Raw genomic sequence first — 54,055 nt, forward strand, 5'->3', positions numbered from 1 at the left:
CTCGGCCTGGTCTCGATACTGGACACGATAAACCGACTTAACCGTATAACCTGAACCGCCGTATACGGAACCGTACGTACGGTGGTGTGAGAGGACGGCGGATGTGAATCCGCCTCCTACTCGATGGCGCCACTCTTTGGCGCCAACTGTAATTTCGGTCACGCAGTTACAGGGCGATACGGGACACTGCTGTATTTCGGAAAAATGTAGCCCTATTCTTACAGTCATTACAACAACTGGAAACGCCCGCCAAACTAAATGTAGTTTATTTCTTACAGACAATTATCGTTTTTTGGCAAATTGCCATATCCCTCTTACATATTTCGACATATCCAGGCTACGCAGCCAGAAGACTTAGACGACTTACTTTCTTCATTACAAGCCTGACAATTGCCTGAGTTCAAGCGTACTCCAGAGTAGCAATACAATTAGTTGGAAAATTAAGTTATTTCCCTGGTTGCAACTGGGTGCGCGACGAGCTGAGTTCCCTGCACGTTCTTTATATAAAAGAAGCGACGGTTCAATCCACGTCTGCCTGCAGGTTTCCTATATGACGTTGTTAACAGATGGGTCTTTGCTGATGAAAGTTGAAATGAAAACTGCGTTGCTGTCTATCGGCTTGCTGGTGGGTTCGATGTCCGCGGCTCAAGCAGCGGATGGAACGGTCACGTTCCTGGGTTCGGTTCACTCGGGGGCCTGCTCCATCAAGCCTGAGTCCGTGGATCAGACGGTTCACCTGGGAGCCATTGCAAAGCATCAATTGCAAACGGGTGGGAAATCCGAGCCCCGTTCTGTATTGATCGAACTTGAAGGCTGCGATCTCACCGGTCTTACCGACAATACGGTGACCACTACCTTCACGGCTGCGCCATCTGCTGTCGTTCCAGGTGCGATCGGCACCATCGGTGGCGCGGGCGGCATAGGCATCATGATGACACACGGCAGCCAACTCATTGAGCTGGGTGTGGCGACGACCCCGCAGGCGATTGTCGCCGGTGACAACACACTCCAGTTCGGTGCCTACGTACAAGGCGCGGCTACGGCCCCCATCATTCCGGGTGATTTCAGCGCGGTCACCAACTTCACCTTGGCTTATCAGTAAGTCTCTCCCCCGCCATTCAGGTGGCGGGGGAAGCTGACGGGAGATAACGGTGAAAACATTCATGCACCTCGCTATTACGTCTTCATTGGCAATGTTCATCAGCCCTGGCGCGTTCTCGCAGACGCCTGCGCAAGGCGATGGCGTGGTCACTCTAGGTGGTGAAGTCGTTGACTCAGCATGCGGGTTGGAGTTGGCCAGCGCCGATCAGTCCATCGATATGCCCGCCGAGCCAATCGGCCGGATTTTGCGCAATACGATCGGAGATCCACACCCGTTCCAGTTGCGGCTGGTCAATTGCTCGCTGAGTCGGCCGGACCCGCTGCGCCCAGGCGTCAGCCTGCCTGATTGGGAACATCTGCGGGTGACGTTTGACGGGGCTCGTGACCGAGAGGGCCGCTCTTTTGCCGCCTCAGGTTTTTCACAAGGGGTCGCTTTTCATATTTGGGATGCGGCGGGCCAGGAAAGTATTCCCGGTGAACCCATGGCGCTGGTACCGCTGACTGAAGGTGACATGACCGTTCATTACACGCTTCGCCTGGTCGGCAACGGGTTGCAACTTGTGCCAGGGGCTCACAGTGCCGCGGTGCGGTTCACGTTGGACTACTTTTGAACATTGATGGGTTGCTTTCATGCTGAATGCGTCGAAGATCAAAAATACCCTCCGCCCAGGCCTGTTTGGCGGGTTGATATCCGTGGCGGGAACTGCATTAGGTGCCGGGGGGATTGAGTTTAATACTGATGTTCTGGATCTCAATGACCGCACCAATATTGACTTGTCTCAGTTTGCCCGCAGCGGTTTTATTCTGCCCGGCACCTATTCAATGGTTGTGCACATAAACAACCAGTCTCTGTCTGAGCAATCGGTAGCGTTCTACCCTCCCGACGACGACCCCAAAGGGAGCGAAGCCTGTTTATCTGCCGATCTTGTGGACCAGTTAGGCCTGAAGGAATCCGGCGCCGCCGAACTGACGTGGTGGAAAGGCGGAGCGTGCCTGGATATTCAGAGCCTGCCAGGTATGGAGGTCAGCGCAGACCTGGCCACCGCCACGCTGACCATCAACCTTCCCCAAGCCTACCTTGAGTACAGCGCTATCAATTGGGACCCACCCTCTCGCTGGGATGAAGGGGTACCTGGCCTGTTGATTGACTACAACATGACAGCGCAATCGAGTCACCAGAAGAAAGACAGTGCCCGCAATGACATCAGTGGTAACGGAACACTGGGGGCCAATGCCGGGGCTTGGCGCTTGCGCGCCGATTGGCAGGCCCGTGTCGACCAGAACCGCGAAGTGTCAGCCAGGCGCTCGAGACTGGAGTGGAGTCGCTACTATGCCTATCGCGCACTCCCTGCACTGAAAGCCCGTCTGGTGGTGGGAGAGAACTACCTGTATTCGGACCTGTTCGACAGCTTTCGCTTTACCGGTGCAGCACTCAACTCGGATGAAAGCCAACTGCCACCCAACTTGCGTGGGTATGCGCCAGAAGTGGTCGGCGTCGCCAAAACCAACGCCAGAGTCATCATCAGCCAGCAAGGACGTGTGCTGTATGAAACGCTGGTCGCCGCAGGCCCTTTTCGGATTCAGGACCTTAACGACGCCGTGTCCGGCAGGCTGGATGTACGGGTGGAAGAGCAGGATGGTTCGGCCCACACCTTCCAGATCGATACAGCAGGCGTGCCCTACCTGACGCGCCCGGGCCACGTTCGCTACAAAATGGCCACTGGGCGGCCCTCCAATCTTCAATACGGCGGCGATGGCGACTTGTTCGGTACGGGCGAGTTCTCGTGGGGTGTCAGCAATGGCTGGTCGCTGTTTGGCGGCGGCATAACGGATAACAACTACCGCGCCTTGTCTGTTGGGATAGGCCGTGACCTGTTGGCATTTGGCGCACTCTCGCTGGATGTTACCCAGGCCCGCGCAAATGTGTGGAATGAGACACTGTCGGGCAAGTCCTACCGTCTTCAATACTCCAAGAACTTTGAACAGTACGACAGCCAGATCACCTTTGCCGGCTACCGGTTCTCTGAGGAGAACTACTTGAGCATGAGTGAATACCTGGACGCGCGCCATTATGGAAAGAACGGCGAGCTTGCGGGGCGCTATCAGTACGATGGATACACGCAAGACTGGAAACCTATCGGCGGCAGCAAGGCACTTTATACCGCGACCATCAACAAGCAGTTCCGTGATTTAGGCGCCACCGTGTACGCAAGTTACAACAAACAAACCTATTGGGAGCGGCCGCCCACTCAGCGCTGGAACTTATCAGTGTCACGTTATTTTAATGTCGGCACCGTCAAAAACATAAACATGTCCCTGAATATTCACCGCACCCTGGAATACAACTATAAAGATAACGGTATGGCGCTGACGGTCAGCCTGCCCTTGGGGCGTACTGGCACATTGTCGATGGACGCTAACAGGGCCGCAGGCGATAACCGCTTTGCTACGCGCTACAGCGATCGGCTGGATGAACGTAACAGCTACCAACTCAGTGCCAGCAACAACGCTGCCAGCGGTTACCTGAGCCATATCGGTGACCAGTCAGACATCGATATCGCTGCCAGCACCCAAGAAGGCAGTTACACCACGCTCAGTGTGTCTGCGCGCGGCGGCGGCACGCTCACGCCTTACGGTGGCGCACTGCATCGGACCAACAGCACGGGCGGCACCCGCTTGATGGTCGATACCGGCGGGGTGCCCGACGTACCTGTGCGGGGTTACGGCACACCGACCCGAAGCAACGCCTTTGGCAAAGCGGTCATTTCCGATATCGGCAGCTATCAACGCATGGCAGCCAGTGTGGATCTGGAGAATTTGCCGCGCACTGTCGAAGCCACTCAATCAGTCACGCAACTGACGCTCACCGAAGGCGCCATCGGCTATCGCTCCCTGTCGGTGATTTCCGGCGAAAAGGCCATGGCTGTCCTGCGCCTGCCAGACGGCAGTTCGCCACCCTTCGGCGCGACAGTGAAAAACCTGAAACAGCAGGATACAGGCATCGTGAATGACGGCGGCAATGTCTATCTGAGCGGCATACAGCCTGGCGCAGAGATGACTGTCAGCTGGGGCGGTTCCGAGCGTTGCATCCTCACGCTTCCCGTCGTCCTGCCCGCTGACAGCTTGACCGATGCCCTGCAATTGGGCTGCCGGATGGTAGCCATTGATCAACCCCTGCCCGAGCCAGATGCACTGACCGGCCAGCGTAACGATACGGAGAATACCCCTTCATGATGCTCAACACGCGCTTCACACAAACCTGCGTGATGCTGGCTCTCGGCTTGAGCCAGAGCGCCTACGCCGCCATCGGGCTGGACCGCACCCGAGTGATTTTTGATGGTGGCAAGGATGCCACCAGCGTGAACATCACCAACAACAACACCCAGTTACCGTATTTGGCGCAAGGTTGGATCGAGGATGAAGCCGGCGAGAAAATCACCACGCCTTTGATCGTGCTACCGCCGGTTCAACGCGTGGAGCCCGGCAAACAAAGCCAGGTGAAAGTTCAGGCGTTACCGGCGGCCAAGTCTTTGCCGCAGGATCGAGAGACCGTCTACTACTTCAACTTGAGGGAAATTCCGCCGCGCAGCGATAAGTCCAACACCCTGCAAATTGCGCTGCAAACCCGGATTAAATTGTTCTACCGACCGCAAGCCATTGCGCCAAGCCAGCAAGACCTGTCCACACCCTGGCAGGAAAAACTGACCCTGACGCGCGACGGCGAGCACTACCGCGTGAGTAACCCCACGCCTTACTACGTGACCCTGGTGGATGCACGCAGCACCAAGGACGGCAAGACCGCGTCGGGCTTTGAGCCTTTGATGGTACCGCCCAAAGGCACGCTGACCCTGGGGCCAACCGCCAAGGCGCTCGGCTCTGCCCCCTATTTGGCCTACGTGAACGATTACGGTGGGCGTCCGTTGATAGCCTTCACCTGCAGCGGCGACACCTGCAAGGTGAACTCGCAAGCATCGACATCAGGTGAGTAGCGCATGCCGTGGGAGAAAGCCATGAAGTCGCACACCGTGAAGGTCCTGAGCGGACTGCTATTGGCCTCTGTGGAAGGCGCACACGCCGAGGATGTCGAGGGCATGAATGGGATGCTGAACATTTCCGGGAGCCTGCACGAAATCCCCTGCGTGCTGGAAATGACCTCGCTCCATCAAACCATCGACCTGGGCGCCGTATCGACCAGTCAACTGCAACGCCCCGGCGATCAAGCCAGGCCCGTGGCATTCCAGTTGCGTTTTACCGATTGCCAACGCACCGCGGGCAGCATCCGCAGCGAACGTACGGGAAACCTGACGTGGAGCGCCTTTCAACCGGTGCTGTCGGTCGCGTTCTATGCGCCCGCCGATGCCGATGACCCACGGCTGGTCAAGGTGCAAGGCATCACTGGCATGGGTCTGCGCTTGACCGATGCCCTGGGGCGGGATGTTCAGTTGGGATCGAGGGGCGAACCTTTGTTTTTGCCACTGGGCGGTAATACCCAGACGTGGACTGTTCAGCCCACACGCACCTCTGCACCGTTGACAAGCGGGGCATTTCGGGCCGTGGTGGATTTCAGGCTCAACTATGAGTAAGGGCGTGATAATGGTTAAGCCTACCGGCCTGCGGGCCATTTTTATCAGTGGCGGCCTGCTGTGGGTTGCCAACCAGGGCGTACAGGCCGAGACCAGCCTGGCGATCCGCGCGGTCATCATTGCGCCTCCACCCTGCGTCATTAACGGCGGCAGTACGCTTGATGTGCCGTTCGGAAACGACCTTCTGACATCCAGGGTCGACGGGATTAATTATCGTCGAGGGGTGCCTTATACCGTTACCTGCAACTCCCCGTTCAGCAACGCGTTGACACTCGAACTGAAAGGCACGGCGGCTGCGTTTGACCATCGCGTGCTGATGACTCGCAAAACGGATCTTGGGGTAAAGCTGTTCGTAAATGGTGCCGACTGGCCACTCAATACAGCGGTGAACTTTACCTATCCGAACTTTCCGGTGGTGCAGGCGGTGCCCGTCAAACGTGCTGGCAGCAAGCTCACGGGAGGCGCCTTTGATGCGGCCGCCACCTTGGTGGTCGATTATCAATGAAGAGGAAAGATCAATGACATGTTGGCCGCAGCGAGCATTGCTCGCGTTGTGCTCCATAGGCCTGTGCACGGGTGCATCGGCCAACCTGACGTTCAGCGGAACATTGAACGAACCACCACCCTGCACGATTGATGCAGGCAACACGATAGAGGTCGACTTTGGCGATGTCGGGATCAGGCGAATCGACGGCGTGCAGTACCGCAGGGGTGTTGGTTACACCATCAACTGCGGCACCGACACACTCCCCTGGGAGCTGAAACTGAGCGTCAACGCTACAGCAACAGCCTTTGATGGCTCGGCGGTGCAGACCAACGTACCTGACCTGGGTATTCGGGTTTTTCAGAATAACATGCCGTTCCTACTCAACACGCCAATGGACATAACCCTGTCGTCCCCACCGACCTTGGAAGTCGTCCCCGTCAAGCAGCCCGGTGCCGTGCTGACCCCCGCGAGTTTTACCGCGGTGGCCACGTTATTGGCCGAATACGAGTAGGAGCTGAGCTTATGCAACATGCGATGAACCCTAAAGCACGGCCATATGCCTGCGTGGCGTTGCTGCTGAGCTTCAGCCTGGTGCCCGCGGGGCATGCGGCGGATAACCTGAGTTTCAAAGGCAACCTGGTTGAAGAGGCTTGCACCATCCGCCCGGGTGACGAGGCAATCACCCTGGAACTCTGGGACGTGACCAGCAAGCACCTCTACATCAATACGCGCACACAGGGTAAGGGTTTCAAGGTTCACCTGGAGGACTGTGACACCACGGTTGGCAACACGGTCACCATCACGCTTGGCGGTAGGGAGAACGCGGCGCTACCTGGATTGTTCGCGCTTGATGTTGCCAGCGGGGCCTCAGGCATTGGGCTTGGTATAGAGACGCCGAACAACAAACCGTTACCCCTGAATACAGCCAGCGACGAACAGGTGTTGAGCGATGGCAGCAATGTGATCGAGCTCAAGGCCTATGTGCAGGGTGAGCCGGAAGCGATCAGGGATCAAACCATCGGGCACGGCAGGTTCACGGTGACCTCGACTTTTACGCTGGACTATCCATAACCGCCTCAGATAAACCTCAACTCTATTTCCTGGGCGGCTTTAGCGCGCGGACCGAAAGTTCGTCGGGCGGTGCCTGGATAGAGGAGCAGCGAGAGATCAAAATGAAACGACTCTATGGCGCCATGGCGCTTTTCGTCCTGATGGCTGCTGCGATGAATGTGAAGGCAGCTCAATGCCGTGTGAATAACGGCCCCTGGCAGCAAGTAGACAATGGCGGGACGCTAAACCTCCAGGTTCCCGTAACGGTCCAACTCGGTTCTGACGCAACCCGCATCATCCTGGATGGCGTGAGGCTGGAGTGCAGATTCACGCCCTACCCCAGCACCCCGACTTGGTGGGAAGACTATTGGGCGACGTCCATACAAGCCGGCTCCGCCTGGACGCCCGGCCCAAAATTCGTCAGCCAAGGCACAGGTTTGCGTATAAACGGGGTTTTCCGAAACACCCCGGTTCCGGATGGCATTCGGATTTCGACCATGCGCAACAACGCTGTGGGTGTACCCGTGGATGTAACGCCCTATATTTTGATACGCAATAACCCAACAAACCCTATCGACGTTCGGATAGGGGACGTCCTTGGTGTGTTGCGTCTAAACCAGACGAATAATTACAACGCACAGCGGACGGGGCTCATGGTCACGTACACGGCCGCCAACAACTTCTCAGTCTCACCCTCTACGTGCACGATCAACAATAACAATCCAATCGAGATAAATTTCGGCAACGTGAATCAAAGGGAAATAGGCACTAACCCACTGACGACGCCCATCAACAGCAACCGCAGGCTCAATTACTCATGCCCGACCGGCGGCATCACCACGCCGATCACCATTACCTACAAAGGTATCCCGTCGTCGTTCGACACACGGCTTTTGACGATGACCAATCCTGACGTCGGCACGGCCCTGATCCGGGCGGGGTCAGCGGTTCCGGTCAACGGTTCATTCCTGACCCAGCTCACCAACAGCGTGGGGGGCGATGACGTGATCTTTTCTCTCGTCTCGCGCGCTGGAACCCTACCCGCGGCAGGGCCCATAACGGGAAGCGGTGTGCTCGTAATGGGGGTGCCATAACCCACGCCCAAGGCTGAAACCGAAGACCTCTTGCGTCACTTTATGGACTACGCAGTCACAGATATTATTTCTGCGACTGCGCATAAGGTGGCATTTAGCTATAAACTTGCGCCAACGCCTCACGACTGTGTCTGCGCTCCCTCCAACACCCTCGACGATGAACCCATATGAACAAGTTTCTGGCACTGATAGCGGTACTGGCGCTCGCCGGGTGCACCACCACCTCTGACGTCTACCTCAAAAACGGTGAGCAAGGCCTGACCATCGACTGCTCGGGCGAGGCCAATTCCTGGGCCAGTTGCTACGAAAAAGCTGACGCCTCCTGTGCGGGCACCGGCTACCGTATCATCGGCACCGAAGGCACACCCTCTCTCAAGGAAAGTGACAAAACCCTGGGCCAGGACGTTGGCAACTACAAAAGCCGCAGCGTGGTGGTGGTCTGCAAGTAGGCATTACGCCTACATCTGAATGTCAGCAAACTTGATACCCAGGCCGCGAATGGTCTCTACCAGATCATCCAGGCGCGCAAAGGATTCGACTTCATCCTGATCGTCCACCAGGAAAAAACTGCGGCCGCCGCTTTTCTTGAAAAATACGATCCACTCCCCCAGGGCAGCAGGGTTCTGGATGATGTGAGTGGCCGATATCTGGCCTTCGGCCTGGCGAGCACTGACGTGTTCACGCTTCATGAAAGACTTCCCCAAAAAGACAAATGCCGCACAAACCGAGGGTTTGCGCGGCATTTTTGCATTGATCGGCAGACAGTTTAACGGATGCCCTGCCCTATCAGCACGCCCCTACGATCTGACCGTAGAAATTGACACCGTCATTGGTGGGAAACTTGACCCAGGTTTTCTCCCCACGGCCCTCGCCCGTCAACGCGCGGTAAAAAATCGGCATCACACTTGGGGGCCAGGCTTTTTCATCGGATGGAAAGTTATGGGGTGAAACGGGCCAGATCAGCCGGAAATGCAATCCTCGCCGGCCTTCTTCACGTCACCCGGACGGATCGGCACATTGGACATGCTCTCGTAGAGCTTGATGCTGCTACCACTGGAACGTTCATCAATCTCGAAGATTGCCGAAGGGTCGGCCGAAAACTTCTGCGGCACAATTACTTGCATACCACCTTCCTTACGCGGCTCGATCTGCGGCGGCCGGCGGGTCGCCGACAGTTTCTTCACCACACACGCGGCATATTCCTGCGGTTTCTTCCCGGAAATGACCGCCAGGGTCGGAGGGGTCTGCTTGATATCTGCAACCGAAGCACACCCACCAATCGCCAGGGCCAGAACCAACACACTCCACTTCATACTAAAACCTCCGATAAAGACCCTACGACAGCGGGGATGGTAAATTTCTCCCGCCCAAGTAGGATTTATCCCTGATAACTCGGTAAATAACTGTTTTAAATTGTCGACGTCGTTGAAGACGACCCGATAATAAACGCGCTGGGGCTGATAAACTCCATCTTAACCTACGTATCGTTCTGATTTTTCAGAAAAAGCCCTTCTGGAGACACCCTCATGAAATTCATCCACCAGCGCGAGCACCTCAACGAGGGAGACATTGTCGTCATCGAATGCTCGCAGACTTGTAATATTCGTCTGATGAGCGACGCGAATTTTCGCAGCTTTAAGAACGGTGGTCGCCACACCTATCACGGCGGCGCCTTCGACACGTTCCCTGCCAAAATCACCGCACCGAGCACCGGGTTCTGGAACATCACCCTGGACGTGGTCACGCGCCGCGCAATCAGCGTGACCCGCAAACCCGCGCTGTCCCACAAGATTCGCATTGTGCGCCGTACCAGCACCAAACTGAGCTGAACACTCGACAGGAAATAGCCGTGACCGCTACCACCAAGTACGTAATCAAATACAAGCTCAACGGCGAACGCCGCTTTGAGTTCGCTCAACTGCACACCAACAGCGTGGAAGAAGCCAAGCAAGCCCTGGCGAAAATTCACGATGTCAGTGATGAAATCATCGACATCAACGTGAGCAAGGCACTGTAAGCCGATGCCTGGCCCCACGACCGATCTGTTCGCCGATGACGCCTTGCAGCAACCCGCAGGGCGCGAGCAAATTGGCGAACAGTCCTACGTGCTAAGAGGCTACGCCCTGCCTTGGGTTGAGCGTCTTCTGCCGGAACTGCGGCGGGTCCTGGCTCAATCACCGTTTCGACACATGGTGACACCTGGTGGTTTTACAATGTCGGCTGCATTGAGCAGTTGCGGCGATCTGGGCTGGACCACTGATGCCTCGGGCTATCGCTACTCGCCATTGGACCCGCGCAACCTGCAGCCATGGCCGCAGATGCCGGACGCCTTGCGCCAATTCGCCGTGTTGGCAGCGGCAGAAGCCGGTTTTCTCAACTTTGCGCCCGACGCCTGCCTGATCAACCGTTATGTACCCGGCGCGAAAATGGCCCTGCACCAAGACAAGGATGAGCGCCGCTACAGCGAACCGGTGGTGTCGGTCTCTCTTGGGTTGCCGGCGATTTTTCTGTTTGGCGGGCACGAGCGCAGTGACAAGCCCCAGAAAGTCTCGCTGTTCCATGGCGATGTGGTGGTGTGGGGCGGCGTGGACCGCTTGCGCTTTCATGGGGTGATGCCGATCAAGGAAAGCGTGCACTCGGTCATGGGCGCGCAACGCATCAACCTCACCTTTCGCACTGCCGGCTGATTTGACCGCAAGCTTCAGAGTGCCAGGTGCTCGCGGCGCGACTAATCTGGCCTGGCCCCGTCAAGAGTGCCAACCATGACCACCGAACACGACCCCCGCTGGGCAGCCATTCTGGCCCGTGACCCCAAAGCCGATGCGCTGTTCGTCTATGGAGTGAAGACCACCGGCGTGTACTGTCGCCCTAGCAGCGCTTCACGCTTGCCACGCCCGGAAAATATCGAGTTCTTCGACACAGCGGCACAGGCCGAAGCCGCGGGCTATCGCGCCAGCAAACGCGCTGCCGGCGACCAGACCCAACTGGCAGCACACCATGCACAACTGGTGGCCGACGCCTGCCGGCATATCGAACAGGCCGACACCCCGCCCAGCCTGAACACGCTGGCCACGCAAGCCAAGCTGAGCCCCTTCCATTTTCACCGCGTGTTCAAAGCCGTCACCGGCCTGACCCCCAAGGGCTACGCCAGCGCCCATCGTTCACGCAAAGTGCGCGATGGCCTCAAGGGCCCGCGCTCGGTGACCGATGCGCTGTATGACGCAGGCTTCAACTCCAACAGCCGCTTTTATGAGTCGGCCGACCAGCTGCTTGGCATGAAGCCCAGCGACTACAAAGCCGGCGGCACTAACACTGCGATCCTGTTTGCCATCGGGCAATGCTCGCTGGGTGCAATCCTGGTGGCGCAAAGTGCCCGTGGTGTGTGTGCGATTTTGCTCGGAGATGACCCGGATCGATTGGCGCGTGATCTGCAGGATCAATTTCCCAACGCCGAGCTGGTGGGCGCCGACCCGCACTTCGAACAGTTGGTCGCCCAGGTCGTGGGGTTTATCGAAGCGCCCGCTCTTGGCCTGGACTTGCCGCTGGATCTGCGTGGTACCGCGTTTCAGGAGCGGGTGTGGCAAGCCTTGCGCGATATTCCACCGGGGAGCACGGCCAGCTACGCGCAGATTGCAGCGCGGATCGGTGCGCCTAAGTCGTTCCGCGCGGTGGCCCAGGCCTGTGGCGCTAACAGCCTCGCGGTGGCAATCCCTTGCCACCGCGTAGTGCGCAGCAATGGCGACCTCTCGGGCTATCGCTGGGGCGTGGAGCGCAAGCAGCAGCTGCTGGAGCGTGAGAGCAATGTCTAACCCTGCTTGCGCTTGCGGAACTCGGCGACTTTATGACGGTTGCCACACAGCGCCATGCTGCACCACCGACGCTTATGCGCCTTGGTGCGGTCGTAGAACCACAGCACGCATTCAGGGTGTTCGCAGGTGCGGATCAGGTTGAAATCTGCCTCCACGAGCAAGGTAGCGGCAGCTTCGGCGATCGGCGAAAGAAACTGCTCCGGCGTTTGCAGTTTGCGCTGACGCACCAGGTGCAATTCACCCGGTGCCGGCCAGGACAATTGTGGATGGCTGACGGCCTTGCGCAAAAAGCCATTGAGGGCAGCCGGATCAGCCTGCTCGCACGCCTTGCGTGCCTCCAGCAAGGCCCGGATCACTTCCCGCAGCGTCTTCGCCGTTGCCAGTAACGCCCCATCCTCGAACGCAGGCGTCGCACCCTCCTCGACCCAGCCCAAGCGTACCCACCAGCGCGCAACATCGGCGTCAGCCTGCCAGAACTCGAAGGGCTTCGGCTTCACCGAGGTGCCGGCCGAGCGCGATTACCACTACAGCTTCGATAACCTGGCAATCACGGTTGGGCATTTTGTCGATGCGCTGGCCCTGAGCCGTTACGCGCTGTATGTCTTCGATTACGGCGCACCGGTGGGTCTGCGCCTGGCGGTGGCGCACCCGGAACGGGTCAGCGCGCTGGTTTCGCAAAACGGGAATGCGTACTTGGAGGGCCTGGGCGACGCCTGGGCACCGATCCGCGCCTACTGGGCCGAACCGAGCCAGGCCAACCGCGAAGTCATCCGCAACGCGGTGATCAGCCTGGAAGGCACGCGCTACCAGTACCTGCACGGTGTGAACCAACCCGAGCGCGTGGCGCCGGAAGCCTACATGCTGGATGTCCTGCTCATGCAGCGCCCCGGCAATGACGAGATCCAGCTGGACCTGTTCCTCGACTACCGTAACAACCTGACGCTGTACCCGGCGTTCCAGGCCTTTTTCAAGGCGACGCAAGTGCCAACGCTGGTGATCTGGGGCCAGAACGACCCGTTCTTCATCCCGCCAGGCGCACACGCCTACAAGGCCGACAACCCCCACGCCGTGGTGGAACTGCTCGACACTGGCCACTTCGCCCTGGAAACCCATGCGGCACATATCGCCGAGCGAATTCACGCCGTCGTGGGCCACGCCATCGACTGATGGCACATCACGAAACTGCACGTTCGTCCAGTGAATAAAACAGACTGGCCGGGTGCCAAGGGCCCTGTTAAAACAGCGTAAAGCCTCACTAACGCTGGAGACGCATCCCATGAGCACCTGGCCAGACACCCGCCTTCTCGACCTGCTGGGCATCGAAGTGCCGATCATCCAGGCCCCAATGGCGGTAGGCACCACCACTGCCATGGTGATCGCCGCCAATAATGCGGGCGCGCTAGGTTCATTGCCGGCCGCCGCACTGAGTATCGAGCAACTGCGCGAAGCGCTGACCGCTATCCGCCAGGCCAGCCCGCGCCCTGTCAACGTCAATTTCTTCTGCCATCAACCCCCGGAACCTGACGTCGCACGCGATCGACGCTGGAAAGAATTATTGGAACCCTACTACCGCGAATTGGGGGCCGACTTTGATGCGCCAACACCGGTGTCCAACCGTGCCCCCTTCAATGACGCCGCCTGCCAGGTGGTCGAAGCATTCCGCCCCGAGGTCGTCAGTTTTCACTTTGGCCTGCCGGAAAAGTCCCTGCTGGATCGGGTAAAAGCCACCGGCGCCAAGGTGTTGTCCTCGGCCACCACGGTGGAGGAAGCTATCTGGCTGGAACAACATGGCTGCGATGCAATCATTGCCATGGGCATTGAAGCAGGCGGGCATCGCGGCTTGTTTCTCAGCGAAGACCTCAACACCCAGATCGGCCTGTTCGCGCTGTTGCCACAAGTCGTCGACGCCGTCCGCGTGCCGGTGATTGCTGCCGGGGGGATCGGCGATGCACGTGGGATGGTTGCAGCATTTGCCCTGGGCGCCTCGGCGGTGCAGATCGGTACGGCGTACCTGTTTACCCCAGAAGCCAACGTCACGGCTTCGCACCACCATGCGCTGCGTCATGCCCAGGCCAGCGAAACGGCACTGACCAACCTGTTTACCGGCCGCCCGGCACGCGGCATCGTCAACCGCGTGATGCGTGAGCTGGGTGCGATCAACCCGGCCGCTCCGGCGTTCCCGACCTCGGGCGGTGCGCTGATGCCGCTCAAGGCCAAGGATGAAACGGGCTTCAGCAACCTGTGGTCCGGTCAGGCACTGCGCCTGGGCAAAGACACGACCACGTATGAGCTGACACGCGAACTGGCGGAGCAGGCCCTGGCCAAGCTCAAGTAGAGCCCTCATCCGTGGCAACTTTGCACTGTACCGGCACTGGCCAACCGCTATATATTCCGATACATAGCGGTTAAGCTTTCTACCGACAACAGGCCGCACACCCTCAAAGGAGCTGCTTCATGAAGATTCACGCCTCACGCCTGGCCGTTCTGGTCGCAGCCCTCGCCTTTGGTTCGGCGCATGCCGATGAAGTCCAAGTGGCCGTGGCCGCCAACTTCACCGCACCGATCCAGGCGATTGCCGCCGACTTCGAAAAAGACACCGGCCACAAACTGGTCGCTGCCTACGGCGCCACCGGCCAGTTCTACACCCAGATCAAGAATGGCGCGCCGTTCGAAGTGTTCCTGAGCGCCGACGACACCACCCCGCAAAAACTCGAAACCGAAGGCGATACCGTCAAGGGGTCACGCTTTACCTACGCCGTCGGCACCCTGGCCCTGTGGTCGGCGAAGGACGGTTATGTCGATGCCAAAGGTGAAGTGCTGAAGAAAAACCAGTTCAAACATCTGTCGATTGCCAACCCGAAAGCGGCACCTTACGGCCTCGCTGCCACCCAAGTGTTGGCCAAGCAAGGGCTGACCGAGCAGGTCAGAGACAAGCTCGTTGAAGGCCAGAACATCACTCAGGCCTATCAGTTCGTGTCCACCGGCAACGCCGAGTTGGGCTTTGTGGCCTTGTCGCAGATCTATAAAGACGGCAAAGTCACCAGCGGTTCGGCGTGGATCGTTCCAGCCTCCCTGCACGACCCGATCAAACAGGACGCGGTCATCCTCAACAAGGGCAAAGACAGCGCCGCTGCCAAGGCGCTGGTTGAATACCTCAAAGGGCCTAAAGCCGCTGCCGTCATCAAGTCCTATGGTTACGAGCTGGCCAAATAAATGCCGCTTTCGAGTGCCGATTTTTCCGCTATCTGGCTGACCGTCCAGCTGGCGTCACTGACCACCGTGATCCTGCTGATCATCGGCACTCCCATTGCCTTGTGGTTATCGCGAACCCGCTCCTGGTGGCGCGGCCCCATCGGCGCCATCGTCGCCTTGCCGTTGGTGTTGCCACCCACGGTGATTGGTTTTTACCTGCTGTTGGCCATGGGCCCCAATGGTTACTTTGGCCAGTTCACGCAATGGCTGGGCCTGGGCACCCTTACCTTCAGCTTCGCTGGGCTGGTCATCGGTTCGGTGATCTATTCCATGCCGTTTGTAGTGCAGCCCTTGCAGAACGCCTTCTCGGCCATTGGCACGCGCCCGCTGGAAGTGGCCGCGACCTTGCGCGCCAATCCTTGGGATACGTTTTTCACGGTGATTCTGCCCTTGGCACGACCAGGATTTATCACCGCTTCCATTCTGGGTTTTGCGCACACCGTCGGCGAATTCGGCGTGGTGTTGATGATCGGCGGGAATATCCCGGACAAAACCCGGGTGGTTTCCGTACAAATCTACGACCATGTCGAAGCCATGGAATATGCCCAGGCTCATTGGCTGGCCGGCTCCATGGTGGTGTTCGCTTTCCTGGTGTTGCTGGCGCTCTACTCCAGCCGTAAAACAAAGATGGGCTGGAGCTGATGTCAATGATTGATGTGCGCCTGCAACTCAAGTATTCGGGCTTTGCCCTTGAGGTAGACCTTCACCTGCCAGGTCGCGGCGTGACCGCGCTCTACGGGCATTCCGGTTCCGGCAAGACCACCTGCCTGCGTTGTATCGCCGGGCTGGAGCGCGCCGAAGACGGTTTCATCCAGGTCAATGATGAGGTCTGGCAAGACAGCCGCAACGGGGTGTTTGTACCACCGCATAAGCGTGCATTGGGTTACGTGTTTCAGGAGGCCAGCCTGTTTGCGCATTTGTCGGTGCGGGCCAACCTGGAGTTCGGCCTCAAGCGCATTCCCCGCCAGCAATGCCGTGTGGACATGGCCCAGGCCACGGAGTTATTGGCGATCGGCCACCTGCTCGACCGCAACCCCCAGCACCTTTCCGGCGGTGAGCGCCAACGCATCGGTATCGCCCGCGCCTTGCTCACCAGCCCGAAATTGCTGTTGATGGACGAGCCCCTGGCCGCCCTCGACAGCCAGCGCAAAGGTGAAATCCTGCCGTACCTCGAACGTCTGCACGACGAGTTGGATATCCCGGTGCTGTATGTCAGCCATGCTCAGGATGAAGTCGCGCGCCTGGCCGATCACATCGTCTTGCTCAGCGACGGCAAGGCCCTGGCCAGCGGCCCCATTGGCGAAACCCTGGCGCGCCTCGACCTGCCCCTGGCACGGGGCGACGACGCTGGCGTGGTGATCAACGGCACGGTCAGTACCTACGACGAACATTATCAGTTGCTCACGCTGCAACTGCCCGACAGCGCCCTGCACATGCGCGTGGCCCATGCACCGCTGGCCGTGGGCAAAGCGTTGCGCGTCAAAGTCCAGGCACGTGATGTGAGCCTCAGCCTGCAGGCAGAAGAACACAGCAGCATCCTCAATCGCCTGCCGGTGACGGTGACCCAGGAAATTCCGGCGGACAACAGCGCACATGTGCTGGTTCGCCTGGACGCAGGTGGCACGCCGTTGCTGGCGCGTATCACACGGTTCTCCCGCGACCAGTTGCAATTGCACCCCGGCCAGACACTGTGGGCGCAGATCAAGGCGGTGGCTGTGTTGGCGTAAGTAACCTTTTGGCACGACCGCAAACGGCTGCGGTCAATCAGACATACCGGCCTGATTTGTTGCCAAGGAACCCGCACCATGTCCGACTCTGCGCTACCCCGCGACCTGCATTATGTTGACGACACCCAGCCCGGCATCCGCCGCAAGACGCTGCGGGGCAAGTTCCAGTACTTCGACCCTAAGGGTGAGCGCATCCGCGATCCCGACGAGATCAAGCGCCTGAACGCCCTGGCCGTACCGCCGGCCTACACCGATGTGTGGATCTGTTCTGACCCGCGCGGCCATCTGCAAGCCACCGGCCGCGACGCCCGTGGGCGCAAGCAGTACCGTTACCATCCGCGCTGGCGTGAGGTGCGTGACAGCGACAAGTACTCTCGGCTGCAGCAGTTCGGCATCGCCCTGCCAAAATTGCGCAAACAGCTGGAAGCAAAAATCGCCGAATCTGGCTTCACCCGCGAAAAGGTATTGGCCACCGTGGTGATGCTGCTGGACGCTACGCTAATCCGCGTCGGCAATACTCAATATGCGCGGGACAATAAATCCTACGGGCTGACCACGCTGCGTACCCGCCATGTGGATGTGAAAGGCAGCGAGATCAAGTTCCAGTTTCGCGGCAAGAGCGGCGTCGAACACCAGATCAGCGTTAAAGATCGGCGCTTGGCGACGGTGGTCAAGCGCTGCCTGGAATTGCCGGGGCAGAACTTGTTCCAGTACCTGGACGAAAGCGGCGAGCGGCACACCGTGAGCTCACAGGACGTGAATGAATACTTGCACAGCCTCACCGGTGCGGACTTCACCGCCAAGGATTACCGCACCTGGGCGGGCACCGCCATGGCGCTGGCGGTGTTGCGGGAATTGGAGTGGCAGCCCGAGTCCGATGCCAAACGGCACGTGGTGGCAATGGTCAAGGACGTCGCCAAGCAGTTGGGCAACACCCCGGCGGTATGCCGCAAGTGCTATATCCATCCTGCGGTGCTGGATCATTTCAGCCTCGGCGAACTCTCCAAGCTGCCCAAGCCACGGCTGCGTAAAGGGCTCAAGGCCGAAGAAGCGGCATTGGCGATGTTCCTTGAGCAACTGGCGGCGGATTTGCCGAAAAAGGGCAAGGTGGGTTAGGCTCTGCCTCCCTTCTGACTCACGGGACGAGCGCCGACGTGAACAACTAAGCCTTCCAAAATGTATCTGCAACAGGGCGCCTGGCGCGCCTGTTGGCCTGTCCGACATTTTTTTGGAGGTGCTGATGACTGACGTCAACCGGCTGCCCGCCCTCGTTTCCCTGCAACACCTGTGTTTTCAGTTCGCCAATGGCGAAACCTTGCTGGACGACCTGAACCTGTCCATCGATCACACGCCCACCGGCATTGTGGGGCGTAACGGCCGCGGCAAAAGTGTCCTGGCGAAGTTGATCGCCGGGCAGCTGTCGCCCTCCTCTGGCACGCTGAATCGACCGCCCGATGTGGCTTACGTCGCGCAGAATTTCGTGATGGCGCCGGGCGAAACAGTCGCTCATCTCACCCGGACCGCTGCGCCATTGGCAGCCCTCGAACGCATGGCCCAAGGCGCCGCGCAGGACGACGACCTGGCGTTGATCGACGACCGCTGGAACCTCGCCGAGCGTTTGCGCAGCGCGTTGGATGCGGCGGGTCTTTCTCAGCTTAATGTTGATACCCCTGTCGACCAACTCAGCGGCGGCCAGTTGGCCCGCGTCGCGGTCATCGGAGCGCTGTTGGCCGCGCCACACCTGCTGGTGCTCGACGAACCCACCAACCACCTCGACAGCGACGGCCGTGCCTGGCTGCTGCGAGTGCTCGCTGATTGGCGTGGCGGCTTGGTGGTGGTCAGCCATGATCGGCAATTGCTCAACGCCATGGGCCGCATCATCGAGCTGTCATCCCTCGGCGTCCGAGTGTATGGCGGCAACTACGATGCTTATCGCCTTCAGCGCGATGCCGGGCAACAGGCTGCCGTCGCCGCACTGGAACACGCACGCCTGGCGCGCAGCCGCGAACGGCGGCGCCTGCAAAAGGACCATGACAACCTGCAACGCAATGCCGCCCACTCACGCAAACAGGCGCAAACAGCCAACGTCGACCGTTTCACCAAAGCGCGCTGGAAAGGCGCCGCCACGGAAATCCTCAGCAGCGTGCGCAGCGCGCATGGGCAACACAAACAGGCGTTGGATGCCCAGGTGCGCCAGGCCTACGAAAAGGTACTGGACGAAACGCCAACGCTGTTGGCATTGCCCGCCTCAGCGGTGCCCAATGGCCGGCAGGTGCTGGCGTTGGTCGACGCGCAATTGCCATGGCTGCCCTCGACCTGCCTCAACCTGCACCTTGCCGGCCCGGTACGCGTCGCTGTGCGTGGGCCGAACGGGTGCGGCAAATCCACGTTACTCAAGGTGCTGGCGGGTGAATGGCAAGCGGTCAATGGCGTCTGCAGCGTGCAGGTGCCGAGTGCCTATATCGACCAGCCTCTTGCGCTGCTGGACGACCAGCGTTCCATCGTCGAGCAGCTCAACCTGCTCGACACGCCACTGACCGAAGCCGAATTGCGCACGCACCTGGCGTTGCTGCAACTGGACACCTTGCGCGTGACCCAACCCGCCGGGCAACTCAGTGGCGGCGAACGCTTGAAGGCCGCGATGGCGATTGCCTTGTGGCGCGAAATGCCGGCGCAACTGTTGTTGCTGGACGAGCCGACCAACCACTTGGACTTGGAATCGGTGATGGCTTTTGAACAGGCGCTGCAAGGGTTCACGGGGGCGATGATGGTGGTGTCCCATGACGCGGATTTCGTGCAAGCGATCAGGCCGACCCATTTTTTCACCTGGCAGCCTACGGGCTGGTGCCTTGAGTGTGTCTGAGGTCATTGCGTGCGCCCTAAAAGCGCCCTACGGTAGTGGCCGGATAATCTCACCGAGGAACCCGGTCCTATGCTGCCTTCGCCGCGCAAGCCCAACGCCAATGCTGTACTGGCCCATCGACAGCGCTGGCGTGGCCGGGTCGGGCTGATGCTGGTGGCCAGCCTGTCGGTGCTGGCGGGAATGACTGACGCCATCGGCTTCATGGCCAGCGGTGACTTTGTGTCGTTCATGAGCGGAAACACCACACGCCTGGCGGTGGCGATCAGCGCTGGGGATCTTGGCCTGACCGGACGGCTGCTGTTGCTGGTCGCGACCTTTGTCGTCGGTAACGCCTTGGGCGTCTTGGTCAGCCGGCTGAGCCGCCGCCATGCACTGCCTTTGCTGTTGTGTATTGCCGGCTTGTTGTGCGGCGCTGCAATGCTGCCCTTCGCCGATACGTTGCCCGCGCTGCTGGCGGCGATCATCGCGATGGGCATGCTGAATGCCGCTGTGGAAGAGGTCAACGGATTGCCGGTGGGCCTGACTTACGTCACCGGCGCGCTTTCACGGTTTGGTCGCGGGCTGGGTCGCTGGCTGCTCGGGGAGCGTCGCAGCGGCTGGCGCGTGCAACTGATTCCATGGGCCGGGATGTTCGTGGGGGCGGTGATTGGCGCGGTGCTGGAGCAGCAGATGGGCTTGAGGGCGCTGCTCGTCAGCGGCGTCTTGGCAGGTGTGCTGGGGCTGGTGTCGCTGAAGATTCCCCGGCGCTGGCACCTTGGCTACATGCCGCGCTGAGGAAAAAAGGTGCTCGCCCGGCGTTTAAGCCTCGACGTCCGTGTACCGGTAAAGAGCCATCATGTCGGGCGAGCGGGTGAATCATAATCCAATGCCTCGCAGCTGTCGTGCCAGCCATTTCCTAAAACGACTAAAGCAATGGACTACAGGCAAGTCGCGAGTGCGGCCAAACGCCGCTTGGCCGGCATATTGTCTTCTGCCGCGTAGTACTTGATGGTGGAACCGGCACCCGCGCTTTGCACATCGACAAAGTAGTCGCCGGCGGTGGTGTACACGGTAAAACCGCCGGCACCGATGGGTTCCTTGAAGCCGCCGGCGTCAACGCCGAACACGCTTTCATCCTGCCAGCCGAACTGCACGCATTCGGCAACCAGCAGTGTGGCCTTGTCTGAAGCCAGGGTTTTGTAGGGCGTGCCGGCGCGCGCCTCTTTCATCTTCGAACCTGCACAACCGGCCAGGGCTGCCAGTACCAGTGCGCCAATTACCACCTTGTGCATGCCATTGCTCCGTTGGAAAAAAACGCGACTCTACCATTAGCAGGCGACACCCAAGGACTATTACGTCACGCAGGCGCCTATAAGTGGATTCGCTGCATCCTCAAGGGCGAGAGCACGCCCAGCTGACTGGGTGCTTGAAGGTGGCGCCTACTGACACATGGCATTATGATGCCGCGGTTGATCTCACTGAGGAGATCAACGGGATACCCTCAACAAGGAAGCGTCATGAAAGATTTCGTCATCAGCGTCAACAACTCCGTTCTCTACATCGCACTGGCCTTCGTCTGGCTGATGGGTTTGGTGACGATGTTCAGCGCAAGCTTTTTGTCGGGCCTGGCGGTATTGGTGGGCGGTACTTTGACGTGGTGCATCATTTCCGGCTTCTGGTTCGTCCAGTCGGCCACCTATGAAGAACTGCGCAAGCTCAACGCAAAAAGCTGATGTGCCTGGGCAGCCCAATCGGGCTGCCTTGCTGTGTGCAGCATGAATTTAGTTTCACTGTGAAGGGCGCCGGGGCTGCCTATATTGGCCACGCTCATTTTTAGAAACCTCCCTTCTGCCCGCCCTCCCGCGGGCTTTTTTTCGTCCGGGTGTCAAAGCAACCAGCGCAATAGGTAAAACAACGCCATGCTCAACAGGACGGTGATCAACACATTGCGCGTCCAGAACATCAACGCCACCGCGCTGAGCCCCGCCAGCAGGTAAGGGTTGGCCGGGCTGAGGTTGAGTTGATGGTCGGCCAGGAAAATGATCGGCCCGCAAATCGCCGTGAGCATGCCTGGCACGGCGAACCCGAGAAACTCCCGCGCGCCACGGTTGAGGCGCACCGGCAGGCGCGGCTCGATAAACAGGTAACGGTTGAGAAATACCACCAGGCCCATGGCCACAATCATGATGTAGATCATCTCTGCCCTACCCCCAGTCGTTTGCAGGCATACCCCGCGCTCATGCCCAACACCCCGGACACCACCACGGCCGACTCCCAATGCATAAAGCTCAACCACACCGAAAACAGCAACGACACGGCCACGCAGACCACCGTGGGGATGTCACGCACCACCGGCGTAATCAACGCGATAAACGTGGCGGCGATGGAAAACTCCAGCCCCAGTTGATCAAGGCCGGGAATGCTTTTGCCGAGCACGATACCGGCCAGTGTGAACAGGTTCCAGATGATATAGAACGTCAGGCCGACGCCCAGGGCGTACCAGCGGTTGAAGGTCTCGCGGTCAAAATGGCTGACCAGTGCGAAGAATTCGTCGGTCAACAGAAAGCCCAGGCTCATGCGCCAACGCGTCTTGAGGGGCGACAGGATCGGGCGTACATGCATGCCGTACAGCAAATGCTGGGACGTCAGCAGCAAGGTGGTCAGCACGATGGAAATCAGGCTGGCGCCACTCTTGACCATACCGATGGCGACCAGTTGCGCGGCCCCGGCAAACACGATGGCGGACAAACCTTGGGCTTGCAACGGGGTGAACTGTGCATCAATGGCCATCGAACCGGCCAGCAGTCCCCACGGCGCACAGGCCAGGGACAAGGGAATGACGGCGATGGCGCCGCGAGCGAAAGCGTAATGAGGTAAGGCAGTGGGCATGGAAACGGCTCATCGACAGACAGTCGACAAGCATGCCAGCGCAACAAGGGGATTGTCTTGAACGATCTTGCTCAGGCGAGCCTTACCGACACCTGCTCCACCGAATCGCGCGCTTCGCGCAGTTCGTGGGCGTCCTGGTTAAGCCGGTGAATGGTGTTGAGCAAACGCTGGCGCAACACTTCATCGCCGAGCTTTTCGACGGCACGCATCAGGTCGAAGGCCGCGGTTTCGTTATTTTCCGCGACGGAATCCAGGGTCTTGCGCAGGTTGCGAGTGGCACGGGTCACGCGGGTTATTCCTTCATCAGCAATGGGCAGGCACTTTAGGACATTCATGTTTCATTTTAATTTCAAACACTTGTGGCGGTTTTCAAGGCATTTGATCCATATCAATTGAAACAGCGTTTGACCGACATATATGGAAATACGTATATTCGAATAACCCCATATACCAAGACCTGGGCCATGCCAGACACCCTCTCCCCACCCACCTTGTTCAAATGCCTGGCCGATGCCACCCGGGCACGCCTGACGTTATTGATCCTGCGTGAAGGCGAACTTTGCGTGTGCGAACTGATCCATGCCTTGGACGACAGCCAGCCAAAAATCTCCCGCCACCTGGCGCAATTGCGCAGTGGCGGGTTGCTGCTGGACCGTCGCCAAGGCCAATGGATCTACTACCGCATCAACCCGGCATTACCCGATTGGGTGACTGACGTGCTGCACACCACCCTGCAAGCCAACCAGCCCTGGTTGCACAACGACGCACAGCGTCTGAATGCAATGGGCGACAGACCACAACGGACCAACACCTGCTGCTGAATCCTCGGAGCGTTCATTCATGCTTGTCGCACTTGCGATTTTTATCTTCACCATCGTATTGGTCATCTGGCAACCCAAGGGCCTGGGCGTCGGCTGGAGCGCAACCCTGGGCGCCATTCTGGCCCTGGCCTCTGGCGTGGTCAGCCTGGCGGATATCCCGGTGGTGTGGCACATCATCTGGAATGCCACAGGGACCTTTGTCGCACTGATCATCATCAGCCTGCTGCTCGACGAAGCCGGGTTCTTTGCCTGGGCGGCCCTGCATGTAGCGCGCTGGGGGCGTGGGCGCGGCCGGCGTTTATTTGCCTATATGGTGTTGCTCGGCGCATTGGTCTCGGCGCTGTTTGCCAATGACGGCGCGGCGCTCATCCTCACGCCGATCGTGATGTCGATGCTGTTGGCCCTGCGCTTTTCCCCGGCGGCGACCCTGGCCTTTGTCATGGGCGCAGGGTTTATCGCCGACACGGCCAGCTTGCCACTGGTGGTCTCGAACCTGGTGAATATCGTCTCGGCGGATTACTTCAAGATCGGCTTCAACGAATACGCCGCGGTGATGGTGCCGGTGAACTTCGTCAGCGTCGCGGCGACGCTGGCGGTGCTGCTGTGGTTCTTTCGCCGCGACATTCCGCAGACCTACGACCCGGCCGACCTTGAAGACCCCGCCAGTGCTGTCCACGACCGCGCCACCTTCCGCGCCGGCTGGTGGGTGTTGGGCATCCTGTTGGTCGGTTGCTTTGCCCTGGAGCCGCTGGGCATTCCCATCAGCGCGATTTCCGCCGTCTGCGCCGTGCTTTTACTGGTCATCGCCGCCAAGGGCCACACGATCTCCACGCGCAAAGTGCTGAAGGAAGCGCCGTGGCAAATCGTGATCTTTTCCTTGGGAATGTACCTGGTGGTCTACGGCATGCGAAACGCCGGCCTCACCACCTACCTGGCGACCTGGCTCGATACGTTCGCCACTTACGGCGTGTGGGGCGCGGCGATGGGCACGGGAGTGCTGACGGCGCTGCTGTCCTCGGCGATGAACAACTTGCCGACGGTGTTGATCGGGGCGCTGTCCATCGAATCCAGCCATGCCGTGGGCGTGGTCAAGGACGCAATGATCTACGCCAACGTGATCGGCAGCGACCTGGGCCCTAAAATCACCCCGATTGGCAGCCTGGCCACCTTGCTGTGGCTGCACATCCTGGCGCGCAAGGGCATCACCATCACCTGGGGCTACTACTTCAAGGTCGGGATCGTACTCACGCTGCCGGTGCTGTTGATCACGCTCGCCGCCCTCGCCTTGCGCCTGAGCCTTTGAAGGAGATACCCCAATGAAAGTCCTGTTCATGTGTACCGCCAATAGCTGCCGCAGCATTTTGTCCGAAGCTGTGTTCAACCACTTGGCGCCGCAAGGTTTTGCGGCGATCAGTTCCGGCAGCTTTCCCAAGGGCGAGGTCCTGCCGCGCAGCCTCAGTACACTGCAGGCGGCGGGTATCAGCACTGAAGGGCTGTACAGCAAAGGCAATGACGCTTTCGAAGGCAGCCCGCCAGACGTGGTCATCACCGTGTGCGACAAGGCTGCCGGTGAAGCGTGCCCGCTGTATTTCGGGCCGGCAGTGAAGGCGCATTGGGGGTTGGAAGATCCATCTGATGTAAAGGGCAACGACGCAGACATCCAGGCGGCCTTCAACACAACCCTGGACATTATCGCCAAACGCTGCAGGGCGTTTTTCGCCGTGCCTTTTGATTGCCTTAGCCCTGCTGAAATCAAAGCGGAGTTCGACCGTATTGCGCTGATGTGAGCATCGCTTAGCGATGTGGATTCGCCTGCCGGTGCCAGCGTATGCTTTCGCACTTTCCTGAAAGGACGCGGGCATGCTGACGATCTTTTTCTACGCACTGATATTCGGTTTCGTGTTTTGCCTCTCTCCCGGCGCCGTGCTGGCGGAGACCCTGCGCCGTGGTTTGCTCCATGGCTTCACGCCGGCCCTTCTGGTGCAGTTTGGCTCGCTGGTGGGCGACGCGGTGTGGGCGGTGATCGGCCTGACCGGGATCGCCCTGCTGATCCAGCATGACGCAGTGCGCGTGCCACTGACGGTAGTCTGTGCGTTGTACCTCGCCTGGCTGGGTGTGCGCAGCCTGATCGATGCCTGGACGCTGCCTGAATCAGACGACGCACCCGCCAGCACTCGGCAAAATGCGCTGGCGGTCGGCGCAGCGATCTCCCTGGCCAACCCGAAAAATATCGTTTACTGGGGCGCGCTGGGCAGCGCGTTGTCAGGCATCGTCGGCGCCACGCCCAGCCATGGGCAAACCTTGATGTTTTTCGCCGGGTTCATGCTGGCTTCGGTGTTGTCATGCTTTCTGATTGCAGCGCTGGTCAACGTGCTGCGCAAGAACGCATCACCGTTGGGGCAGCGCATCAGTTATGGCGCTTGCGGTGTGGTATTGATCTATCTGGCAATTCTGGCCGCGCAAGGGATGTGACGTTATAGCAACGTGTTATCGGTGTGGGTGCCCTTATCGAGGGCCTACTCTCGCAAACCTGGAGGTCAGCGTCCAATCAGGCCTTGGCCTGTTGTTCCAAGTGCAGCTGCAATTGCGGATCGATTTGCAGTTGACCTGCCAAGTCGTCCAGGTAATTGCGTTCGGCGTCCTGCTGATCGTCCACCAGCATCACACTGGCCAGGTAAACCTCCGCCGCCACTGCCGGGTCGCTGGCGAACTCGGCGAAATCCGCAGCGTCCAGGGGCTTGGCGACTTCAGCGTCGAGCCACGCTTGCAGTTGCGAATCGTCGGTATGCCGGCCCAGTTCAATGGAAATCAGTTGCTGCTCTTTTTCATCGATGTGGCCATCAGCTTTCGCGGCGGCGATCAACGCACACAAAACGGCATGGCTGTGGGCTTCGGCTGCGGGACCGTCAAGCTGGTCGACCGTCTGGAAGGCTTGCTGCGGAGCACTGCCTTGCTGGCGTTGCCAGGCTTGGTAGGCCCGGAACGCCGCCATGCCCAAGGAAGCCAGTGCCGCGTAGTTCATCCCGCCAGCACGTCCCTGGGCTGGACGCGCGCCAGCGGCACCGCCCAGGAGGCCGCCAAGCCCACCCAACAAGCCACCCAGACCAGCACCGGCCCAGGCATTGCCGGTGCTAGTGCCTTTCAATAAGCCGCCGAGCAGTCCGCCCAAACCGCCACCCGAGGAGGCACTGGCCCCTTGCCCGGCGCGCAGCAGTTGTTCCAGTAAGTCGCTGGTGTCCATGATCTCACCCTCCCAGGGCGCAGCGTTGGCGTCTAACAACCATAGCCCGGCCCTGCCGGTACACCATGACCGCCGGGCGGGCACGGCCTATCATGGCGTCACCGTGCCTCTGAGAGAAAACCCAAGTGAACCGGATTGAGCATGTCGTGCTGATGGCCCGCTACAACCAGTGGATGAACCGCAAGCTCTACGAAGCGGCCGGCACGCTGTCGGACGCGGAGTTGCTCATGGACCGCAAGGCGTTTTTCGGCTCGATTCTCGGCACGTTGAACCACCTGGTATTAGGCGACACCGTCTGGCTCAAGCGCTTTGCCCTGCATCCTGCTGGCTATGCGGCACTGGCTCCGCTGAACGCGGTCGCCACACCTGTTGATTTGACGCAGTTGGCCTTTGCCAACGTCCGAGAACTGGCCGCCCGCCGAGCCTGGCTGGATCAACTCATCCTCGACTGGGCGCAGACCGTAGAGGCGCCCGACCTGGATCAGCGCCTGCATTACCGCAACATGCGCGGTGTGGCCGCCGATAAAAACTGCTTTAGCCTGCTGGTGCACTTTTTCAATCACCAGACCCACCACCGGGGCCAGGCAACCACCTTGCTGAGCCAGGCGGGGCTGGACGTGGGCACTACGGATTTGCTGGCGTTAATCGACTGAACTCGGCGTACGCCTGCATCAAGCGCGGGAACGCCGCGGGCTCGGGCAACTGCGCAAAGCGTTCAACGGCCGGGGTGGAGGCCCAAGGCAATTTCTCGCTGGTCCAGGTCTCCATGAAGGGTACATAACTGCTGGCATTGTCCAGCAACGCCGCGCGCACGTTGACGAACTCATCAATGCCATGAGGGCGGGTGAACAGCCAGCTCATGCAATGCGGGCAAAAGTAGTGGCGGTCCACCCCCTGCAGGCCGCCGATCACCGGGCAGCCCTGGGTGATCGTAAAACCGCTGGCCGGAATCAATGCGCTCAGGGAGAAGGCGCTGGAAGACATCTTCTGGCAACCGGTGCAGTGGCAGGCCATGGTGATCACTGGGGCTGCACTCACGCTGAAGCGCACACGGTCACAACGGCAGCCGCCTTCGTACGGCAGGGTGTCGACGCTCATCATTGCTTCCTTTTATTGATGGGTAGCGTGGCAGATTAGCGTCCGGGCGCAGCGTTGAACAGGCCAGCCCCAAAACCGAACGCTGCATCGTCACTGGGGTCGTAAACCTTAGGTGTCGGGATTTTTGCTGCACCCGCCCTCCCCGCGTGCATTGGGAGTCTACCGATGCGCGTACCCCGAGAAGGAGACGCTTACATGGTCATTCACTTCAAGGTCGCAGGTCATTTAGCCTGTGGCCACCACGGCACCAACCTCCCTTCCAGCGTCGAGCTGAACCGAGTCAAGTGCCGTACCTGCCGCAACACCGAAGCCTACAAGGAAGCGCGCCGCACCCAGCGCAATGCTGCCCGCCGCGCCAATCGTAACGCCAAGACCCGCACCGTGATCGACTGGCGCAGCGCGTGGACGCAACGCCTCACCGACCAGCCCGGTTTGCAGCGCTTGCCACGGGGCTTCAGCGGTCAGCCCTTCGTGTAAGCCACACAAACAAAAGCCCCGGCAAAACCGGGGCGCTTGGGTGTTAGTCGATCATCACTGTGCGCCACTGTTTCGTAGGTGTGTCGTTCTGGGGCTTCGGTGGTTCTGGATATGTCACTGATCTGACCAAGGCCCAGGTGGTCACCAAGGACGGTGCTTGTGATCACCGCGACACCGACATTCCGTGGCCAAAGGCCTACATCGATGCCCAGGCCCGACGCCTTGTTTAGCGTGACGACGTAAATATCAAAGACGCCCTGCGCGGCACAGGTATCAAGCTGGCCAAGCCGAAGGGGCCAAAAATGATGGTGTTCAATTGCGGTGGCTACCGCCGATTCATCAGCGGCGCGCAGCGCTGTCGGGAAGACTGCCGGACAACGCACCTTAAGGAACGTTACCGTGCGGGCTTAATGCTGCCTTGCTGAGCGAATTGTTCAAACTCGGCGAGCATCATAACCGCCGTGAACTGCAGCTCCCCGTACTGAGCGGCTATCTCGTCAGTCTGGAACGGCCAGTAGTTCTTGTAGAAGTCTTCCGCCGCAGCCTCAGCTTCGTCCTTTGCAAGTTGAAGCTCATGAAGGCCTGCTTCGTAGTTGTCATCACGCATACATACCTCCTTGATCCGGCTCCATGCCGGTCACCCGCAATACCCCAATCCAAACCAAACTGCCACCATCCAACTTGCGAGGACTGTTTGATGCGGCCCGTGAGGCGGCCGGTGTTGAAAAGGAGACTTTCAGATGCGCGACTTATGTGCAAAGGCTGGTACCGACAAAGCACAATCCAGTGAAGACATGCTAAAAGCGAGGGACCCACTTGGACACATCACCGTGGTGATGACCGAGCATTACATCCACAAACGGATCGACAAAAAGGTCACGCCAACTAAGTGAGTTGCGGAGCAACATTTGAAATTGCGGAGCGGAAACAAACAAGGGCTCGCCTGATAAATCACGCAAACCCCTGATTTTAGATGGTGCCCGAACCCGGAATCGAACCGGGACGCCCTTACGAGCGGGGGATTTTAAGTCCCATGCGTCTACCAGTTTCGCCATTCGGGCGGCAGCGCGTGTTGCAGGGTTGGGAATATATAGATCCAGTCGCGTCGACGCAAGGTCGCAAGGCAGCTTTCTTGCACCACGACACGGGCGAAAAAGCTCGTTAGATCAGTGATCTAGATGAGGATAACGAAGGAAAAACTGAGATTTCCGTGCCTCGATGCGTCGCCCACTGTTCAATCTTCACGCCCTCGCAACGAAATGCAAGCAACGCAGAATGGACTCACGCAGGGATCGCAATCGCCACAGCCTTCTGCCCTCCCAGAGCAACAAGGATGTAATGGCTGATGAATAACGCCCCTGCCTGGGTGAAAATACTCTCCAGATGTGTGACACCCGATAAGACCGGAGAAGGCCTGGCTGATTTGCTCTTCTCTGGCGTATTGGCCGCTGTGGGTAGTGGCTTGTGGATACTTGGCAGGTACATCCGCACTTCGAAGTTGAGGCCGCCGTCGAAGCCTTCCTCCACTGAGGTTTCATAGCGCTCAACGCACACATAACAATCCCGACGCAAACGGCGATTCAATGTTCCCGGGGGCATTTTTGTCGATTTCCATGTTGGCTCTCCGTTCTAGGCTCGGAACATCCGCGCGTCAACATAAGAGTGGGCCGGTCACGGCGAGTGCCAAGGCTTGGACGAACGGTGACGTCGGGTTCCTCGATAATGAATCGCTCCAGCTACCGACACGCACTTTTTTTGCTCATCACTTGTGCGGCCAGGTGCTTCAGGCACTCCCACCTATGTCGTCACCCGACACGGATTCAAATAGCATCCCTACGGCACCGACCGTCTCAAGCCGGCACTTGACCTCTTCACTGACCACTATCTCGCCCGAATATTTTTTCACTCTGAAAATGTGCTGACCACCGATTAATACTTCACACGTATTCTCCAAGAGCCCTTTTTATTAACCGAGCGCAGTTTAAAAGGACCACCTCGCTAAGACAGCGTGACTCAAAAACCTGTTCCGACGGGCGCAGATATGCTCAGATGGCTCTACGCTCCCAACGCATCATCTTATGCGTCGACGTCCCCCACTCACCGTGTGGTGAGTCATTGGCGTTGAACACCAGCCGCTCCCCTATTTGGAGACTCACCATGAACCCACACGCCACCGCCCTTGTCTTGATCGAATTCCAGAACGATTTCACCACCCCTGGTGGCGTGTTCCATGACGCAGTCAAAGAGGTGATGCACCAGTCAGACATGCTGGCCAACACCGCAACCACCGTGCAGCAAGCGCGCAAGCTGGGCGTGAAGATCATCCACCTGCCGATCCAGTTCGCCGAGGGCTATCCGGAACTGACAACACGCGATTACGGGATTCTCAAGGGTGTTGCCGACGGCAGCGCCTTTCGCACCGGCAGTTGGGGTGCAGAGATCACCGACGCCGTGACGCGTGAGCCCGGCGATATTCTCGTGGAAGGCAAGCGCGGACTGGATGGCTTTGCCACCACTGGCCTGGACCTTGTGCTACGCAACAATGGCATCCAGAACCTGGTGGTGGCGGGGTTTCTAACCAATTGCTGTGTCGAAGGCACGGTTCGATCCGGTTATGAGAAGGGCTACAACGTAGTGACCTTGACCGACTGCACGGCGACGTTCACCGATGAGCAACAAAAGGCCGCTGAAAACTTCACGTTGCCGATGTTTTCGCAGGCATTGCGGCATACCGCATTTCTCGGGGCGTTGAGCGCCAAATAAGCAAAAAGGGGGCGACTGATTGATCAGTCGCCCCCTTTGCTTAACGCTCGGCATGCACCGCCATTCCAACTTACCCGTTTAACGTCAGCCCCCGATAAGCCGGCACTGGCAGCTTGTACCTCTGCGGTTGTTGCCGGGCGAGTTGTGCCTGCAGGTGTGCGACGGCATCCAGCACGCGTTGCGCCCATTGCTCGTCTTCCGGGTCCACGACTACGACGCGGAAACCGTGATCGACACCTTCAAGCTGAACGCCCTCGGAATCATCGACATGCAAGTCGATGTCGAACGCCGACGGCAATTTTGACGGGGTATTCAACAGTCCGCGCTCGGTGAGAGCCTGGTTGTGCCGCACGCTGTTGACCACGCCGTCGATGTGGATGCCATACAGCAACAACCAGCGGCGTATGTAGGACGGGGTTCGCCCGGATGAGGTGTAGACCCAGACGCTGCAGCCTTGGCGACGCAGTTCCCGGGTCAGTGCGCGGGTTCCGCTGCGCAGCGGCTCGCCCAGCCAACGGTGTACACACGCCGGCAAACGGCTGTGTTCGGTCGCGCTGTGGTGAAGCTGGCAAGCCAGCGTGTCATCGATATCGAACGAGATACGGATGCGCTGGCGCTTGAACACACGCTTGATTGTGTCGAGCACTGGATACGTTCCCATTAATGGCCCCCCTGATGGACGGGCGCTGGTGTGTCGCTCAGGAAAAACTCCATTGGATCAGGGGCATTATCTTCCAGGAACGCTGCATACTTTTTCTTGATCTTGGGCAACTCATACAGCGCCATGACGCCATGCTTGGCGGAGTTGCGTATAACCGAGGACGGGTTGAAGTAGCCCTCGGCGTTGTCCAGTGTCAATACGAAGGGCGGCAACCCCTCGCGCATCAGCAGGTAGCTGACGATCAGTGACCCACTGCGGTGATTGCCTTCAATGAACAACTGCGGCTTGCTGAGTACTCGCACGTAGACACCCGCTGCGCGCTTCCACACCGATTCACTGTGGTGCTTGCAGTACCAGTTATACAAGTCCTTGATGCCGCCCTCGACATTGTTGAAAAAATGCACTTCGGTAGCCAGCAGGTGCTGCGCGTATTCCTGCCGGCGTAGCGGGTCTTTGCCACAGAGCACGGTGGCATTGATCTCCAGCATCAGGTTCAGTTGCTGAAGGTCGAACAGGTCGACACCCCGCGCCACATAGTCGTCAATCAGGGCATAGCCATCAAGCACATTCTGCAGCACTTCGTCTGTCAGCGGGTCGCGTGGCTCGGTAAAGTCCTGGCTGAGCTGGGCAAAACGGCTCTGTACCTTACGCAGTGCGCGTTCGATCGCGGGCAAATCAAGACGACGTATTGCAGTCATTGGCAATCCTGAAAAACGGTGCATGGGTCAGCTGAACTTGCCGCTGATGTAATCCCCGGTCATTTGTTCGCGCGGATTCTCGAAAATCTGCGCGGTGGGGCCCATTTCCACCAGATAGCCGGTGCGGGTGCCCTGGGAGATGTCAACCGAAAAAAACGCGGTGGTATCTGCCACACGAATCGCCTGCTGCATGTTGTGCGTCACCAGGGCGATGGTGTAATCCTTCTTCAACTCAACCATCAGCTCCTCGACACGGCGAGTGGCAATCGGGTCAAGCGCCGAGCACGGCTCATCCAGCAACAATACTTCCGGCTCGGTGGCGATGGCGCGGGCGATACACAGGCGTTGCTGCTGGCCGCCGGAGAGCGACAGGCCGCTGACCTTGAGCTTGTCCTTGACCTCATCCCACAAGGCAGCGCCTTGCAGCGCGTGCTTGACGCGGTCGCCGATGTCGCCCTTGTAGCGGTTGAGGCGAAGGCCAAAGGCTACGTTGTCGAAAATGCTCATCGAGAACGGGTTCGGCTGTTGGAACACCATGCCGATGTAGCGGCGCACGACCACCGGGTCAACGCCCTTGCCATACACGTCCTGGCCCAGGAAATGCACGTGGCCTTCGAAGCGGAAGCCCTTAACCAGGTCGTTCATGCGGTTGAGGCTACGCAACACGGTTGATTTGCCACAGCCGGACGGGCCGATAAAGCCAGTGATCTTGTTTTTCTCGATCGGCACATGGCTATCACGCACCGCCATGAAGTTGCCGTAGAAAATCTTGTCCAGCTTGCAGTCCATGACCACAGGCGCCTGGGTGATAAACGGAGCGGCTATTTGCGCAGATGATACGTTCAAAATACAGGTGCTCCCGTTCTTAATACTTGGGCTTGCCGAAAATACGGCTCACGATATTCACGACCAGCACGATCATCACCAGCACCAACGAGGCCGCCCATGCGAGCTCAAGCTGGTTGTCGAAGGGCATGCCGGAGAAGTTGTAGATCAGCACGGCAAGGGATGCCGTCGGGTTCATCACCGCCAGGCTGCCGTCGTGGTAGATCCAGTAGTTGCTGAACAGCGCAGTGAACAACAGCGGCGCGGTTTCGCCGGCGGCGCGGGCCACGGCGAGCATGACGCCGGTAAGGATCGCTGGCATGCCGGTGGGCAAGACGATTTTCCAGATCACCTGCGAACGGGTGCAGCCCATACCGTAGGCGGCATCCTTCATGATCTTGGGCACCATCCTCATCGACTCTTCAGCCGTCAATACCACGATTGGCAGCATCAGCACGGCCAGCGCAACGCCACCTGCCGGTGCCGAGTAAGTCCCGGTGGTCATCACCACCAGCGCGTAGGCAAACACACCCGCCAGGATCGAAGGCAAGCCGGTGAGCATTTTTGCGGCAAAGCGCGAGGCGTTCGCCAGCTTGCTGTCCGGGCCCAGTTCCGCCAGGAAAATCGCCGCCATGATGCCGACTGGCACCGCGATGGCGGCAGCGATACCAACCATGACGAACGTACCTGCCATCGCGTTGCCGAAGCCACCGCCGGTCTCGAACCCAGTCGGTGGCAGTTCAGTGAACACTTCCAGGCTCAGGCGAGCGCCGCCGCGGGTGATCAGCATGTAGAGCACGGAAATCAGCGGCACACTCGCCAGCAATGCGCCGATCCACACCGAGGTGGTCAACACCAGGCTGCGCAACGCACGACCTTCGAACCGGCGCTGCAGGCTCGGCATGGCGGTAATTGGAGAAGAAAGGTCAGTCATTGCTTAGTACCCCGCTGGGCGTAGAGCATGATCATCGAACCGATGATGTTCACCAGCAGCGTGATGAACATCAGCACCAGTGCGGCGTACATCAACACTTCGATCTCGTTCGGGCCGGCTTCGGGGAAGTTCAGCGCCAACAAGGCCGCCAGCGTATTGGCCGGTGCAAACAGAGAAAGGGAGATGTTGTTCGCGTTGCCGACCAGCATGGCCAGCGCCATGGTTTCACCCAATGCGCGGCCGAGGCCCAATACCAGGGAACCAAAGATGCCGGTGGCGGCAGATGGCACCATCACCTTGAGAATCGCTTCCCAGTGGGTGGTGCCCATTCCGTAGGCGGCTTGCTTGGTTTTCATCGGCACAGCCGTGAGGGCGTCCTGGGAAACGGCGGCGATGGTCGGCAGAATCATGATGGCCAGTACCAGTGCTGCCGGTAACAGGCCCGGCCCGCTCAAGGAGGTGCCGAAAAAAGGAATCCAGCCGAGTTCGGTATTCAGCCACGCCGTCAGCGGGCGGATGGCCGGGATCACCACATAAATGCCCCAAAGGCCGTAAACGACGCTGGGGATCGCGGCGAGCAGTTCAACGATGGTGCGAAACACCGCCGCCAGCTTGGCCGGTAAAAAATCCTGGGTCAGGAAAATCGCCATGCTGACGCCGAAAAAACCCGCGATCAGCAACGCGATGAAGGCACTGTAAAGCGTGCCCCAAATAGCTGGCAGAATGCCGTATTTACCTTGATTTACGTCCCAGACACTGCCGAACAGCACATCAAAACCGTGCTTTTCCATGCCGGGAAGTGCCTTGCGCCCTACTTCGAAGACCAGCGCGAAAACCAGCGCCAGCACCAGCACTACGCCTATGCGTGCAAGCGCGCGGAAGGTGCGGTCAACCAGGAAGTCCTTCCTAGAAGGTGGCTGGCACGCAGAGTCCGGGTTAACCGGTACGACAAAAGGTGAGTTCATTGGCTAATTCCGGAACAAGAGGGGAACACGCCCGGCATGGCTGACAGCCCACGCCGGGGGTGGTCTGGCAAGCCTTACTGAATGTTGGCGGAAGCTTTGCGAACTTGATCGACAACCGATGGCGGCAGCGGGATGTAGCCCATCGAATCGGCGATTTTCTGGCCTTCGGTCAGGCTGTACTCGACCATTTCACGCATGGCCTTGGCTTTGGCCGGGCTCTCGTTTTTCTTGCGGAAGATCATCCAGGTGTAGGAAGTGATCGGGTAGGACTTGGCGCCATCCGGATCTGGCAGCCAGGCCACCAGGCTTTCCGGCATCTTCACCGCAGCCAGGGCTTCTGCACCGCTTTCGGCGTTCGGTACAACGTATTTTCCGGCCTTGTTCTGCAACTGGGCGAAGGCAACCTTTGCCAGTTTGGCGAAGCCGTATTCGATGTAGCCGATCGCGCCTGGAGTCTGGCGAACGGTAGCGGTTACGCCATCGTTTTTCGGCGATTTGATGAATTTGTCGCTGGCTGGCCAGTTGACCGTGTTGCCTTCGCCCAAGTCCTTCTGGAACTCAGCGTTGATCGCAGACAAGTGCTTGGTGAACACAGCAGTGGTGCCGCTGGAGTCTGCACGCACAACGACGGTGATCGGCATGTCAGGCAGTTTCAGGCCTGGGTTGGCGGCGACGATCTTCGGATCGTTCCACTTGGTGATCTTGCCCAGGAAGATGTTGGAGTAAACATCGCGCGGCAACTTGAGTTCTTTAGGATTGCCTGGCAGGTTGAACGCCAACACGATCTCACCCGCGGTCATCGGCAGCAGCTGCACGCCTTCGGCCACCTTGGCAATGTCTTCGTCTTTCATTGCCGAGTCACTGGCGGCGAAATCGACGGTCTTGTTCAGGAAGTCCTGTACGCCCGCACCGCTGCCCTTGGACTGGTAGTCAACCGTGACACCTTCGGTCTTCTTGCTGAAGTCCTTGAACCAGGTGAGGTAGATAGGGGCCGGGAAACTTGCACCAGAACCTGTCAGGCGGACGCTTTCGGCGGCAAATACCGAGGTGGCGCTAAGAGAAACCGCGACGGCGAGTGCAGCAGACTTCATCAGACGTTTCATTCAGAAAATCCTTGTGATTACGGGCTCACGCACTCTGCAACATTCTTGTTACGGTTTTATGAATGCGGAATGGCAAAACGCCTTGTTGTCCCCCTCTCCCGCCGCAATAACGCATTTTGGTGTAATTGGCTCGTAACAAATTGCGTCTATGACTTTGCCATCTCCCACCACGCGAGTTCGGCCCATGTCCTCAGTAGAAGACGCCTTGATGCAGCGCATCCACCGTGAACTGCTTGATCACAGTGATGAAGAGCTGGAACTGGAATTAGCCGAAGATGGCCATGACCTGAATGCGCTGTTCGACGAGCACGTCGGTGAGAGCAGCGAAAAAGCAGCCCGCAGGATTTATTTCAGCGAACTGTTCCGCCTGCAGGGCGAACTGGTGAAATTGCAGAGCTGGGTGGTGAAAACCGGCCACAAGGTGGTGATTCTATTCGAAGGGCGTGATGCCGCCGGCAAAGGTGGCGTGATCAAACGCATCACCCAGCGCCTGAACCCCAGGGTTTGCCGGGTTGCCGCCTTGCCTGCGCCGAATGACCGCGAACAGACCCAGTGGTACTTCCAGCGTTATGTTTCACATTTGCCGGCGGCCGGCGAAATCGTGCTGTTCGACCGCAGCTGGTACAACCGCGCGGGTGTCGAGCAAGTCATGGGGTTTTGCAACGACGAACAATACGAAGAGTTCTTCCGCACCGTACCGGAGTTCGAGCGCATGCTCGCCCGCTCCGGTATCCAACTGATCAAGTACTGGTTTTCGATTTCTGACCAGGAACAGCACCTGCGCTTTCTCAGCCGCATTCATGACCCGCTCAAGCAGTGGAAACTCAGCCCCATGGACCTGGAGTCGCGTCGGCGCTGGGAAGCCTATACCAAAGCCAAGGAAGTCATGCTCGAACGCACCCACATCGCCGAAGCCCCGTGGTGGGTGGTGCAGGCCGATGACAAGAAGAAAGCGCGGCTCAACTGCATCCATCACTTGCTCGGGCAGATGCCGTATGAAGAAGTCGAGCTGCCGGTGATCGAACTGCCGCGGCGTGTGCGCCAGGAAGATTATTCGCGCAGCCCGACGCCACCGGAACTCATCGTGCCGCAACGCTACTAGCTTAGTTGCTCACACAAGAACGGCGCACTGGCAAGCCTGGACGTGGGGTGAAAGGCCAGTACCCGCGTTGCAACCAACAGGTAAGCGACTTCCTCGGATGACATGAACGCCATGCCTCCGAGGATTTCGAACGCACGCGTGCTGATGCGATTGATCGCCTCCTGCACGGCAAACCGGGTGGCCTGCGCGCGCGCCAGGTCAGCGCGCAGAAAGCGGTTCTGATCGATCGACACCGCCAGGCCGCGCACAGCCATGGTGGCGCCCTGCAGATCAATCAGCAACATCGCGCGATCATCCTGCGAGCCTTTGTTGGATGACAATGCACGTGATGCCAGCGCAGACGCCATGCCCAGATACGACGCCGACGCCAGCAACTGGAACCAGATGGCAAACAGGTGCTCACCCGTACCCTGTTGAGCATCGTCCAACTGGTTATCGACGGCTTTGCTGAAGTACATCATCGACTCTGGCACCAGCAGATTATTGAAGATCACTTCGTGGCTGTCCGCACCCTGCAAATGCGGTACCGACCAGAACTTTTTGCGTTGGATATTCGGGTCACCCGCCAGCCCCATACCGATGCCGATATGGGTTTTACCTTCAGGGTCGACGTAGTTGACCCCAAACGTGATCGCGTCGAAGTGATGCGTCATCGTGCACGGCTTTTTGCTGCCGCTTACCACGTAGCCCGCCGCTGTCTTCTCAACCGATAACGTGGATTCCAGGATATTGGCGTGCGCGCGGCCTTCGGCGAAGCCCGATGCGACCAACAGCTTGTCACGTGCGACCACACTCAACAGGCCCTGGATATCTGGAAAGAAGCGGCTCGCCGCCATCATGCCGGCCACCGTGTGGTGGTGCATGGTCATCATCACCGCCAATGAAGGGCAATGAGCGCCGACCCACGTATGCACTTGTGCCAGCTTGACGGCGCTGACACCGTCACCGCCAAGTTCTTTTGCGATACTAAGTCCGGGCCGCCCGACCGTTCGAAACAGGCTTGCCAGCTGTTTGGATTCTCCACGCTCAAGTGCAATAAGCGAGGCAGCCTCAAGAACCGACACCACCTCCGGCAGCCACGCTAACGCAACAGCTCTTTCTTCTTTCAAACACATATCCATTGCCCCTTTTAATTAACCAGGCATCAAAACGACTGTTGAGGTTTCAAGTAATGCCGTGCATAACGGCTGTCCAACTTCGATAACGGCAATAACATAAAGAAGTCGGCAGCGTTGAATTCCTTATCCCACGCGGGCGCACCACATACCCAGCCACCGCTGCGCAAATAGCCTTTGAGCAATGGGGGTAAGCGCGGCACATGCCCAGGCTCGAACTCATCAATCGGAAAAGGTTTATAGGGGGTTACACGATAGCTGGCAGGCGCCAGGTTTTCCGCGGCAAAGCCACGGTACAAAGCCGCTGCATTATGGCCACCATCGGACAAGCTCACACTTGCGCACCCCATCAAATGGTCGCAGCCCGCACGCTCCATATACCTTGCCAGGCCTGACCACAGCATCATGATGACGGCGCCACTGCGGTACTCCGGGTGGACGCACGCGTGCCCGGCCTCAACCGTTCGGGTTCGCAAGGCGTGCAACCCACTGAGATCGAATTCTTTCTCCGAGTAAAAGTGCCCCATGCGCTGTGCCGCTGTCGGGCCCATCAGGCGATACGTGCCCACCACGGCTGAAGTGTTGGAATCGCGGACCAGCAAGTGGTCGCAATAGTCATCGAACTCGTCAACATTCAAAGCCTCAGGGTTAATCAGTTCAGACAACTGGAACGTTTCGGTAAATACGCGATAACGCAGGCGTTGCACCTCTCGGACTTCTTTCTGCGTCGTGGCGAGACTTACCACTAACGTTGCACGACGAGCGTGCACACTTGAATCTTCATCACTTGATACCGACTGGGGTCGCATACTTATTCCTTTGAATCGCCGCACTATTAACACGCCCGTAGTGGCTGAGACACTAACATGCAAGTTTAGATAGGCCGCGTAAGGAAACTCCGAAAGCGCTTACGATCTTACAACGCCCGGACGTTTAAACACCCAAAAGAACGTTAACCTTTACCCTGTATAACTCATGCGCTGATCGCAGGCTGCGCGGTACCGCGCAGCCGAATGCTATCGCGTTCAGTCAACGCCACCCTCCCCCCACCACTTTGTACAAGGTCACTCGGTTACTCTGCTCCGCCAGACGCAGGGTGATCAGGTCTTGCTGCGCGCTGTACAACGAACGCTGGGCATCGAGCGCTTCCAGATAGCTTTGCGAGCCGGCGCGGTAGAGCGCGTCGGACAGGTCAAAGCTCTTCTGACTAGCATCGGTCAGCGCTTGCTGGGCTGCCAGGCGTTGGTCGAGAGTGCTGCGCACGGCCAGGGCGTCGGCGACTTCCTTGAAAGCGGTTTGCAGGGTTTGCTGGTAGGTCTGCACCTGGATTTCTTTCTCGACTTTGGCCGCGTCGAGGGTCGCGCGATTACTGCCAGCATCGAAGATCGGCACGCTGATGCTCGGCGCAAACGTCCACGCACCGCTGCCGGCCTTGAACAGGTTGGACAGAGAAGAACTGGCCGAGCCGGCGTTCGCGGTCAGGCTGATGCTAGGAAAAAATGCGGCACGGGCCGCGCCGATATCGATATTGGCGGACTTGAGGCTGTGTTCCGCCGCCAACACGTCCGGGCGCCGTTGCAGCAGGCTCGACGGCAATTCGGCGGGGACTTGCACCAGTGCCGCCGCCGTTTGCAGGCGCGACCCCGGCAGCAACGCGTCGGGGATGTCACTGCCCACCAGCAGGCGCAAGGCATTGCGGTCCTGGAGAATCTGGCTCTGGTACCCCGCCACATCGACACGGGCAGACTCCACAGTGGTTTGCGCCTGGGCCACCGCGAGTGCGGTGGAGCCGCCCAATGCAAAACTGCTCTGGGTCAGTTCATAGGTGGCTTGCTGGCTGGTCAGGGTTTCCTCGGCCAGTTGCAGGCGTTCGTTGTCGGCAGCCAGGGTCAGCCAGGCGGTTGCGACTTCGGCGACCAGGCTGATTTGCGTACTGCGCCGGGTCTCGGTCAGCGCCAGGTAGTCTTCCAGCGCCTCGTCCTGCAGGTTCTGCACGCGTCCGAACACGTCCACTTCGTAGCTGCTGAGCCCCAATTGCGCACTGTAGTCGTGCGTGGTGGTCGTGGTGCCGCTGGTGGACGTACGGCTATGGGTGCCGCTGATACCGGCGTCAATCGTTGGAAACGCCGCCGCGCGCTGGATGCGGTATTGGGCCTGGGCCTTTTCGATATTCAGGCTGGCCAGGCGCAGGTCGCGGTTATTCGCCAGGGCCAAGGTTTGCAACTGAGCCAGGCGCTTGTCGGTAAAGAACTGCGCCCACTGAATATCCGTCGATACCTCACCCTTGACCCGCGGCTGCCAGGCGCCCGGCACCGGCGCTTCGGGCTGTTGGTACTTCGGCGCCAGGTTGATGCAGCCACTCAGGGCCAGCGCAGCCAGGATCGGCCAGTGAAACTTCATCATGCGTCACCTTTCTGGACGGTTTGGTCCGCTGTATCGACGCGGCCGAAACGGCGGCGGATCAGCACGAAAAACAGCGGTACAAAGAAGATCCCCAGCACCGTGGCGCTGAACATACCACCCAGCACGCCAGTGCCGATGGCTTGGCGCCCGGCGGAACCTGCGCCGCTGCTCAGGGCCAGGGGCAATACGCCGAACATAAACGCCAGGGAGGTCATCAGGATCGGCCGCAGGCGCTGGCGCACCGCGATCAGCGTGGCCTCGCGCAGGCTATTGCCCTGCTCCTGAAGGTGCTTGGCGAACTCGACGATCAGGATCGCGTTCTTTGCCGCCAGCCCCACGGTGGTCAACAGGCCAACCTGGAAGTACACGTCGTTGCTCAGCCCGGTCAAACGTGTGGCCCACACCGCGCCGACAATGCCCAGCGGCACCACCAAAATCACCGAGAACGGCACCGACCAGCTCTCATACAGCGCAGCCAGGCACAGGAACACAAACAATACCGAGACCGCGTACAGCAAGGGCGCCTGGGAGCCGGACAGGCGCAATTGATAGGATTGCCCGGTCCACTCATAACCAATGCCTTCGGGCAGTTGCTTGACGATGGCTTCCACCGCGTCCATGGCGGCACCGGAACTCACCCCCGGCGCCGCATCGCCGACCACTTCCAGAGACGACGTGCCGTTGTAGCGCTCCAGCAACGGAGAACCATAACTCCAGGTGCTGGTGGCAAACGACGAAAACGGCACCATCTCATCCTTGCTGTTGCGCACAAACCAGTGCTTGAGGTCAGCGGCCTGCATGCGGGAGGAGGCCTCGCCCTGCACATAGACTTTCTTCACCCGCCCCTGGTTGAGGAAGTCGTTGACGTAGCTGCCGCCCAGCGCGGTGGACAAGGTGGTGTTGATGTCGCTGGTACTCAGGCTCAAGGCGCCGGCCTTACGGTCATCAATGCTGATTTTGAGCTGTGGCGCGTCGTCCAGGCCATTGCTGCGCACGCCCAACAGACGCGAATCCTGCCTGGCCAACGCGAGAAACTGCTCGCGGGCCGCCACCAGCGCATCATGCCCCAGGCCGGCAAGGTCCTTGAGCTGCAGGTCGAACCCCGAGCTCTGGCCCAGGCCGCGCACCGCCGGCGGTTGCATGACGAACACACTGGCATCGCCGATACTGCCCAGTGCCAACGTCGCACGCTCGGCAATCGACGCGGCATCCTGGCCGCTGCCGGTGCGCTCGCTCCAATCTTTCAAGCGGATAAACGCCCTTGCAGTGTTCTGGCTGTTACCGCCCATGCCCAGGCCGCTGATGCTGATCATTGCCTCGATTTCCGGCTGTTCGAGCATGTAGCTTTTGAACTGCTTGAGCACCGCCTGGGTGCGGCTGTCGGTCGCGCCCACCGGTAACTGGATTTGCGCCATGAGGATGCCCTGGTCTTCATCCGGCAAAAACGACGAGGGCAAGCTGACATATCCCACCGCCATTGCCACGGCGACCAAGGCATACACCAGCAGGCTGCGCCCGGAATATTGCAGCACGCCGCCGACCGAGCGCTCATAAGCGTTGGAGCCGCGTTCGAACGATCGGTTGAACCAGCCGAAGAAACCGCGCTGGGCACAGTGGCCTTGCCCGTCGGAACGCTTGAGCAAGGAGGCGCACAACGCCGGCGTCAGGGTCATTGCCACCACCACCGAGAGCACCATGGCCGAGACGATGGTCACAGAAAACTGCCGGTAGATAATCCCGGTGGAGCCGCCAAAAAACGCCATGGGGATAAACACCGCGCTCAGCACCAGGGTGATGCCGATCAATGCGCTGATGATTTCATCCATCGACTGGCGCGTGGCATCACGCGCTGAAAACCCTTGCTCGGCCATCACCCGTTCGACGTTCTCCACCACCACAATCGCGTCATCCACCAACAAGCCGATCGCCAGCACCATGGCAAACATGGTCAGGGTGTTGATCGAGTAACCAAACAACGCCAGCACACCAAAGGTGCCGAGCAACACCACCGGCACCGTGATCGCCGGAATCAGGGTCGCGCGCAGGTTTTGCAGGAACAGGAACATGATCAGCACCACCAGCACGATGGCCTCGCCCAGGGACTTGACCACCTCTTCGATGGACAGGCTGACAAAGGGCGTGGTGTCGTAGGCGATCACGTTCTTCAGTTGCATTTCGGTGGGGTAAAACGGTTCGAGCTCATGGAGTTTGGCCTTGACCGCTTCCCCCACTTCCAGCGCGTTGGCGCCTGCCGCCAGTTGCACGCCCATGGCGGCGGCCGGCTTACCATTGAGGGCTGAGTTGACGTCATAGCTCTCGCTGCCCAGCTCGACCCTGGCCACGTCGCCCAACAGCACCACCGCGCCGTCACTCGAGGACTTGACGACCACATTGCGAAATTCCTCAGCGGTCTGCAGTTTGCTGCGCGCACTGATGGTGGCATTCAGTTGCTGGCCCTTCACGGCCGGCAATGCGCCCAGTTGGCCGGCAGATACTTCAGTGTTTTGCGCTTCCAGCGCGGTGCTGACGTCCGAAGGCATCAGCGCATACTTCTCAAGCAACGCCGGGTCGAGCCAGATGCGCATCGCGTAGCCTGAGCCCAACGTCTGCACATCACCCACACCGTCGATACGGCTGATGGAATCGAGCAAGGTACTGGAAATGTAGTCGCCAATCTGCGTCCCGGTAACGCTGGGGTTGTCCGACGCCAGGGCCGCAATCATCAGGAAGTCCGAACCGCCCTTGGTCACCGTCAGGCCTTCGCTCTGCACCGACTGCGGCAGCCGTGACTCGGCCTGTTGCAGCTTGTTCTGCACCTGCATCTGCGCCACGTCCGGGTCGGTGCCGGCGGCAAACGTAAGGCTGATACTGGCACTGCCCGCCGAGCTGCTGGAGGCGGACATATAGGTGAGGTTGTCCAGGCCTTTCATTTGTTGCTCGATGACCTGGGTCACCGAGTCCTCGACGGTCTTGGCTGACGCGCCGGTGTAAGTCGCGGAGATCCGCACCGTGGGCGGCGCGATATCCGGGTACTGCTCAAGCGGCAGTTGGTTGATGGACAACCCGCCGCCCAGCATGATCACGATCGCAATGACCCAGGCAAATATCGGGCGATCGATAAAGAAACGCGCCATGTTCAACCCTCCTGTGCCAGTGCGCCGGCAGCCGCGGCCTGGGTTTGCACCCCTTCACCGACGCGTACTTTCTGGCCACCTTCGACGATGACCTGATCGCCGGCTTGCAGGCCGGCGGTGACCCACCACTGGTTGCCGACGGCGCGGTCGACAGTCAGTACGCGTTGTTCAACCTTGCCGTCGACCACCAACAGCACCGACGTCACCCCGCTGGCGCTGCGGCTCACGGCTTGTTGCGGGATCAGGATCGCTTTGTCATCACGGGCCTGTTCCAGCACGCCACGCACGTACATGCCCGGCAGTAGCAGGTGCTCGCGGTTGGCAAACACTGCGCGCAGCGTCACGGTGCCGGTGCTCTGGTTGACGCTGACGCCGCTGAATTTCAGACGGCCTTCATGGCTGTAGATGCTGCCGTCGTCCAGCTTCAGGCTGATGCGCGCTTCGCCGTCGCTGTTGGCCTGCAACACGCCGCTGGCAAGGTCGCGCTTGAGGCCGAGCAATTCGGTAGTCGATTGCGTCACGTCGACGTAGATAGGATCGAGTTGCTGCACAGTGGTGAGTGCGGTGTCCTGGTTGGCCACCACCAGCGCGCCGGGGGTGACGGTGGAGGTTTCGATGCGCCCGGCCAGCGGCGAACTTATGCGGGTGTAGGCCAGGTTGATGCGTGCGGTCTCGACCTCGGCCTCTTCGACCTTGACGTCAGCGGCGGCGGTCAGCAGCGTGGCCTGTGAATCCTCATCTGTTTGCTGGCTGATGGCGTTGATCTTTACCAGTCGTGCGTTACGCGAGGCCGTGGTTTGCGCCGATTTCAAGGTGGCACGGGCCTTGGTCAAGCTCGCCTGGGCCTGGGCCAGTGCAGCTTTGTAGGGCGCCGCGTCCAGCTGATACAGGGCTTGCCCGGCCTTGACCTCGGCGCCTTCGACAAACAGGCGCTGCTGTACGATACCGCCGACCTGCGGGCGAATCTCGGCGACCATGAATGCCTGGGTGCGCCCCGCCAACTCAGTGGTCAGTACCTGGCTTTGGGGCTGCACGGTGAGCACCGTGACCTTGGGTGTCGCGACCGCAGGTGCGGGGTCGCCGCCTGAACAGCCACCGAGCAGGGCCAGGATGATCAGGGAAAGGAGAACCGCGGCGGTGACCAGGTATTTGGCGAAAATTTTGGTGGACATATCTGCCTCTGCAAGACGGGATGGCGCAAGCCTTACCCTCATGCTGCAAGGCAAATGTGCAGGAAAATTGAAGATTGCCCGCCTGGGTTGAATCTTCCGTCCATGGGGGCCTAAATGGACGGGTCCACTTTTTATGGCCTTTATTCATGAAATTGAGTCTCTCCACCAAGCTGTTTGTTGCCGTGCTGGCCGGGGTGTTACTGGTCATTCTCAGCATGGGCCTGGCCACCAGCTGGAGTTTCGGCCGAGGCTTCCTGGGCTACATCAATGAACAGGCGCTGGAACGCATGGCGCCGGTGCTGCCGCGCTTGTCGAGCGCTTATGCGCGGGAGGGCAGTTGGGACTTCCTGCGCAACCAGCCGGACCGCTGGTTCGAGATCATGCGGCCCGAGCCGGGGGAAGATCCGCTGAAAAATGACATGCGCACGCCAATGGCATCGGACCTGACGGGTGCGCTGTTTCGCATCGCCCTGCTCGACAAGGACATGCACCGCGTCACGGGCTACCCCGCCATCGGCAACGATGCGTTAGTACGCCCTATCGAAGTCGCCGGTAAAACCGTCGGCTGGCTGGCGGTGTCCCCGTTCCAAAGCGTGACCGAAGCAGGTGGCGAGCGCTTCCAGCAGTACCAGTTCCGCACCAGCCTGGTGATGGGGGTGTTCTCCTTGCTGATGGCGATGCTGATTGCCTGGTGGATCGCCCGCACGCTGCTCGATCCGGTCAAACGCGTGGCCGCCGCCACCCACCGATTGGCCAGCGGCGACTACGCCAGCCGCGTCGCTGTGGCGTCCAACGACGAGGTGGGCCAGTTGGCGCGCGACTTCAACCAACTGGCATACACCCTGGAACGCAACGAAAAAATGCGCCGCGAATTCATGGCCGATGTTTCCCATGAGCTGCGCACGCCGCTGTCGATACTGCGCGGCGAGTTGGAGGCGATCGAGGACGGCGTGCGCAGCCTGAACCCGGGTACGATGAAGTCACTGCTCGGCGAAGTCGGCCTGCTCAGCAAACTGGTGGATGACCTGTACGAGTTGTCCCTGGCGGATATCGGCGCCCTCACTTACCGAAAGAGCCCATGCGTGCTTAACCATTTACTGGAAAACAGTGTGGCGATGTACCAGGAGCGTTTCAACGCACGCCAACTGCACGTGGCGCTGGACCTGCCGCGCCAGCCCGTGGAGCTGCTGGCGGATGCCAACCGGCTGCAGCAATTGTTTTCCAACTTGCTGGAAAACGCTGTGCGCTACACCGACGCCAATGGCACGTTGCAGATCAACGTCGGCGTGGAGTGGGACGTTGTGCGTATCAACTTTCTCGACTCCGGGCCAGGCGTGTCCGCGAGCCAGTTACCGCGCGTGTTCGAGCGCTTTTACCGCGTCGAGCAATCGCGCAACCGCGAGAGCGGCGGCGCGGGCCTGGGCCTGGCGATCTGTCGCAGCATCGCCCTCGCCCACGATGGCAGCCTGGAGGCCGAGCATTCACCCCTGGGCGGCCTGTGGCTGGCGCTGTGCCTGCCGCGGAGCCTTTGAACCATGCGCGATGAAAAGCCGATCCTGATCGTCGAAGACGAACCCAAGCTTGCCGCGCTGATGCGCGATTACCTCACCGCTGCCGGCTACGCGACCCTGTGTGTGGACAATGGCCTGCAAGTGATACCGACGGTGCGTGCCCATGACCCCAGGCTGATCCTGCTCGACGTGATGCTGCCCGGCCGCGACGGCATGCAACTGTGCCAGGACCTGCGTGGTTTCAGCGCGGTGCCGATCATCATGATCACCGCCCGCGTGGAAGAAGTGGACCGTTTGCTTGGCCTGGACCTGGGTGCCGACGACTACATCTGCAAACCTTTCAGCCCGCGTGAAGTGGTGGCGCGGGTAAAAGCCATCCTGCGTCGCGGGCCGCAATTGCTGAATACCGCGCCGCCACGCCTGGTGATCGATGAAGCGCAATACCTGGCGACCCTCGATGGCATCGTACTGGACCTCACGCCACTGGAACTGCGCCTGCTCAACACCTTCGCCCGCTCCGCCGGCCGCGTGTATTCGCGCGACCAGTTGCTGGATCAAATCTACTCCGACCACCGCGTGGTCACCGACCGCACGGTGGACAGCCACATCCGCAACCTACGCCGCAAGCTGGAACAGGCGTGTCCAGGGGAAACGCCGATTGAGTCGTTGTATGGGGTGGGCTACAGGTTTCAGCTGGCCGAATAGGCCTCACCGCTCCCACCATTCAGAGAGGTGAGAGTCACTACATTGGGGTGCTGCTTACCACCCGCAACGCCAAGCCTTCATAAGCATCCAGGGTAATCGTGAATTCCCCTTGCGCCGTCAGATCTCCCTCAACCCGCTCATTGATGATATCCACCACCATCCCGGCAGCAATATCAGGCAAATGCAGGGTTTCGGTGATCGGCGTGGCGCCGAAGTTCAGCGCGGTGATTTGCGTGCCTTTACCGGCCGGCAATTCGTGAACCATCACCAGCAGCCCCGGGTTTTCGACTTCCGGCACCTGGATCTGGCGACTGGCAGCGATATCGTAGGCGCGGCGTACCGCGAGGATTTTCTGCAGTTGTGAAGCGAAGGACTCGGGGTCCTGCAGCTGGCTGTTCAAGCTGCCGTAAAGGCTTTTCGAACGCGGCATTTGGCCGGCAGACAGCTGCGCCTCCGGGTTCAAATCCACCAGGTCATACGCACCGCGATGAATCCAGCGCGTATCGCCATCGCGCATCAGATGCTCGACTTCTTCGGCCGCCAGCGGCAGCGCGCCGACCAGGTCCCAGCCGGACAAGGCAAACACCCCAGGCTGCATCGCGTTGTACATCACCAGCAGCAGATGGATCTGGCGGATCTGCTGGATGTCCGCCGGGGTAATCGCGTCGAGGTCACGAATCCCCAGCGCCGCCGTGATGATGCTGGCGGTGGTGCACGACACGCCATTGGTCACGAACTTGAGGTTGTACGGCGCATGCTCGCCGGCCAGGCGTTCGTACATCTGCTCGCGAATGTGCTCGCGCAGGATATTGCCGGGAAAGGTCTGGCCCTGGTAAAGGAAGGTGTCATGGGCATGCAAGGTCCAGAAATGCACCAGTTCCAGGGTCAGTTCATCGTGGTTCTGCAACGCGTGGATCAGCGATCCGGGGTCGATGCACTGGTGGTGCATCTCGCGCAGCATCAAGCGCAGAAACTCGGCGTCGCCCATCAACAGCGCATGCTGGTACGCCGGGCGGGTAATGAAGTCATAGGACAGGTCGGCACCGCCATGGGACATGGACGCGATGTCGTCCACGGTGAGGTTCAACTCTTGGAAGCTGAAACCGCCTGCCTTGCGGATCGCGCCGCCCAACAACTGGTTGCCGGTGATCGACAGCGGATGGCTCTCGGACCACGCCGTGCCATCCAGCTTGCGCTCTACACCGAGGAAGCCGTTGGCGTCCAGCCGCAGGATCTTTGCGCCCATCACGTCAATGGCATGCAGCGCATCGCCGATGATCATTTGCTGCGCGGCAAAGGTCGGGTCCAGCCAATTCAGCGAAGGCTGGCCTTCCTTGAAGTAATGCAGGTACACCCAGCGACGCGGCTTGCCATCCACGCCCAGCACGACATTGGTTGCACTCCAGTCGGTTTCCTTGACGCCGGGCTCGAAGAAAATCACCCGCTGCAACTGGCCGACGATGTAGTGTTTGTCACGCAACGCATCGACCTGCACTGGGCTGAGGTTCTGCGCATCGCGCCCCTCGACCACGTCGGGCAGCAACGTCCAGTCTTCTTCGCGGATTTCCACCATGTGGAAAAGGCCGGGATAGTCCTCGTACGCCATCTCGGCCAGGCGAAAGTCCGCGCCCTTGCCGGTGTGGGACGGGATCACATCGTCGATGATCACCGCATTGTGCGCCGCCGCCATGCGCGTCAACGCCTGTAACTGCGCTTCGGTGCCCAATTCAGGGTCGATTTCAAAGCTGATACGGTCGAAATTGCCATCAATGGTCGGCGTGTGCTCGGTACCGCTCAGGCCGCCAGACTTCTTCAGCGGGCCGTTGTGTATACCTTGAATGCCGATCTTCGACAGGGCGTGCCACAGTGCCTCATTCCCCAGCGCCTCCAGCACCGTGCCACCCTCGCGGGTCACAATCGAGGCCGGGTAGGCGGTGAACCACACCGACGACAAAGCCGTGGCATCACGGGGCCGGGTCTGTGCATAAGGCTGCTGCCACAACCGCCCCTGCCCCGAATAGAGCTTGGCGCGCTGGCGTGCCGCGTGCAGCATCGATTGTTCCACCAGCCAGTTCACATGGTTGTTTTCAGCCGCCGTCATAAGCCTGTTACCTGTCGTCGTGAAACATTACTCGTGAACATATGAGGGTTGTGTGGGCCATTCGTTGCATTGGGATTAGCCCCCTGCCCACTTGAGCGAATTCTCTGCGTAGCAGCTGTCGAGCCCCCGCGAGGCTGCGTCAGCGGTGTATCAGGCAGACCGCAAACGCTGCCTCGCAGGCAAGCCCCCACAGAAAAGCACCGTCTGGATACTTAGCAGGTTTCCCTGTACTGCTTCGGCGTAAACCCTGTCGAGGCCTTGAACTGCCGGGTGAACGCGCTGTGGTCGGTATACCCGCACTGCAACGCGACTTCGGTAATCGGCATGTCGGTATGCAGCAACCGATGGGAGTGCTCCAGTCGCACTTTCTGGATCATTTGCCGAGGTGTCAGGTGGAACACGCGTTTGCAGTAACGCTCCAACTGCGCGACTGAAATCCCGGCGATGCGTGTCAGTTCACCCAGCGTGACGCGGCGGTTGAAGTGCGCGCGGATATGCGCGTCCACGGCAGCCAGGCGTTGGTAGGCCGGGTGGCTTTCGCTGGCGGTTTGCAGGTCTACGGAGATACCCGCCAGGCCAATGATCTCGCCCGCGTGGTTGTACAAAGGCCACTTGTGGGTCAAACACCAGCCGGGTTCTCGGGTGCCGTACAGGTGCAATTCAAGCTGGTCCCCCAGCACCAAGCCCTGCTCCAGCACGCGCCGGTCCTGTTCGGTGTAACCCGGTCCCAACTGCGCGGGGAAGACTTCAGCGCTGGTCTTGCCCAGCAGGGGTTGCAGGTGTTTGAGGCCGCAGCGTTGCACCAGGGTGCGGTTGGCGAGGACGTAACGGGCGTGAGTGTCCTTGATGAAAATCGCCGCATTGGGGATCACATCCAGCATCGGCAATAGCTGCATCACACCGGCCAATAATTGCTCGATAGTGTGGGGGCGACTCGCCTCGCTCCCTTGGCAAAGGGTCACAAACGCGCTCTGCATCATGACTGTCGCCCCCCCCCCGCAAATTGCCTCGATGCGTAGCAGATTGCCCGATGCCCAGGGCGCTGTCGAGCGGTGCAAACTGTGCTGATTTCGTCACCGATGCGGGCAAAAAACATCAATCGTGCCGCCGTCCATGAGTTCACTGTAGGGCCACTGCATGCCTATCCAATAACTCACAAGAAGGCGACGCTATGTCAGGTCAAGGCAAGTTCAAAATTGTCGTGCTGTTCACCTTCTTCAAGCCAGCGAACTTCCAGGTCCAGGGTTTCGCGCCGTTTGGCCTGTCGGGCATCGAGATGGCGGTGTCGGCCGGCGCGGTCGCCCCTGTCACCGTCGCCGCGCTGACCCCGGCCACCCATTGATTGGAGCGTTTTATGAAGCGATTGCATGTGATCGACTCCCACACCGGCGGCGAACCGACGCGCCTAGTGATGAGCGGCTTCCCTGCGCTGAACGGCGACACCATCGCCGAACAACGGGGGCACCTGCGTACCGAGCACGATCAATGGCGCCGCGCCTGCCTGCTGGAGCCGCGCGGCAATGACGTACTGGTCGGTGCGCTGTACTGCGAGCCCGTCACCCCCGGCGCGGTGTGTGGGGTGATCTTCTTCAACAACGCCGGCTACCTCGGCATGTGCGGCCACGGCACCATCGGCCTGGTCGCCTCCCTGCATCACTTGGGTCGCATCCAGCCCGGCGTACATACCATCGACACACCGGTCGGCCCGGTTGCGGCAACGTTGCACAAGGACGGCAGCGTGACCCTGCGCAACGTGCCCGCCTACCGTTTTCGCCAACAGGTGGCGGTGGACGTGCCGGGCCATGGCGTGGTCTACGGCGATATCGCCTGGGGCGGCAACTGGTTTTTCCTGGTGACGCAGCACGGCCAGCTGTTGCAGATGGACAACGTCGACGCGCTGACCGATTACACCTGGGCAATGCTCAAGGCCCTTGAAGACCAGGGCATTCACGGTGAAGGCGGCGCGCTGATCGACCATATCGAACTGTTCGCCGACGATGACCTGGCCGACAGTCGCAACTTCGTGATGTGCCCCGGCAAGGCCTACGACCGCTCACCCTGCGGCACCGGTACCAGCGCCAAGCTGGCCTGCCTGGCCGCCGATGGAAAACTCGCGCCCGGTGAAACCTGGACTCAAGCCAGCATCACCGGCAGCCAATTCGACGCTCGCTACGAATGGGACGGCGAGCGCATCCGCCCCTTCATCACCGGCAGCGCCTACATGACCGCCGACAGCACCTTACTGATCGACGAGCGCGACCCTTTTGCCTGGGGCATATAAGCCCCGACCGTATTCAACTGATCGACTTCAGGAGTTAGAACAATGAGCGACAACATTTTCACCGGCTGCATCCCCGCCCTGATGACCCCGTGCACCGCTGAGCGCAAACCGGACTTCGACGCCTTGGTCGCCAAGGGCCGCGAGTTGATCGATATCGGCATGAGCGCCGTGGTGTACTGCGGCTCCATGGGCGACTGGCCGCTGCTGACCGAAGCGGAACGCCAGGAAGGCGTGGCACGCCTGGTGACGGCGGGCGTGCGGACCATCGTTGGCACTGGCGCAGTGAACAGCCGTGAAGCGGTAGCGCACGCGGCCCACGCCGCCAAAGTCGGCGCCCATGGCCTGATGGTGATCCCGCGCGTCCTGTCTCGAGGCGCCTGCGCCACCGCGCAAAAGGCGCACTTCTCGGCAATCCTCAAGGCTGCGCCCAACCTGCCGGCGGTGATCTACAACAGCCCGTACTACGGCTTCGCCACCCGCGCCGACCTGTTCTTCGAACTGCGCCGCGAACACCCGAACCTGATCGGCTTCAAGGAATTCGGTGGCGCTGCCGACCTGCGCTACGCAGCCGAACACATCACCTCCCAGGACGATAACGTGACGCTGATGGTTGGCGTCGACACCCAGGTGGTGCACGGCTTCGTCAACTGCAACGCGACCGGCGCCATCACCGGTATCGGCAATGCACTGCCTCGGGAAGTTCTGCAACTGGTGGCGCTGAGCAAAAGAGCCGCCAAGGGCGATGCCAAGGCGCGCCGCCAGGCCCGTGAACTGGAAGCCGCGCTGGCAGTGCTGTCATCGTTCGATGAAGGCTGCGACCTGGTGCTGTATTACAAGCACCTGATGGTGCTCAACGGCGACCAGGGCTACGCGCTGCACTTCAACGAGACCGACGCCCTCAGCGACGCCCAGCGCCGTTACGCCGAGCACCAGTACGCGCTGTTCCGCCAGTGGTACGCCAACTGGTCGGCATAACAGAACGTCGCCTGACCCCTTGCGCGCCGCTGTGGTTCTCGCAGCGGCCAAGCCCACTTTTTTCCAGGACGATTCCATGACTCTGACGGGCAAGATGCTGATCGGTCAGCAACTCATTTGCGGCAATCGCGAAGCGATCCGGGCGATCAATCCCGCCCCCCACGCAGCCCTGGAGCCCGCCTACCTGGGCGGCGACGGCGAACATGTCGCGCAGGCGTGCGCATTGGCGTGGACGCAAGCGGCGCAGGCGCGGCCCGAGCCCATTCCGGTGTATGCGGAAATGGGCTCGATCAACCCGGTGTACCTGTTCCCGGCAGCGTTGGCGGCTCGGAGTGAGGCACTGGCCCAGGGTTTTGTGAGCTCCTTGAACCTGGGGGCCGGACAATTTTGTACCCACCCAGGACTGGTGATCGCGGTACAAGGGCCGGATCTGGATCGCTTCATCCGCAGGGCGGCTGATCGACTGCCGAACTGTGCAGCGCAGACCATGTCCGATCCCGATATCGTAGTGGTCGGCGCCGGCATTATCGGCGTCGCCTGTGCACTGCAACTCGCGCGTCAGGGCCGGCAAGTGCTGGTGGTCGACCAGCAGGAACCCGGCATGGGCGCGTCCTATGGCAACGCCGGGCACCTGGCGACCGAACAGGTGTTTCCGATTGCCGACCTGTCGATCCTCAAACGCTTGCCCGGCATGCTGCTCGACCCCATGGGCCCGCTGCGCCTGGATTGGAAATACCTGCCGCGCGCCCTGCCCTGGTTCCTACGCCTGTTATTGAACCTGCGCCCGGCCAGCTATCAGCGCACGGTCGCGGGTATCCGCGCGCTGAACGAGGGCAGCCAGGGCGCTTGGCAGCGCCTGCTGCACAGCATCGGGCGCCCGGAGTTGTTGCGCGAAGAGGGCTCACTGCTGGTGTTTGAACGGGCGGATTCACGGGACGCCCTGGATGCCTTGCAGCAGCGTATGCAAGCGCAACAGGTGCCCGTCGCGTTCTGGTCCGGCGACGCGATACGCCAGGCTGCACCGCAGTTGAGCGACAACATCCGAGGCGGGCTGTTCTTCCCCAGCACCGGGCACTTCCTTGACCCCTACCAAGTGGTGTGCGAGCTGGTCCAGGCAGCCAAGGCCAGTGGCGTGC

Annotated in this window: 64 protein-coding genes, 1 tRNA gene and 1 pseudogene (1 of these 66 cut by a window edge); 40 read left to right on the forward strand and 26 right to left on the reverse strand. The window is 59.9% G+C overall.

From position 1 onward, the window contains the following. Positions 1-592 precede the first annotated feature (592 nt). From AACY30_RS14650 to AACY30_RS14695, 10 genes are all read left to right on the forward strand, one after another. Positions 593-1,102, forward strand: a complete 510-nt coding sequence (locus AACY30_RS14650; RefSeq protein ID WP_339540715.1) for a fimbrial protein — start codon at positions 593-595, stop codon at positions 1,100-1,102. A gap of 49 nt (positions 1,103-1,151) precedes the next feature. After that, positions 1,152-1,712, forward strand: coding sequence for a fimbrial protein (locus AACY30_RS14655; RefSeq protein ID WP_339471959.1), 561 nt, complete (start codon positions 1,152-1,154; stop codon positions 1,710-1,712). Positions 1,713-1,731: 19 nt separating this feature from the next. After that, entirely contained in the window at positions 1,732-4,335 is a 2,604-nt protein-coding gene (locus AACY30_RS14660) for an outer membrane usher protein (RefSeq protein WP_339471960.1), read from the forward strand. Then, positions 4,332-5,090 carry a fimbria/pilus periplasmic chaperone gene (locus AACY30_RS14665; RefSeq protein WP_339540544.1) on the forward strand — a complete coding sequence of 253 codons (759 nt, stop codon included), beginning with the start codon at positions 4,332-4,334 and terminating at the stop codon, positions 5,088-5,090. The genes AACY30_RS14660 and AACY30_RS14665 overlap by 4 nt, the downstream gene beginning before the upstream one ends. Before the next feature lie 21 nt (positions 5,091-5,111). Continuing rightward, a complete protein-coding gene (locus tag AACY30_RS14670; protein ID WP_339416243.1) occupies positions 5,112-5,684 on the forward strand; it encodes a fimbrial protein in 573 nt (190 codons plus the stop codon). Positions 5,685-5,694: 10 nt separating this feature from the next. Beyond that, on the forward strand, positions 5,695-6,189 hold the full coding sequence (locus AACY30_RS14675) for a fimbrial protein (protein WP_339471962.1): 495 nt from the start codon (positions 5,695-5,697) through the stop codon (positions 6,187-6,189). Positions 6,190-6,202: 13 nt separating this feature from the next. Then, positions 6,203-6,682: a fimbrial protein gene (locus AACY30_RS14680; protein ID WP_339540545.1), complete on the forward strand. Its 480-nt coding sequence runs from the start codon at positions 6,203-6,205 to the stop codon at positions 6,680-6,682. 11 nt (positions 6,683-6,693) lie between these two features. After that, on the forward strand, positions 6,694-7,242 hold the full coding sequence (locus AACY30_RS14685; protein ID WP_339471964.1) for a fimbrial protein: 549 nt from the start codon (positions 6,694-6,696) through the stop codon (positions 7,240-7,242). 101 nt (positions 7,243-7,343) lie between these two features. Beyond that, positions 7,344-8,315, forward strand: coding sequence for a fimbrial protein (locus AACY30_RS14690; RefSeq protein WP_339540546.1), 972 nt, complete (start codon positions 7,344-7,346; stop codon positions 8,313-8,315). A gap of 167 nt (positions 8,316-8,482) precedes the next feature. Beyond that, positions 8,483-8,764: a hypothetical protein gene (locus AACY30_RS14695; RefSeq protein WP_339471967.1), complete on the forward strand. Its 282-nt coding sequence runs from the start codon at positions 8,483-8,485 to the stop codon at positions 8,762-8,764. 9 nt (positions 8,765-8,773) lie between these two features. Here AACY30_RS14695 and AACY30_RS14700 read toward each other — a convergent pair whose 3' ends face one another. Then, positions 8,774-9,004, reverse strand: a complete 231-nt coding sequence (locus tag AACY30_RS14700; protein WP_339416238.1) for a hypothetical protein — start codon at positions 9,002-9,004, stop codon at positions 8,774-8,776. On the opposite strand from AACY30_RS14700, the gene AACY30_RS14705 reads away from it, so the two are divergent. After that, complete coding sequence (locus AACY30_RS14705) at positions 9,003-9,263, forward strand: hypothetical protein (RefSeq protein ID WP_339540547.1); 261 nt, start codon at positions 9,003-9,005, stop codon at positions 9,261-9,263. The genes AACY30_RS14700 and AACY30_RS14705 overlap by 2 nt on opposite strands. An 11-nt stretch (positions 9,264-9,274) precedes the next feature. Here the strand turns inward: AACY30_RS14705 and AACY30_RS14710 are convergent, their stop codons facing one another. Next, on the reverse strand, positions 9,275-9,628 hold the full coding sequence (locus tag AACY30_RS14710; RefSeq protein WP_314567286.1) for a hypothetical protein: 354 nt from the start codon (positions 9,626-9,628) through the stop codon (positions 9,275-9,277). A 213-nt stretch (positions 9,629-9,841) separates the two neighbouring features. Here AACY30_RS14710 and AACY30_RS14715 point away from each other — a divergent pair, with 213 nt between their 5' ends. From AACY30_RS14715 to ada, 4 genes are all read left to right on the forward strand, one after another. Beyond that, complete coding sequence (locus tag AACY30_RS14715) at positions 9,842-10,144, forward strand: DUF1883 domain-containing protein (RefSeq protein WP_027606593.1); 303 nt, start codon at positions 9,842-9,844, stop codon at positions 10,142-10,144. 20 nt (positions 10,145-10,164) lie between these two features. Then, entirely contained in the window at positions 10,165-10,332 is a 168-nt protein-coding gene (locus AACY30_RS14720; protein WP_339540548.1) for a hypothetical protein, read from the forward strand. Positions 10,333-10,336: 4 nt separating this feature from the next. Then, positions 10,337-11,002, forward strand: a complete 666-nt coding sequence (alkB, locus tag AACY30_RS14725) for a DNA oxidative demethylase AlkB (RefSeq protein ID WP_339471969.1) — start codon at positions 10,337-10,339, stop codon at positions 11,000-11,002. 75 nt (positions 11,003-11,077) lie between these two features. Next, positions 11,078-12,124 (forward strand): bifunctional DNA-binding transcriptional regulator/O6-methylguanine-DNA methyltransferase Ada, encoded by a 1,047-nt coding sequence (gene ada, locus AACY30_RS14730; RefSeq protein ID WP_339471971.1) that lies wholly within the window; start codon positions 11,078-11,080, stop codon positions 12,122-12,124. Here ada and AACY30_RS14735 read toward each other — a convergent pair. Continuing rightward, complete coding sequence (locus tag AACY30_RS14735; protein ID WP_339471972.1) at positions 12,121-12,621, reverse strand: CGNR zinc finger domain-containing protein; 501 nt, start codon at positions 12,619-12,621, stop codon at positions 12,121-12,123. The genes ada and AACY30_RS14735 overlap by 4 nt on opposite strands. Between AACY30_RS14735 and AACY30_RS14740 the strand changes: the two are divergent. From AACY30_RS14740 to AACY30_RS14775, 8 genes and pseudogenes are all read left to right on the forward strand, one after another. Further along, positions 12,608-13,291 (forward strand): annotated as a pseudogene (locus AACY30_RS14740) (alpha/beta fold hydrolase); the annotation flags it as partial. The gene AACY30_RS14735 and the pseudogene AACY30_RS14740 overlap by 14 nt on opposite strands. A 109-nt stretch (positions 13,292-13,400) precedes the next feature. Next, positions 13,401-14,459: an NAD(P)H-dependent flavin oxidoreductase gene (locus tag AACY30_RS14745; RefSeq protein ID WP_339471973.1), complete on the forward strand. Its 1,059-nt coding sequence runs from the start codon at positions 13,401-13,403 to the stop codon at positions 14,457-14,459. A 119-nt stretch (positions 14,460-14,578) separates the two neighbouring features. After that, positions 14,579-15,337 carry a molybdate ABC transporter substrate-binding protein gene (gene modA / locus AACY30_RS14750; protein WP_339540549.1) on the forward strand — a complete coding sequence of 253 codons (759 nt, stop codon included), beginning with the start codon at positions 14,579-14,581 and terminating at the stop codon, positions 15,335-15,337. Further along, positions 15,338-16,018, forward strand: coding sequence for a molybdate ABC transporter permease subunit (gene modB, locus AACY30_RS14755; protein WP_339416226.1), 681 nt, complete (start codon positions 15,338-15,340; stop codon positions 16,016-16,018). Positions 16,019-16,023: 5 nt separating this feature from the next. Further along, positions 16,024-17,103, forward strand: coding sequence for a molybdenum ABC transporter ATP-binding protein (gene modC, locus AACY30_RS14760; RefSeq protein ID WP_339540550.1), 1,080 nt, complete (start codon positions 16,024-16,026; stop codon positions 17,101-17,103). Between the two features lie 78 nt (positions 17,104-17,181). After that, a complete protein-coding gene (locus AACY30_RS14765; protein ID WP_339540551.1) occupies positions 17,182-18,219 on the forward strand; it encodes a DNA topoisomerase IB in 1,038 nt (345 codons plus the stop codon). Between the two features lie 124 nt (positions 18,220-18,343). Further along, positions 18,344-19,966: an ABC-F family ATP-binding cassette domain-containing protein gene (locus AACY30_RS14770; RefSeq protein ID WP_339540552.1), complete on the forward strand. Its 1,623-nt coding sequence runs from the start codon at positions 18,344-18,346 to the stop codon at positions 19,964-19,966. Positions 19,967-20,035: 69 nt separating this feature from the next. Next, complete coding sequence (locus AACY30_RS14775) at positions 20,036-20,740, forward strand: YoaK family protein (RefSeq protein ID WP_339471978.1); 705 nt, start codon at positions 20,036-20,038, stop codon at positions 20,738-20,740. Between the two features lie 143 nt (positions 20,741-20,883). On the opposite strand, the gene AACY30_RS14780 is transcribed toward AACY30_RS14775, so the two are convergent. Beyond that, positions 20,884-21,237, reverse strand: coding sequence for a hypothetical protein (locus AACY30_RS14780; protein WP_339540553.1), 354 nt, complete (start codon positions 21,235-21,237; stop codon positions 20,884-20,886). Positions 21,238-21,462: 225 nt separating this feature from the next. Here AACY30_RS14780 and AACY30_RS14785 point away from each other — a divergent pair, with 225 nt between their 5' ends. Continuing rightward, positions 21,463-21,678 carry a hypothetical protein gene (locus tag AACY30_RS14785; RefSeq protein ID WP_065873020.1) on the forward strand — a complete coding sequence of 72 codons (216 nt, stop codon included), beginning with the start codon at positions 21,463-21,465 and terminating at the stop codon, positions 21,676-21,678. A gap of 152 nt (positions 21,679-21,830) precedes the next feature. On the opposite strand, the gene AACY30_RS14790 is transcribed toward AACY30_RS14785, so the two are convergent. From AACY30_RS14790 to AACY30_RS14800, 3 genes are all read right to left on the reverse strand, one after another. Continuing rightward, positions 21,831-22,142, reverse strand: a complete 312-nt coding sequence (locus AACY30_RS14790) for an AzlD domain-containing protein (protein WP_339416217.1) — start codon at positions 22,140-22,142, stop codon at positions 21,831-21,833. Next, positions 22,139-22,834: an AzlC family ABC transporter permease gene (locus AACY30_RS14795; RefSeq protein WP_339471980.1), complete on the reverse strand. Its 696-nt coding sequence runs from the start codon at positions 22,832-22,834 to the stop codon at positions 22,139-22,141. Before AACY30_RS14795 ends, AACY30_RS14790 begins: the two co-directional genes overlap by 4 nt. A gap of 71 nt (positions 22,835-22,905) precedes the next feature. Further along, positions 22,906-23,121 (reverse strand): hypothetical protein, encoded by a 216-nt coding sequence (locus AACY30_RS14800; RefSeq protein WP_025856028.1) that lies wholly within the window; start codon positions 23,119-23,121, stop codon positions 22,906-22,908. Between the two features lie 177 nt (positions 23,122-23,298). Here AACY30_RS14800 and AACY30_RS14805 point away from each other — a divergent pair, with 177 nt between their 5' ends. From AACY30_RS14805 to AACY30_RS14820, 4 genes are all read left to right on the forward strand, one after another. Next, positions 23,299-23,655 carry a metalloregulator ArsR/SmtB family transcription factor gene (locus tag AACY30_RS14805; RefSeq protein WP_339471981.1) on the forward strand — a complete coding sequence of 119 codons (357 nt, stop codon included), beginning with the start codon at positions 23,299-23,301 and terminating at the stop codon, positions 23,653-23,655. Positions 23,656-23,674: 19 nt separating this feature from the next. Beyond that, entirely contained in the window at positions 23,675-24,958 is a 1,284-nt protein-coding gene (locus tag AACY30_RS14810; RefSeq protein WP_339471982.1) for an arsenic transporter, read from the forward strand. A 13-nt stretch (positions 24,959-24,971) separates the two neighbouring features. Further along, the gene (locus AACY30_RS14815) at positions 24,972-25,442 is read left to right on the forward strand and encodes an arsenate reductase ArsC (RefSeq protein ID WP_339471983.1); all 471 of its coding nucleotides are present in this window, start codon (positions 24,972-24,974) and stop codon (positions 25,440-25,442) included. Between the two features lie 73 nt (positions 25,443-25,515). Next, positions 25,516-26,127, forward strand: coding sequence for a LysE family transporter (locus AACY30_RS14820; RefSeq protein ID WP_339540554.1), 612 nt, complete (start codon positions 25,516-25,518; stop codon positions 26,125-26,127). A 76-nt stretch (positions 26,128-26,203) separates the two neighbouring features. Here AACY30_RS14820 and AACY30_RS14825 read toward each other — a convergent pair whose 3' ends face one another. After that, a complete protein-coding gene (locus AACY30_RS14825) occupies positions 26,204-26,896 on the reverse strand; it encodes a tellurite resistance TerB family protein (RefSeq protein WP_339540555.1) in 693 nt (230 codons plus the stop codon). 125 nt (positions 26,897-27,021) lie between these two features. Here AACY30_RS14825 and AACY30_RS14830 point away from each other — a divergent pair, with 125 nt between their 5' ends. Beyond that, positions 27,022-27,549, forward strand: coding sequence for a DinB family protein (locus AACY30_RS14830; protein ID WP_339471986.1), 528 nt, complete (start codon positions 27,022-27,024; stop codon positions 27,547-27,549). Here the strand turns inward: AACY30_RS14830 and AACY30_RS14835 are convergent. Next, positions 27,521-27,994 (reverse strand): GFA family protein, encoded by a 474-nt coding sequence (locus AACY30_RS14835; protein WP_339540556.1) that lies wholly within the window; start codon positions 27,992-27,994, stop codon positions 27,521-27,523. The genes AACY30_RS14830 and AACY30_RS14835 overlap by 29 nt on opposite strands. A 195-nt stretch (positions 27,995-28,189) precedes the next feature. Between AACY30_RS14835 and AACY30_RS14840 the strand changes: the two genes are divergently transcribed. Together AACY30_RS14840 and AACY30_RS14845 are read left to right on the forward strand one after the other, a co-directional pair. Then, positions 28,190-28,471, forward strand: coding sequence for a hypothetical protein (locus AACY30_RS14840; protein WP_339471988.1), 282 nt, complete (start codon positions 28,190-28,192; stop codon positions 28,469-28,471). A 59-nt stretch (positions 28,472-28,530) separates the two neighbouring features. Then, positions 28,531-28,701, forward strand: coding sequence for a hypothetical protein (locus tag AACY30_RS14845; RefSeq protein ID WP_339436383.1), 171 nt, complete (start codon positions 28,531-28,533; stop codon positions 28,699-28,701). 164 nt (positions 28,702-28,865) lie between these two features. Here AACY30_RS14845 and AACY30_RS14850 read toward each other — a convergent pair whose 3' ends face one another. After that, on the reverse strand, positions 28,866-29,078 hold the full coding sequence (locus tag AACY30_RS14850) for a hypothetical protein (RefSeq protein ID WP_339540557.1): 213 nt from the start codon (positions 29,076-29,078) through the stop codon (positions 28,866-28,868). Positions 29,079-29,211: 133 nt separating this feature from the next. On the opposite strand from AACY30_RS14850, the gene AACY30_RS14855 reads away from it, so the two are divergent. Next, entirely contained in the window at positions 29,212-29,364 is a 153-nt protein-coding gene (locus AACY30_RS14855) for a hypothetical protein (protein ID WP_445261432.1), read from the forward strand. A gap of 81 nt (positions 29,365-29,445) precedes the next feature. On the opposite strand, the gene AACY30_RS14860 is transcribed toward AACY30_RS14855, so the two are convergent. The 3 genes from AACY30_RS14860 to AACY30_RS27490 all read right to left on the reverse strand — a co-directional run bounded on the left by AACY30_RS14860 (position 29,446) and on the right by AACY30_RS27490 (position 30,425). Next, positions 29,446-29,532 (reverse strand) — tRNA-Leu (locus AACY30_RS14860). Positions 29,533-29,752: 220 nt separating this feature from the next. Continuing rightward, positions 29,753-30,070 carry a hypothetical protein gene (locus AACY30_RS14865; protein WP_339540558.1) on the reverse strand — a complete coding sequence of 106 codons (318 nt, stop codon included), beginning with the start codon at positions 30,068-30,070 and terminating at the stop codon, positions 29,753-29,755. Between the two features lie 184 nt (positions 30,071-30,254). Beyond that, positions 30,255-30,425 carry an imm11 family protein gene (locus AACY30_RS27490; protein WP_445261433.1) on the reverse strand — a complete coding sequence of 57 codons (171 nt, stop codon included), beginning with the start codon at positions 30,423-30,425 and terminating at the stop codon, positions 30,255-30,257. A gap of 203 nt (positions 30,426-30,628) precedes the next feature. Here AACY30_RS27490 and AACY30_RS14870 point away from each other — a divergent pair, with 203 nt between their 5' ends. Further along, complete coding sequence (locus AACY30_RS14870) at positions 30,629-31,234, forward strand: cysteine hydrolase (RefSeq protein WP_339436386.1); 606 nt, start codon at positions 30,629-30,631, stop codon at positions 31,232-31,234. A 70-nt stretch (positions 31,235-31,304) separates the two neighbouring features. Here the strand turns inward: AACY30_RS14870 and AACY30_RS14875 are convergent, their stop codons facing one another. The 6 genes from AACY30_RS14875 to pstS form a co-directional block, all read right to left on the reverse strand. Then, positions 31,305-31,895: a hypothetical protein gene (locus AACY30_RS14875; RefSeq protein ID WP_339471993.1), complete on the reverse strand. Its 591-nt coding sequence runs from the start codon at positions 31,893-31,895 to the stop codon at positions 31,305-31,307. Beyond that, complete coding sequence (locus tag AACY30_RS14880) at positions 31,895-32,593, reverse strand: hypothetical protein (RefSeq protein WP_339540559.1); 699 nt, start codon at positions 32,591-32,593, stop codon at positions 31,895-31,897. Before AACY30_RS14880 ends, AACY30_RS14875 begins: the two co-directional genes overlap by 1 nt. Positions 32,594-32,620: 27 nt before the next feature. Beyond that, positions 32,621-33,382 (reverse strand): phosphate ABC transporter ATP-binding protein PstB, encoded by a 762-nt coding sequence (gene pstB, locus AACY30_RS14885; protein WP_339416337.1) that lies wholly within the window; start codon positions 33,380-33,382, stop codon positions 32,621-32,623. 76 nt (positions 33,383-33,458) lie between these two features. Continuing rightward, a complete protein-coding gene (pstA, locus tag AACY30_RS14890; RefSeq protein ID WP_339471996.1) occupies positions 33,459-34,352 on the reverse strand; it encodes a phosphate ABC transporter permease PstA in 894 nt (297 codons plus the stop codon). Continuing rightward, positions 34,349-35,317, reverse strand: coding sequence for a phosphate ABC transporter permease subunit PstC (pstC, locus tag AACY30_RS14895; RefSeq protein WP_339471997.1), 969 nt, complete (start codon positions 35,315-35,317; stop codon positions 34,349-34,351). The genes pstA and pstC overlap by 4 nt, the downstream gene beginning before the upstream one ends. 74 nt (positions 35,318-35,391) lie before the next feature. Then, a complete protein-coding gene (gene pstS, locus AACY30_RS14900) occupies positions 35,392-36,420 on the reverse strand; it encodes a phosphate ABC transporter substrate-binding protein PstS (RefSeq protein ID WP_339471998.1) in 1,029 nt (342 codons plus the stop codon). A gap of 184 nt (positions 36,421-36,604) precedes the next feature. Between pstS and ppk2 the strand changes: the two genes are divergently transcribed. After that, positions 36,605-37,522 (forward strand): polyphosphate kinase 2, encoded by a 918-nt coding sequence (gene ppk2 / locus AACY30_RS14905; RefSeq protein WP_339471999.1) that lies wholly within the window; start codon positions 36,605-36,607, stop codon positions 37,520-37,522. Here ppk2 and AACY30_RS14910 read toward each other — a convergent pair. From AACY30_RS14910 to AACY30_RS14930, 5 genes are all read right to left on the reverse strand, one after another. Beyond that, entirely contained in the window at positions 37,519-38,637 is a 1,119-nt protein-coding gene (locus tag AACY30_RS14910) for an acyl-CoA dehydrogenase family protein (RefSeq protein WP_339540560.1), read from the reverse strand. The genes ppk2 and AACY30_RS14910 overlap by 4 nt on opposite strands. A gap of 29 nt (positions 38,638-38,666) precedes the next feature. Beyond that, positions 38,667-39,407: a GNAT family N-acetyltransferase gene (locus AACY30_RS14915; RefSeq protein ID WP_339540561.1), complete on the reverse strand. Its 741-nt coding sequence runs from the start codon at positions 39,405-39,407 to the stop codon at positions 38,667-38,669. Positions 39,408-39,666: 259 nt separating this feature from the next. Continuing rightward, positions 39,667-41,040: an efflux transporter outer membrane subunit gene (locus AACY30_RS14920; RefSeq protein ID WP_339540562.1), complete on the reverse strand. Its 1,374-nt coding sequence runs from the start codon at positions 41,038-41,040 to the stop codon at positions 39,667-39,669. Continuing rightward, positions 41,037-44,174: an efflux RND transporter permease subunit gene (locus tag AACY30_RS14925; RefSeq protein ID WP_339540563.1), complete on the reverse strand. Its 3,138-nt coding sequence runs from the start codon at positions 44,172-44,174 to the stop codon at positions 41,037-41,039. Before AACY30_RS14925 ends, AACY30_RS14920 begins: the two co-directional genes overlap by 4 nt. A 2-nt stretch (positions 44,175-44,176) precedes the next feature. Further along, entirely contained in the window at positions 44,177-45,346 is a 1,170-nt protein-coding gene (locus AACY30_RS14930; RefSeq protein ID WP_339540564.1) for an efflux RND transporter periplasmic adaptor subunit, read from the reverse strand. A 146-nt stretch (positions 45,347-45,492) separates the two neighbouring features. Here AACY30_RS14930 and AACY30_RS14935 point away from each other — a divergent pair, with 146 nt between their 5' ends. Together AACY30_RS14935 and AACY30_RS14940 are read left to right on the forward strand one after the other, a co-directional pair. Beyond that, positions 45,493-46,878, forward strand: a complete 1,386-nt coding sequence (locus tag AACY30_RS14935) for an ATP-binding protein (RefSeq protein WP_339540565.1) — start codon at positions 45,493-45,495, stop codon at positions 46,876-46,878. 3 nt (positions 46,879-46,881) lie between these two features. Then, the gene (locus tag AACY30_RS14940; RefSeq protein ID WP_339540566.1) at positions 46,882-47,562 is read left to right on the forward strand and encodes a response regulator; all 681 of its coding nucleotides are present in this window, start codon (positions 46,882-46,884) and stop codon (positions 47,560-47,562) included. A gap of 37 nt (positions 47,563-47,599) precedes the next feature. Here AACY30_RS14940 and treS read toward each other — a convergent pair whose 3' ends face one another. Continuing rightward, positions 47,600-49,663 (reverse strand): maltose alpha-D-glucosyltransferase, encoded by a 2,064-nt coding sequence (gene treS / locus AACY30_RS14945; RefSeq protein WP_339540567.1) that lies wholly within the window; start codon positions 49,661-49,663, stop codon positions 47,600-47,602. Positions 49,664-49,875: 212 nt separating this feature from the next. Continuing rightward, positions 49,876-50,643: an AraC family transcriptional regulator gene (locus tag AACY30_RS14950; protein ID WP_339540568.1), complete on the reverse strand. Its 768-nt coding sequence runs from the start codon at positions 50,641-50,643 to the stop codon at positions 49,876-49,878. Between the two features lie 191 nt (positions 50,644-50,834). On the opposite strand from AACY30_RS14950, the gene AACY30_RS14955 reads away from it, so the two are divergent. The 4 genes from AACY30_RS14955 to AACY30_RS14970 form a co-directional block, all read left to right on the forward strand. Continuing rightward, positions 50,835-51,005, forward strand: a complete 171-nt coding sequence (locus AACY30_RS14955; RefSeq protein WP_339472019.1) for a hypothetical protein — start codon at positions 50,835-50,837, stop codon at positions 51,003-51,005. Positions 51,006-51,017: 12 nt separating this feature from the next. Next, entirely contained in the window at positions 51,018-51,944 is a 927-nt protein-coding gene (locus AACY30_RS14960; RefSeq protein ID WP_339472004.1) for a 4-hydroxyproline epimerase, read from the forward strand. Between the two features lie 42 nt (positions 51,945-51,986). Beyond that, positions 51,987-52,919 carry a dihydrodipicolinate synthase family protein gene (locus AACY30_RS14965; RefSeq protein ID WP_339472005.1) on the forward strand — a complete coding sequence of 311 codons (933 nt, stop codon included), beginning with the start codon at positions 51,987-51,989 and terminating at the stop codon, positions 52,917-52,919. Between the two features lie 487 nt (positions 52,920-53,406). Further along, positions 53,407-54,055, forward strand: partial view of an NAD(P)/FAD-dependent oxidoreductase gene (locus tag AACY30_RS14970; RefSeq protein WP_339472017.1) — the 5' portion only. Its footprint extends 590 nt past the window's final position; only the first 649 of its 1,239 coding nucleotides appear in the window; its start codon is at positions 53,407-53,409; its stop codon lies beyond the right edge, outside the window.

Source organism: Pseudomonas sp. RA_5y_Pfl1_P24, from assembly GCF_963970945.1.
Taxonomy (GTDB): domain Bacteria; phylum Pseudomonadota; class Gammaproteobacteria; order Pseudomonadales; family Pseudomonadaceae; genus Aquipseudomonas; species Aquipseudomonas tritici.

Bases quoted from the DNA above. Each gene is read 5' to 3' on its own strand.
- AACY30_RS14650 (WP_339540715.1), top strand. From the start codon at position 593: ATGAAAACTGCGTTGCTGTCTATCGGCTTGCTGGTGGGTTCGATGTCC.
- AACY30_RS14660 (WP_339471960.1), top strand. From the start codon at position 1,732: ATGCTGAATGCGTCGAAGATCAAAAATACCCTCCGCCCAGGCCTGTTT.
- AACY30_RS14665 (WP_339540544.1), top strand. From the start codon at position 4,332: ATGATGCTCAACACGCGCTTCACACAAACCTGCGTGATGCTGGCTCTC.
- AACY30_RS14670 (WP_339416243.1), top strand. From the start codon at position 5,112: ATGAAGTCGCACACCGTGAAGGTCCTGAGCGGACTGCTATTGGCCTCT.
- AACY30_RS14675 (WP_339471962.1), top strand. From the start codon at position 5,695: ATGGTTAAGCCTACCGGCCTGCGGGCCATTTTTATCAGTGGCGGCCTG.
- AACY30_RS14680 (WP_339540545.1), top strand. From the start codon at position 6,203: ATGACATGTTGGCCGCAGCGAGCATTGCTCGCGTTGTGCTCCATAGGC.
- AACY30_RS14685 (WP_339471964.1), top strand. From the start codon at position 6,694: ATGCAACATGCGATGAACCCTAAAGCACGGCCATATGCCTGCGTGGCG.
- AACY30_RS14690 (WP_339540546.1), top strand. From the start codon at position 7,344: ATGAAACGACTCTATGGCGCCATGGCGCTTTTCGTCCTGATGGCTGCT.
- AACY30_RS14695 (WP_339471967.1), top strand. From the start codon at position 8,483: ATGAACAAGTTTCTGGCACTGATAGCGGTACTGGCGCTCGCCGGGTGC.
- AACY30_RS14705 (WP_339540547.1), top strand. From the start codon at position 9,003: ATGAAAGACTTCCCCAAAAAGACAAATGCCGCACAAACCGAGGGTTTG.
- AACY30_RS14700 (WP_339416238.1), bottom strand. From the start codon at position 9,004: ATGAAGCGTGAACACGTCAGTGCTCGCCAGGCCGAAGGCCAGATATCG.
- AACY30_RS14710 (WP_314567286.1), bottom strand. From the start codon at position 9,628: ATGAAGTGGAGTGTGTTGGTTCTGGCCCTGGCGATTGGTGGGTGTGCT.
- AACY30_RS14715 (WP_027606593.1), top strand. From the start codon at position 9,842: ATGAAATTCATCCACCAGCGCGAGCACCTCAACGAGGGAGACATTGTC.
- alkB (WP_339471969.1), top strand. From the start codon at position 10,337: ATGCCTGGCCCCACGACCGATCTGTTCGCCGATGACGCCTTGCAGCAA.
- ada (WP_339471971.1), top strand. From the start codon at position 11,078: ATGACCACCGAACACGACCCCCGCTGGGCAGCCATTCTGGCCCGTGAC.
- AACY30_RS14745 (WP_339471973.1), top strand. From the start codon at position 13,401: ATGAGCACCTGGCCAGACACCCGCCTTCTCGACCTGCTGGGCATCGAA.
- modA (WP_339540549.1), top strand. From the start codon at position 14,579: ATGAAGATTCACGCCTCACGCCTGGCCGTTCTGGTCGCAGCCCTCGCC.
- modB (WP_339416226.1), top strand. From the start codon at position 15,338: ATGCCGCTTTCGAGTGCCGATTTTTCCGCTATCTGGCTGACCGTCCAG.
- modC (WP_339540550.1), top strand. From the start codon at position 16,024: ATGATTGATGTGCGCCTGCAACTCAAGTATTCGGGCTTTGCCCTTGAG.
- AACY30_RS14765 (WP_339540551.1), top strand. From the start codon at position 17,182: ATGTCCGACTCTGCGCTACCCCGCGACCTGCATTATGTTGACGACACC.
- AACY30_RS14770 (WP_339540552.1), top strand. From the start codon at position 18,344: ATGACTGACGTCAACCGGCTGCCCGCCCTCGTTTCCCTGCAACACCTG.
- AACY30_RS14775 (WP_339471978.1), top strand. From the start codon at position 20,036: ATGCTGCCTTCGCCGCGCAAGCCCAACGCCAATGCTGTACTGGCCCAT.
- AACY30_RS14780 (WP_339540553.1), bottom strand. From the start codon at position 21,237: ATGCACAAGGTGGTAATTGGCGCACTGGTACTGGCAGCCCTGGCCGGT.
- AACY30_RS14785 (WP_065873020.1), top strand. From the start codon at position 21,463: ATGAAAGATTTCGTCATCAGCGTCAACAACTCCGTTCTCTACATCGCA.
- AACY30_RS14790 (WP_339416217.1), bottom strand. From the start codon at position 22,142: ATGATCTACATCATGATTGTGGCCATGGGCCTGGTGGTATTTCTCAAC.
- AACY30_RS14795 (WP_339471980.1), bottom strand. From the start codon at position 22,834: ATGCCCACTGCCTTACCTCATTACGCTTTCGCTCGCGGCGCCATCGCC.
- AACY30_RS14805 (WP_339471981.1), top strand. From the start codon at position 23,299: ATGCCAGACACCCTCTCCCCACCCACCTTGTTCAAATGCCTGGCCGAT.
- AACY30_RS14810 (WP_339471982.1), top strand. From the start codon at position 23,675: ATGCTTGTCGCACTTGCGATTTTTATCTTCACCATCGTATTGGTCATC.
- AACY30_RS14815 (WP_339471983.1), top strand. From the start codon at position 24,972: ATGAAAGTCCTGTTCATGTGTACCGCCAATAGCTGCCGCAGCATTTTG.
- AACY30_RS14820 (WP_339540554.1), top strand. From the start codon at position 25,516: ATGCTGACGATCTTTTTCTACGCACTGATATTCGGTTTCGTGTTTTGC.
- AACY30_RS14825 (WP_339540555.1), bottom strand. From the start codon at position 26,896: ATGGACACCAGCGACTTACTGGAACAACTGCTGCGCGCCGGGCAAGGG.
- AACY30_RS14835 (WP_339540556.1), bottom strand. From the start codon at position 27,994: ATGAGCGTCGACACCCTGCCGTACGAAGGCGGCTGCCGTTGTGACCGT.
- AACY30_RS14840 (WP_339471988.1), top strand. From the start codon at position 28,190: ATGGTCATTCACTTCAAGGTCGCAGGTCATTTAGCCTGTGGCCACCAC.
- AACY30_RS14850 (WP_339540557.1), bottom strand. From the start codon at position 29,078: ATGCGTGATGACAACTACGAAGCAGGCCTTCATGAGCTTCAACTTGCA.
- AACY30_RS14855 (WP_445261432.1), top strand. From the start codon at position 29,212: ATGCGCGACTTATGTGCAAAGGCTGGTACCGACAAAGCACAATCCAGT.
- AACY30_RS14865 (WP_339540558.1), bottom strand. From the start codon at position 30,070: ATGCCCCCGGGAACATTGAATCGCCGTTTGCGTCGGGATTGTTATGTG.
- AACY30_RS14870 (WP_339436386.1), top strand. From the start codon at position 30,629: ATGAACCCACACGCCACCGCCCTTGTCTTGATCGAATTCCAGAACGAT.
- AACY30_RS14875 (WP_339471993.1), bottom strand. From the start codon at position 31,895: ATGGGAACGTATCCAGTGCTCGACACAATCAAGCGTGTGTTCAAGCGC.
- AACY30_RS14880 (WP_339540559.1), bottom strand. From the start codon at position 32,593: ATGACTGCAATACGTCGTCTTGATTTGCCCGCGATCGAACGCGCACTG.
- pstB (WP_339416337.1), bottom strand. From the start codon at position 33,382: ATGGACTGCAAGCTGGACAAGATTTTCTACGGCAACTTCATGGCGGTG.
- pstA (WP_339471996.1), bottom strand. From the start codon at position 34,352: ATGACTGACCTTTCTTCTCCAATTACCGCCATGCCGAGCCTGCAGCGC.
- pstC (WP_339471997.1), bottom strand. From the start codon at position 35,317: ATGAACTCACCTTTTGTCGTACCGGTTAACCCGGACTCTGCGTGCCAG.
- pstS (WP_339471998.1), bottom strand. From the start codon at position 36,420: ATGAAACGTCTGATGAAGTCTGCTGCACTCGCCGTCGCGGTTTCTCTT.
- ppk2 (WP_339471999.1), top strand. From the start codon at position 36,605: ATGTCCTCAGTAGAAGACGCCTTGATGCAGCGCATCCACCGTGAACTG.
- AACY30_RS14910 (WP_339540560.1), bottom strand. From the start codon at position 38,637: ATGTGTTTGAAAGAAGAAAGAGCTGTTGCGTTAGCGTGGCTGCCGGAG.
- AACY30_RS14920 (WP_339540562.1), bottom strand. From the start codon at position 41,040: ATGATGAAGTTTCACTGGCCGATCCTGGCTGCGCTGGCCCTGAGTGGC.
- AACY30_RS14925 (WP_339540563.1), bottom strand. From the start codon at position 44,174: ATGGCGCGTTTCTTTATCGATCGCCCGATATTTGCCTGGGTCATTGCG.
- AACY30_RS14930 (WP_339540564.1), bottom strand. From the start codon at position 45,346: ATGTCCACCAAAATTTTCGCCAAATACCTGGTCACCGCCGCGGTTCTC.
- AACY30_RS14935 (WP_339540565.1), top strand. From the start codon at position 45,493: ATGAAATTGAGTCTCTCCACCAAGCTGTTTGTTGCCGTGCTGGCCGGG.
- AACY30_RS14940 (WP_339540566.1), top strand. From the start codon at position 46,882: ATGCGCGATGAAAAGCCGATCCTGATCGTCGAAGACGAACCCAAGCTT.
- treS (WP_339540567.1), bottom strand. From the start codon at position 49,663: ATGACGGCGGCTGAAAACAACCATGTGAACTGGCTGGTGGAACAATCG.
- AACY30_RS14950 (WP_339540568.1), bottom strand. From the start codon at position 50,643: ATGATGCAGAGCGCGTTTGTGACCCTTTGCCAAGGGAGCGAGGCGAGT.
- AACY30_RS14955 (WP_339472019.1), top strand. From the start codon at position 50,835: ATGTCAGGTCAAGGCAAGTTCAAAATTGTCGTGCTGTTCACCTTCTTC.
- AACY30_RS14960 (WP_339472004.1), top strand. From the start codon at position 51,018: ATGAAGCGATTGCATGTGATCGACTCCCACACCGGCGGCGAACCGACG.
- AACY30_RS14965 (WP_339472005.1), top strand. From the start codon at position 51,987: ATGAGCGACAACATTTTCACCGGCTGCATCCCCGCCCTGATGACCCCG.